Source organism: Mesorhizobium sp. M7A.F.Ca.US.005.03.1.1 (genome assembly GCF_003997975.1).
GTDB lineage: Bacteria > Pseudomonadota > Alphaproteobacteria > Rhizobiales > Rhizobiaceae > Mesorhizobium > Mesorhizobium ciceri.
In genome coordinates, this window is sequence record NZ_RZRO01000021.1 from 9,314 (window position 1) to 66,726 (window position 57,413).

The 57,413-nt window shown below is 64.3% G+C and carries 49 protein-coding genes (1 of these 49 cut by a window edge); 22 read left to right on the forward strand and 27 right to left on the reverse strand.

Annotation, left to right across the window (positions count from 1 at the left end):
* A partial coding sequence (locus EN990_RS11925) for a YifB family Mg chelatase-like AAA ATPase (protein WP_164766109.1) occupies positions 1-1,358 on the reverse strand: 1,358 nt, incomplete at its 3' end.
* Between the two features lie 174 nt (positions 1,359-1,532).
* Entirely contained in the window at positions 1,533-2,474 is a 942-nt protein-coding gene (gene gshB / locus EN990_RS11930; RefSeq protein WP_127369626.1) for a glutathione synthase, read from the reverse strand.
* Positions 2,475-2,774: 300 nt separating this feature from the next.
* On the opposite strand from gshB, the gene EN990_RS11935 reads away from it, so the two are divergent.
* The 6 genes from EN990_RS11935 to EN990_RS11960 all read left to right on the forward strand — a co-directional run bounded on the left by EN990_RS11935 (position 2,775) and on the right by EN990_RS11960 (position 8,826).
* Positions 2,775-4,124 carry an EAL domain-containing protein gene (locus EN990_RS11935; RefSeq protein WP_013528600.1) on the forward strand — a complete coding sequence of 450 codons (1,350 nt, stop codon included), beginning with the start codon at positions 2,775-2,777 and terminating at the stop codon, positions 4,122-4,124.
* A 267-nt stretch (positions 4,125-4,391) separates the two neighbouring features.
* Positions 4,392-5,159, forward strand: coding sequence for an SDR family oxidoreductase (locus EN990_RS11940; RefSeq protein WP_063169668.1), 768 nt, complete (start codon positions 4,392-4,394; stop codon positions 5,157-5,159).
* The gene (locus tag EN990_RS11945) at positions 5,156-6,109 is read left to right on the forward strand and encodes a 2-dehydro-3-deoxygalactonokinase (RefSeq protein ID WP_127368652.1); all 954 of its coding nucleotides are present in this window, start codon (positions 5,156-5,158) and stop codon (positions 6,107-6,109) included. Before EN990_RS11940 ends, EN990_RS11945 begins: the two co-directional genes overlap by 4 nt.
* Positions 6,106-6,747, forward strand: coding sequence for a 2-dehydro-3-deoxy-6-phosphogalactonate aldolase (locus EN990_RS11950; RefSeq protein WP_013528597.1), 642 nt, complete (start codon positions 6,106-6,108; stop codon positions 6,745-6,747). Before EN990_RS11945 ends, EN990_RS11950 begins: the two co-directional genes overlap by 4 nt.
* The gene (locus EN990_RS11955) at positions 6,744-7,625 is read left to right on the forward strand and encodes an SMP-30/gluconolactonase/LRE family protein (RefSeq protein ID WP_024502161.1); all 882 of its coding nucleotides are present in this window, start codon (positions 6,744-6,746) and stop codon (positions 7,623-7,625) included. The genes EN990_RS11950 and EN990_RS11955 overlap by 4 nt, the downstream gene beginning before the upstream one ends.
* A 127-nt stretch (positions 7,626-7,752) precedes the next feature.
* Complete coding sequence (locus tag EN990_RS11960; protein WP_127368653.1) at positions 7,753-8,826, forward strand: D-alanine:D-lactate ligase-like protein; 1,074 nt, start codon at positions 7,753-7,755, stop codon at positions 8,824-8,826.
* Between the two features lie 43 nt (positions 8,827-8,869).
* On the opposite strand, the gene EN990_RS11965 is transcribed toward EN990_RS11960, so the two are convergent.
* The 9 genes from EN990_RS11965 to dnaK all read right to left on the reverse strand — a co-directional run bounded on the left by EN990_RS11965 (position 8,870) and on the right by dnaK (position 16,154).
* Complete coding sequence (locus EN990_RS11965) at positions 8,870-9,280, reverse strand: GFA family protein (protein WP_013528594.1); 411 nt, start codon at positions 9,278-9,280, stop codon at positions 8,870-8,872.
* 41 nt (positions 9,281-9,321) lie between these two features.
* Positions 9,322-9,786, reverse strand: a complete 465-nt coding sequence (locus EN990_RS11970; protein ID WP_013528593.1) for an SRPBCC family protein — start codon at positions 9,784-9,786, stop codon at positions 9,322-9,324.
* Positions 9,783-10,103, reverse strand: a complete 321-nt coding sequence (locus EN990_RS11975; RefSeq protein ID WP_024502159.1) for a helix-turn-helix domain-containing protein — start codon at positions 10,101-10,103, stop codon at positions 9,783-9,785. Before EN990_RS11975 ends, EN990_RS11970 begins: the two co-directional genes overlap by 4 nt.
* A gap of 245 nt (positions 10,104-10,348) precedes the next feature.
* Complete coding sequence (locus EN990_RS11980) at positions 10,349-10,636, reverse strand: DUF1330 domain-containing protein (protein ID WP_024502158.1); 288 nt, start codon at positions 10,634-10,636, stop codon at positions 10,349-10,351.
* Positions 10,637-10,668: 32 nt separating this feature from the next.
* Positions 10,669-11,367, reverse strand: a complete 699-nt coding sequence (gene pyrF, locus EN990_RS11985) for an orotidine-5'-phosphate decarboxylase (RefSeq protein ID WP_013528590.1) — start codon at positions 11,365-11,367, stop codon at positions 10,669-10,671.
* Positions 11,364-11,960, reverse strand: coding sequence for an NADPH-dependent FMN reductase (locus EN990_RS11990; RefSeq protein WP_127368655.1), 597 nt, complete (start codon positions 11,958-11,960; stop codon positions 11,364-11,366). Before EN990_RS11990 ends, pyrF begins: the two co-directional genes overlap by 4 nt.
* Positions 11,961-12,121: 161 nt before the next feature.
* A complete protein-coding gene (gene pmtA / locus EN990_RS11995) occupies positions 12,122-12,727 on the reverse strand; it encodes a phospholipid N-methyltransferase PmtA (RefSeq protein WP_027161171.1) in 606 nt (201 codons plus the stop codon).
* Between the two features lie 167 nt (positions 12,728-12,894).
* Complete coding sequence (dnaJ, locus tag EN990_RS12000) at positions 12,895-14,025, reverse strand: molecular chaperone DnaJ (RefSeq protein ID WP_013528587.1); 1,131 nt, start codon at positions 14,023-14,025, stop codon at positions 12,895-12,897.
* A gap of 212 nt (positions 14,026-14,237) precedes the next feature.
* Positions 14,238-16,154 carry a molecular chaperone DnaK gene (gene dnaK, locus EN990_RS12005; RefSeq protein ID WP_024502156.1) on the reverse strand — a complete coding sequence of 639 codons (1,917 nt, stop codon included), beginning with the start codon at positions 16,152-16,154 and terminating at the stop codon, positions 14,238-14,240.
* Positions 16,155-16,367: 213 nt separating this feature from the next.
* Here dnaK and EN990_RS12010 point away from each other — a divergent pair, with 213 nt between their 5' ends.
* The 5 genes from EN990_RS12010 to EN990_RS12030 all read left to right on the forward strand — a co-directional run bounded on the left by EN990_RS12010 (position 16,368) and on the right by EN990_RS12030 (position 26,209).
* A complete protein-coding gene (locus EN990_RS12010) occupies positions 16,368-18,611 on the forward strand; it encodes a hypothetical protein (protein ID WP_032808071.1) in 2,244 nt (747 codons plus the stop codon).
* Positions 18,612-18,621: 10 nt separating this feature from the next.
* The gene (locus EN990_RS12015) at positions 18,622-22,467 is read left to right on the forward strand and encodes a DUF11 domain-containing protein (RefSeq protein ID WP_127369417.1); all 3,846 of its coding nucleotides are present in this window, start codon (positions 18,622-18,624) and stop codon (positions 22,465-22,467) included.
* A gap of 222 nt (positions 22,468-22,689) precedes the next feature.
* Entirely contained in the window at positions 22,690-23,367 is a 678-nt protein-coding gene (rpe, locus tag EN990_RS12020) for a ribulose-phosphate 3-epimerase (protein WP_127384711.1), read from the forward strand.
* A 409-nt stretch (positions 23,368-23,776) separates the two neighbouring features.
* On the forward strand, positions 23,777-24,517 hold the full coding sequence (locus EN990_RS12025; protein ID WP_013528582.1) for a GntR family transcriptional regulator: 741 nt from the start codon (positions 23,777-23,779) through the stop codon (positions 24,515-24,517).
* Positions 24,518-24,694: 177 nt separating this feature from the next.
* Positions 24,695-26,209: a malonyl-CoA synthase gene (locus tag EN990_RS12030; protein WP_127384712.1), complete on the forward strand. Its 1,515-nt coding sequence runs from the start codon at positions 24,695-24,697 to the stop codon at positions 26,207-26,209.
* A gap of 27 nt (positions 26,210-26,236) precedes the next feature.
* On the opposite strand, the gene EN990_RS12035 is transcribed toward EN990_RS12030, so the two are convergent.
* The 5 genes from EN990_RS12035 to EN990_RS12055 are packed head-to-tail and all read right to left on the reverse strand — an operon-like array spanning position 26,237 to position 32,215.
* Positions 26,237-28,276, reverse strand: a complete 2,040-nt coding sequence (locus tag EN990_RS12035) for an ABC transporter ATP-binding protein/permease (RefSeq protein ID WP_127384713.1) — start codon at positions 28,274-28,276, stop codon at positions 26,237-26,239.
* Positions 28,277-28,327: 51 nt separating this feature from the next.
* Positions 28,328-29,506 carry an N-acetylglucosamine-6-phosphate deacetylase gene (nagA, locus tag EN990_RS12040; RefSeq protein ID WP_013528579.1) on the reverse strand — a complete coding sequence of 393 codons (1,179 nt, stop codon included), beginning with the start codon at positions 29,504-29,506 and terminating at the stop codon, positions 28,328-28,330.
* A complete protein-coding gene (locus EN990_RS12045) occupies positions 29,503-30,537 on the reverse strand; it encodes an SIS domain-containing protein (protein WP_024502148.1) in 1,035 nt (344 codons plus the stop codon). Before EN990_RS12045 ends, nagA begins: the two co-directional genes overlap by 4 nt.
* Positions 30,538-30,554: 17 nt before the next feature.
* The gene (locus tag EN990_RS12050; RefSeq protein ID WP_063169682.1) at positions 30,555-31,337 is read right to left on the reverse strand and encodes a GntR family transcriptional regulator; all 783 of its coding nucleotides are present in this window, start codon (positions 31,335-31,337) and stop codon (positions 30,555-30,557) included.
* Entirely contained in the window at positions 31,334-32,215 is an 882-nt protein-coding gene (locus EN990_RS12055) for an N-acetylglucosamine kinase (protein WP_127369172.1), read from the reverse strand. Before EN990_RS12055 ends, EN990_RS12050 begins: the two co-directional genes overlap by 4 nt.
* Before the next feature lie 199 nt (positions 32,216-32,414).
* Between EN990_RS12055 and EN990_RS12060 the strand changes: the two genes are divergently transcribed.
* From EN990_RS12060 to EN990_RS12085, 6 genes are all read left to right on the forward strand, one after another.
* A complete protein-coding gene (locus tag EN990_RS12060; RefSeq protein WP_127369173.1) occupies positions 32,415-33,374 on the forward strand; it encodes an N-acetylmuramic acid 6-phosphate etherase in 960 nt (319 codons plus the stop codon).
* Positions 33,375-33,376: 2 nt separating this feature from the next.
* Positions 33,377-34,636: an ABC transporter substrate-binding protein gene (locus EN990_RS12065; protein ID WP_013528574.1), complete on the forward strand. Its 1,260-nt coding sequence runs from the start codon at positions 33,377-33,379 to the stop codon at positions 34,634-34,636.
* 241 nt (positions 34,637-34,877) lie between these two features.
* On the forward strand, positions 34,878-35,807 hold the full coding sequence (locus EN990_RS12070) for a sugar ABC transporter permease (RefSeq protein ID WP_027161161.1): 930 nt from the start codon (positions 34,878-34,880) through the stop codon (positions 35,805-35,807).
* A gap of 11 nt (positions 35,808-35,818) precedes the next feature.
* Positions 35,819-36,658: a carbohydrate ABC transporter permease gene (locus tag EN990_RS12075; RefSeq protein ID WP_027161160.1), complete on the forward strand. Its 840-nt coding sequence runs from the start codon at positions 35,819-35,821 to the stop codon at positions 36,656-36,658.
* Positions 36,655-37,716: a Gfo/Idh/MocA family oxidoreductase gene (locus EN990_RS12080; RefSeq protein WP_127369148.1), complete on the forward strand. Its 1,062-nt coding sequence runs from the start codon at positions 36,655-36,657 to the stop codon at positions 37,714-37,716. The genes EN990_RS12075 and EN990_RS12080 overlap by 4 nt, the downstream gene beginning before the upstream one ends.
* A gap of 15 nt (positions 37,717-37,731) precedes the next feature.
* On the forward strand, positions 37,732-38,730 hold the full coding sequence (locus tag EN990_RS12085; RefSeq protein ID WP_127369149.1) for an ABC transporter ATP-binding protein: 999 nt from the start codon (positions 37,732-37,734) through the stop codon (positions 38,728-38,730).
* 165 nt (positions 38,731-38,895) lie between these two features.
* Here the strand turns inward: EN990_RS12085 and EN990_RS12090 are convergent, their stop codons facing one another.
* The 5 genes from EN990_RS12090 to EN990_RS12110 form a co-directional block, all read right to left on the reverse strand.
* Complete coding sequence (locus EN990_RS12090; RefSeq protein ID WP_013528568.1) at positions 38,896-39,741, reverse strand: fumarylacetoacetate hydrolase family protein; 846 nt, start codon at positions 39,739-39,741, stop codon at positions 38,896-38,898.
* 219 nt (positions 39,742-39,960) lie between these two features.
* Positions 39,961-40,692, reverse strand: coding sequence for an SDR family oxidoreductase (locus tag EN990_RS12095; RefSeq protein ID WP_013528567.1), 732 nt, complete (start codon positions 40,690-40,692; stop codon positions 39,961-39,963).
* Positions 40,693-40,878: 186 nt separating this feature from the next.
* A complete protein-coding gene (locus EN990_RS12100; protein ID WP_127369150.1) occupies positions 40,879-43,251 on the reverse strand; it encodes an aldehyde dehydrogenase family protein in 2,373 nt (790 codons plus the stop codon).
* Positions 43,252-43,321: 70 nt separating this feature from the next.
* Positions 43,322-44,371, reverse strand: coding sequence for a deoxyribose-phosphate aldolase (gene deoC, locus EN990_RS12105; protein WP_127384715.1), 1,050 nt, complete (start codon positions 44,369-44,371; stop codon positions 43,322-43,324).
* A gap of 153 nt (positions 44,372-44,524) precedes the next feature.
* A complete protein-coding gene (locus EN990_RS12110; RefSeq protein ID WP_027040179.1) occupies positions 44,525-45,352 on the reverse strand; it encodes a ferredoxin--NADP reductase in 828 nt (275 codons plus the stop codon).
* Between the two features lie 221 nt (positions 45,353-45,573).
* Between EN990_RS12110 and EN990_RS12115 the strand changes: the two genes are divergently transcribed.
* The 4 genes from EN990_RS12115 (at position 45,574) to EN990_RS12130 (ending at position 51,487) form a co-directional block, all read left to right on the forward strand.
* Entirely contained in the window at positions 45,574-47,658 is a 2,085-nt protein-coding gene (locus tag EN990_RS12115) for a hydantoinase/oxoprolinase family protein (protein WP_127384716.1), read from the forward strand.
* A 1-nt stretch (position 47,659) separates the two neighbouring features.
* Complete coding sequence (locus EN990_RS12120) at positions 47,660-49,402, forward strand: hydantoinase B/oxoprolinase family protein (RefSeq protein ID WP_127384717.1); 1,743 nt, start codon at positions 47,660-47,662, stop codon at positions 49,400-49,402.
* A gap of 123 nt (positions 49,403-49,525) precedes the next feature.
* Positions 49,526-50,302 carry an ABC transporter substrate-binding protein gene (locus EN990_RS12125; protein ID WP_127369582.1) on the forward strand — a complete coding sequence of 259 codons (777 nt, stop codon included), beginning with the start codon at positions 49,526-49,528 and terminating at the stop codon, positions 50,300-50,302.
* 54 nt (positions 50,303-50,356) lie between these two features.
* A complete protein-coding gene (locus tag EN990_RS12130) occupies positions 50,357-51,487 on the forward strand; it encodes an aminomethyltransferase family protein (RefSeq protein WP_127369581.1) in 1,131 nt (376 codons plus the stop codon).
* Between the two features lie 191 nt (positions 51,488-51,678).
* On the opposite strand, the gene EN990_RS36800 is transcribed toward EN990_RS12130, so the two are convergent.
* On the reverse strand, positions 51,679-51,942 hold the full coding sequence (locus EN990_RS36800) for a hypothetical protein (RefSeq protein ID WP_335919021.1): 264 nt from the start codon (positions 51,940-51,942) through the stop codon (positions 51,679-51,681).
* A 10-nt stretch (positions 51,943-51,952) separates the two neighbouring features.
* Here EN990_RS36800 and EN990_RS12140 point away from each other — a divergent pair, with 10 nt between their 5' ends.
* A complete protein-coding gene (locus tag EN990_RS12140; protein WP_348629883.1) occupies positions 51,953-52,330 on the forward strand; it encodes a Fic family protein in 378 nt (125 codons plus the stop codon).
* Positions 52,331-52,346: 16 nt separating this feature from the next.
* Here EN990_RS12140 and EN990_RS12145 read toward each other — a convergent pair whose 3' ends face one another.
* The 5 genes from EN990_RS12145 to EN990_RS12165 all read right to left on the reverse strand — a co-directional run.
* Positions 52,347-53,003 (reverse strand): methionine ABC transporter permease, encoded by a 657-nt coding sequence (locus tag EN990_RS12145; protein ID WP_127369580.1) that lies wholly within the window; start codon positions 53,001-53,003, stop codon positions 52,347-52,349.
* On the reverse strand, positions 52,984-54,081 hold the full coding sequence (locus tag EN990_RS12150; protein ID WP_127384718.1) for a methionine ABC transporter ATP-binding protein: 1,098 nt from the start codon (positions 54,079-54,081) through the stop codon (positions 52,984-52,986). Before EN990_RS12150 ends, EN990_RS12145 begins: the two co-directional genes overlap by 20 nt.
* Before the next feature lie 91 nt (positions 54,082-54,172).
* Positions 54,173-55,027 carry a MetQ/NlpA family lipoprotein gene (locus EN990_RS12155; protein ID WP_127369105.1) on the reverse strand — a complete coding sequence of 285 codons (855 nt, stop codon included), beginning with the start codon at positions 55,025-55,027 and terminating at the stop codon, positions 54,173-54,175.
* Between the two features lie 244 nt (positions 55,028-55,271).
* A complete protein-coding gene (locus EN990_RS12160; RefSeq protein WP_127384719.1) occupies positions 55,272-56,759 on the reverse strand; it encodes an aldehyde dehydrogenase in 1,488 nt (495 codons plus the stop codon).
* Positions 56,756-57,413: the 3' portion of a cytochrome P450 gene (locus tag EN990_RS12165; protein WP_127384720.1), read on the reverse strand. It continues 536 nt past the right edge of the window; the window shows 658 of its 1,194 coding nt (coding positions 537-1,194); its start codon lies beyond the right edge, outside the window — the gene reads right to left on this strand; its stop codon occupies positions 56,756-56,758. The genes EN990_RS12160 and EN990_RS12165 overlap by 4 nt, the downstream gene beginning before the upstream one ends.

Sequence of the window (57,413 nt, forward strand, 5' to 3'; positions counted from 1 at the left end):
GACAGGCCGGCGGCGTCCGGCATGGCGATCTCCTCGATGACCGAGGGCGCGCAATGCGCGTTGGTGGTGGCGCGGGTGGCGCCGAGCCGCTCGAAGCGCTCGCGCTGGATGGTGCGGGCGCGTGCCACGCGCATCGCCACATCGGCACTTTTCTCCGCCCGGTCGGGCCGGATCAGGTCGCTGGCCGAGACCGCCGGCACCTCGATCCTGAGATCGATGCGGTCGAGCAGCGGGCCCGAAATGCGCGCCTGATAGTCGGTGCGGCAGCGCTCGCCGCGCAGGCAGCGATAACCAGGCTCGCCGGCCATGCCGCAACGGCACGGGTTCATCGCCGCCACCAGCTGGATACGCGCTGGATAGGTGACGCGATGGTTGGCCCGCGCGATCATGCAGTCGCCGGTCTCCAACGGCTGGCGCAGCGCATCGAGCGTCTGCGGCGTGAACTCGGGAAACTCGTCGAGGAACAGCACGCCGTGATGGGCCAGCGACACCTCGCCCGGCCGCGCGCGGATGCCGCCGCCAACCATTGCCGCCATCGAGGCAGAGTGGTGCGGCGCGCGGAACGGCCGCCGGTCGGTCAATTTGCCTTCGCCGAGCTCTCCCGCCACCGACGCGATCATCGAGACTTCGAGCAATTCCTTCGGCGCCAGCGGCGGCAGGATCGACGGCAGCCGCTGCGCCAGCATCGATTTGCCCGAGCCCGGCGGGCCGATCATGAGAAGATTATGCCCGCCGGCGGCCGCCACTTCCAGCGCCCGCTTGGCGGTCTCCTGGCCCTTGATGTCGGCGAGGTCGGGCAAATCCGGCGCGGCGGCGTGGATGCCGGCCTCGGGGCGCGACAGCACCTGCGTGCCGCGAAAATGATTGGCGATGGCAATCAGGCTGCGCGGTGCCAGAATGTCGAAATCCTTTCCAGCCCAGGCCGCCTCAGGTCCGCAGGCGAACGGGCAGATCAGGCCTTTGCCCTCGGCATTGGCGGCGATCGCCGCCGGCAAGGCGCCGGCGACCGCGGCAATCGTGCCGTCGAGCGACAATTCTCCAAGTACGACATAGCCGGCCAGCATGTCGCCCGGAATGGCGCCAAGGGCAGCCATCAGGCCAAGCGCGATCGGCAGGTCGTAGTGACTGCCTTCCTTCGGCAGGTCGGCCGGCGCCAGATTGACCGTGACCTTCTTCGACGGCATCGACAGGCCTGAAGCATGCAGTGCGGCCTGCACCCGCTCGCGGCTTTCGGCCACCGCCTTGTCGCCCAGGCCGACGATGTGCATGTTGACCTTGCCGGGCGCGATCATCACCTGCACGTCGACCGGCACGGCCTCGATGCCTTGGAAAGCGACCGTGCGAACCCGCGCCACCATTTCTTTGCCCCCAGGCCACAACCCACGCGATGGCCAAGAAATGGCCCCACGGGCAGACAATCACAAATCCTCGGTCAAATCAAGAACATTACGGGAACATGTGAGCGCGTGGGTTGCAGCCGAATTGAGCGCGGTTGCAAAAACGGAACATGGTTAAGACAAAATGAAAACGGCTTACCCGCGCTTGTCCTCGACCGCGTCCCAGAACAGGCTGGCGATGTCGGCGCCGCCGAAGCGTTTGACCTCGCGCACGCCGGTCGGCGAGGTGACATTGATCTCGGTCATGTAGTCACCGATGACGTCGATGCCGACCAGGATGAAGCCACGCTCCTTCAGCGACGGCCCGATGCGGGCGCAGATCTCGCGTTCGCGCGCCGTCAGCTCGGTCTTTTCGGCGCGGCCGCCGACATGCATATTGGAGCGGGAATCATGTTCGGCGGGCACCCGGTTGATGGCGCCGACCGGCTCGCCGTCGATCAGGATGATGCGCTTGTCGCCCTTGCGCACGTCCTTGAGATAGCGCTGCACGATATAGGGTTCGCGAAACATCTGGCCGAACATTTCCAGCAGCGAGGCCAGGTTGCGGTCGCCCTCCAGCAGATGGAAGATGCCGGCGCCGCCATTGCCGTAGAGCGGCTTGACGATGATGTCGCCGAACTCCTTGCGGAAGGCGGCAACTTCGAGTGGATCCTTGGTGATCAGCGTGTCCGGCATCAGGTCGGCAAATTCGGTGACGAAGATCTTTTCCGGGCTGTTGCGCACCCAGGCCGGGTCGTTGACCACGAGCGTCTTCGGGTGGATGCGCTCCAGGATGTGCGTGGTGGTGATGTAGTTCATGTCGAAGGGCGGATCCTGGCGCAGCAGGACGACGTCCATCTCCGACAGATCGGTGCGCACCTTCTCGCCCAGCGAATAGTGGCTGCCTTTCTCGTCGCGCACCTGCATCTCCTCAATGCGGGCAAACACCTTGCCGTCGCGCAACGACAGCCGACCCGGCGTGTAGTGGAACAGCTCATGGCCACGCCGCTGCGCTTCCAGCGACAGCGCGAACGAGGTGTCGCCGGCGATCGACACGGTGGAGATGTGGTCCATCTGGACGGCGATTTTCAGCTTCATGGCGGGTCTCCGGCGGCTCGGATGGACGACTGTCCTGCCTGTACAGGCTCACTGCCCGTCTGCCAATCGCGACCTTTTGAAGATTGGCATCAGCAAGTCGCAAGCTCGGCCCTGCCGGTCATTCCGTGACAGGAGCCAGGCTGCGCGTCCTCGTTGTTCCTTGAGCCCGAATGCACACCTCACATCGATCCTTCGAAACAGGTCGCGGTTGCCCATGGAAAATCGATTTCGCGATACGTTTCCTAAAGGGTTTGCTGCCAGTCTGAAAATAAATTCCGAAGTCACAAAACAGGGACACCGATGCAAACTTCGTTTGGCACCGGTCAGGCAAACAGGGAGAGCACGGATCTGGCATTCACCGATCCGTTGACCGGGCTTGGCAACCATCGCCGCTTCTTCGACAAGGTCGATCGGCTGATCGCCGACCGAGCCGACGATCCCGCGCCCTTTACCGTCGGGATTCTCGACCTCGACGGCTTCAAGCCGATCAACGATCTGTTCGGCCACAAGGCCGGCGACGACATCCTGATCCAGGTCGCGATGCGGCTGCGCGCCTCTATGGACGGCTATTCCACGGTCTGCCGCATCGGCGCCGACGAATTCGCTTTTCTCTATCCGATGGTATTCAGCGAGGACGCTGCGGCCGAAAAGTCGCGCATGCTGATCGAGATCCTGTCGGCGCCCTACGATGTCGGCGAACGCACCGCCAGGCTTTCGGCCTCGGTCGGCTGCTCGTTGTTCTATTCGGGCGACGAGACCACGGAAATCCTCATCAACAAGGCAGAGACGGCACTCTACCACGCCAAGCGTTCCGGCCGTGGCCGCGTCGTCGTCTACACCCGTGAGATGGAAGAAGCGGCCAAGCGCGTCACCCGCATCGAACAGGCGCTGCGCCGGGCTGTCTCGGCCGGCGAGGTGGAGCCGCATTTCCAACCCATCGTCGATCTCGCCACGCGCCGCACCATCGGCTTCGAGACGCTGGCGCGCTGGACCGACCGCGACCTGGGTTCCGTGCCGCCGACCGTCTTCATTCCCATCGCCGAGGAGCGCGGCATCATCGGCCCGTTGTCGCAGCTGGTGCTGCGCAAGGCGACGGAGGCCGCCAGAAGCTGGCCAAAGGACCTGTTCCTGTCGTTCAACCTGTCACCCTCGCAGCTCGTCGACCAGAACACCGGCCTGCACATACTGGCGATCCTCGACCGCACCGGCTTCGATCCGCGCCGGCTGGAGATCGAGATCACCGAGACCGGCCTGATGAACGACCCGGCCTCGGCCGCTCAGATCGTCGAGGATCTGCGCCGCGTCGGCATCCGCGTCTCGCTCGACGATTTCGGCACCGGCCAATCCTCGCTCGGCCGCTTGCGCGAATTCCATTTCGACAAGCTCAAGATCGACCGCGCCTTCGTCTCCTCCATTCTCGACGACAGGCCGTCGGAACACATCATCCGCGCCATTCTGGCCATGTGCGAAGGGCTCGGCATGGACGTCGTCGCCGAAGGAATCGAGCAGGAAGCGCAGGCCGATCGCCTGGTCCAGTTTGGCTGCGCCGGCGGACAGGGCTATCTGTTCGGCAAGCCGGTCGATGCCGACGCCACGCTCGGCTATCTCCGCGATTCCTTCCGCGGCGCCCTGCGCGCCAAGGCGATCTGACCGGCGGTCCTCCGCAATCCCCAACCCCGACGGTGCTGCCGTGCGCATCCGGTGCGGCGCATTGTCGTTTTGTCTGACATAAGCCCTGAAATTCGGCGGTTCGCCCTTGCCCGCGCGCCTTGCGTGGCTAGGATGCGCGCCGATCACGCTACGGCGCCGCGCGTCTTTCAAGACGCGCAAAGGACGCTGTAGCATTTAACATTTGCGCATGATCCCTTTCCGAAAATCGATCCGATTTTCGGGGTCATGCGCTGGGAGACAACAACGATGATGCCATCGGCGCATTTTGCCGACCTCGAAGGAGCCTCGGTGCTGATCACCGGCGGCGGCTCCGGAATTGGCGCGGCACTGACCGAGGGTTTTGTGCGCCAGGGCGCCAATGTCGCCTTCATCGACATCGCCGACGGCCCAAGCACAGCTCTTGCCGACCGCATCGAGAAAGAATTCGGCCGCCGGCCGCTCTATCTCAAGACCGATTTGCGCGATGTCGAGGCCCTGCGGGCGTCCGCCGCGAAGGCTGCCGAGGCGCATGGCGATGTCACCGTGCTGGTCAACAATGCGGCCTGGGACGAACGCCACGCCGTCGAAGACGTGACGGTCGAGTTCTGGGACAACAACCAAGCCATTAATCTGAGGCCGCATTTCTTCACCGCGCAAGCGGTGGCGCCGGGCATGAAGCGGGCCGGCGGCGGCTCGATCATCAACTTCACCTCGACGTCCTATCTGATCAACCACCCCGACATGCCGTCCTACACGGCCGCCAAGGCCGGTATCCTCGGTCTGACCAAGGGGCTGGCCGGCAAGCTCGGTGTGGACGGCATCCGCGTCAACGCCATCGCGCCCGGCTGGGTGATCACCGAGCGGCAGAAGGAGCTCTGGGTGACCGAACAGGGGCTTGCCGCCCATGTCGCCAAGCAGTGCATAAAACAGGTGATGCAGCCCGACGACATCGTCGGCACGGTGCTGTTCCTGGCCTCGGACGCTTCGCGCATGCTGACGGCGCAGATGCTGATCGTCGATGGAGGTTTCCTGTGAGCCAAGCCGGCAACGCACCGGCGGTCGCCGCCGTCGACTGGGGCACGACCCGCATGCGGGTCTGGCTGATCGACGGGCAAGGCAAGATGCTTGCCGAACGCCGCGGCGATGACGGCCTGATCACCGCGCAGCAAAAGGGCTTTTCGACCATCCTCGAAGGGCATCTGGCGGCGATGGGAGCACCAGCGGCGCTGCCCGTCATCATCTGCGGCATGGCCGGGTCCCGCCAGGGCTGGCTGGAAGCGCCCTATGTCACCGTGCCGGCGCCGCTTACCGCCATCCTTGCGGGTGCCGCCAGCGTGCCCGGCCAAAGCCGCGACATCCGCATCGTTCCGGGCCTTGCCCAGCGGCTGACTGACGCGCCCGACGTCATGCGCGGCGAGGAAACCCAGCTTGCCGGCGCCGGCCTGCCGGCCAGGGGGCGCCAGCTGGTCTGCATGCCCGGCACCCATTCGAAATGGGTGCTGGTCGAGGACGGCGCCGTCACCGGCTTCGGCACCTGGCCGACCGGCGAGCTGTTTTCCGTGCTTGCCGCGCACTCGATCCTGCGCCACTCGCTCGGCGAGCACCCCAAGCCGGTCACATCGGACAATCCGTTCTTCCGCCGCTGGTGCGACACCGCATTGGGCGAAGGCGGCGATGTCACCTCGCGGCTGTTTTCGATCCGCGCCGCCGGCCTGCTGCAGGATCTGAAAGCCGACGATGCCGCCGCCTGCCTGTCCGGCCTTTTGATCGGCGGCGAGATCGCCTCCGCCAGCCGCCGGCATGGCGCCGGTGCCGAACCCGTGGTGCTGATTGCCTCCGGCGCGCTGGCCGCACTCTACCAGGCCGCACTTGGTCTTGCTGGGCTTGAGGTCCGGGCCGTCGACGCCGACGAGGCAGTGCGTGCCGGTCTCGTCGAGGCGGCGCGCGAGAACGGCATGATCGCCAGAATTGGAGTTGCCCGATGAGCCAGACCGCACCGTTTCCAAAACTCAAGCGCGGCCTGGTTGCCATCCTTCGCGGGCTCAAGCCCACCGAGGCGATGGCCATGGGCCAGGCGCTGTTCGACGCTGGCATCGAGGCGATCGAAGTGCCGCTCAACTCGCCGCAACCGTTCTCGTCGATCGCCCGCATCGTCCAAGTGCTGCCGAAAACGGCGCTGGTCGGCGCCGGCACGGTGCTGACGCCGGCCGATGTCGATGGCTTGCACCAGGCCGGAGGGCGGCTTCTGGTCAGTCCCAACATCGATGCCGAGGTGATGGCGCGCGCCATGCATTACGGCATGGTGACGATGCCCGGCGTGTTCACGCCGACCGAGGCTTTCCTGGCGATCAAGCTCGGCGCCTCGGCCCTGAAATTCTTCCCGGCGAGCGTGCTGGGTGCCGGCGGCATTTCAGCGATGCGCGCGGTGTTGCCGGCGCAGACATTGGTCGGTGCCGTCGGCGGTGTCTCCGAAAAAGATTTTGCCGGCTACAAGGCTGCCGGCGTGACCGCCTTTGGTCTGGGCTCCAGCCTGTTCAAGCCGGGCATGAGCGTCGACGAGGTGGCCGCGCGTGCGCAAGCTGCCGTCGCGGCCTGGGATGCGGTGTTCGGAGAAGCAGGATGAGCGAAGCGATCGTTTCGGTTTTTTCCGATCACGTCTGCCAGCTCGGCGAGGGGCCGAGCTACGATCCCGCCACCGATACGCTCTACTGGTTTGACATCGTCAACAGCCAGCTTCTGGAAAAGCGGCTGTCCGGCGGCGCGACCACCGTCCATGAGCTTGGCCAAATGGCGAGCGCCATCGCCGTCATCGACGACAAGCGCCAGCTGATCGCCGCCGAGACCGGCCTTTATGTCCGCGATGTCGCGACCGGCAAGCTGACGCTGCACACGCCTGTCGAGGCCGACAATCCGGTCACGCGCTCCAACGATTCCCGCGTCCATCCCTGCGGCGCCCTGTGGATGGGCACCATGGGCAAGGGCGAGGAAAAAGGCGCGGGTTCGATCTACTGGTTTTTCAAGGGCGAACTGCGCCAGCTGTTTTCGGACATCACCGTCTCCAATTCGATCTGTTTTACCGAGGATGGCGCGATCGCTTACTACACCGACACCTCGACCGGGCTGCTGATGCGCGTCGCCTGCGACCCGGCGACCGGTCTGCCTGCCGGTGAGCCCAAGCTGTTCGTCGACCACCGCTCGGCCAAGGGCTATGTCGACGGGTCGGTGCTCGACCGCGACGGCATCCTGTGGAACGCCGTCTGGGGCGGCAGCGTCATCGAAGCCTACGGACCCGACGGCAAGCTCGTCCGCACGGTCGCCATGCCGGTGACGCAGCCATCCTGCCCAGCCTTCGTCGGCGCCAAGGCCGACCGGCTGGCGGTCACCTCCGCCTGGTCGGGCAAGGATGAGAAGCAGCGTCTGCTGGATCTGCAGGGCGGCATGACCTTTCTGCTCGATATTCCCGTCAACGGCCGCTTCGAGCCGCGCGTGCTGATCGCCTGATCGAACTGGATTCTACGGTCGGACGGTGCGTTGTCACGCCACCGCCCGCACCGTGTCGGTTTCGCGAGAGCCTGACGTCTCGACCATGCGATGGTAGGTGATCGTACCGCCGGGGATCGTTCATCTCATGCCAAGCCGTAAGCCGAAACTGATACTCGTCCATGAGCCGGAAAAGGCTTGTTTCGACCGTCTGGTCGCCGACGGCCATGCGCCGCAGCGCGCAACCGAAATCGCGTCCTATCTGGCGCAGTCGACCGATCTCGCTCCTGAATTCGACGTGCTTGGCCGTGCCTGCCAGGCACGCGGCCTGTCGTTCACGCCGGTGGCGCTCGACGACGCTGCCAGCGTGCTCGCCGGCGAGCATCCCAGCACAACGCTGGTCTGGACGCTGACCGACGGCATCGCCTATTTCCGCGGCGGCGCGGCGCCCGCTTTGGCGCGACTGGGCGGTTTCAAGACAATCGGCGCCGACGATGCGCTGTTCGCGCTCTGCCAGGACAAGTTCCGCTCCGGCGCCGTGCTCGGCGCGCTCGGCCTGCCGGTGCCACAGGCTGGGCTCGCGCGTGACGGCCAATGGCTGGTCGAGCCGCCGGCCTCGCCCGCCGGCTGGTTCGTCAAGCCCAACCGGCTCGGCGCCAAGATCGGCATCTGGCCGGAGTCGCGCTGCGGCGATCTCGCCCACGCTTTGGAGCTCAGCCGGCGCGTCTTTTCGGCCTATCGCGACGATGTCGTCGTCCAGCCCTACGTCGCCGGCCGCAACGTGCGCGCCAGTTTCCTTAGCCTGATGCCGGGCGCGGGAGTCGAAGTGCTTGGCGTGGCCTTTGTCGATTCAGGCGCCGATTTCCAGACCATGGCCGACAGCCTGGCGCTCTACGGCGACACTGGCGAGGCAGCGAAAGCGGCGGGACATTACGCCGAGCCGGAGCTCGTCGCGGTCGCCGACAGCCAGCCGGCCGCCGACGCCAGGATTCGTGCGATCGCCGGGCGGCTGATGAGCGGGCTCGGCCTGCGCGACGTGTTTTCCATCGATCTCAGGGTCGAGGCCGACGACACCGTCCACCTCATCGAGTTCGAGGTCTGCCCCGGCCTGCCCTGCTTCGATTTCCGCGCCTATTGCCGCCAGCAATGGGGCCTCGAGCTTGCCGATGCCATAGCCGAGACAGCGGCGAGCCGGCTGATCGGCCAAGAGCATCGCGCCTGAAGGCGCTACGGCAGATCGCGGGCCGACCGGCGGACGCGTTTCACTACGGCATTCGCTCGACCGCCTGCAAGGCGGGATCCATCTTGTCCCAGGCATGGCCGTGGCTCGTGTAAGTCACCATCTGTGGGCTGAACTGTTCCGGATCGTCGAGGCTGGCCGCATGGACCGCTATGAATTCCGGCATGGCGACGGATATCAGAAAGACCGGCGTTCCGCAGGTTGGACAGAAGGTGTGGATTTTTTCATTGCCGCTGGCGCCCGCCACGCGCCAGGTGCTCACCTCCCCGGTAATGGCCATATCGGCACGCTGGCCGAAGGTCAGGTAGGATCCGTGGCCGGTGCCTGAGCGCTTCTGGCAATCGCTGCATTGGCAGTGGTTCTGGAAGATCGGCTCGTCATTGGTCTCGTAACGGATCGCGCCGCATGCGCAGCCGCCGGTATAGCGCTTGGTCATTGTCATTCTCCACGGGTCTGATTCTGCTCGAGGCCGCAACATCAGGCCGATTTCGGCTTGGCGAAAATATCGATGCCGCTGCCGGTTTCGAGGAAGGATTTCAGGCTGGACAGCACCGCCGGCCAACCCTGGCTGACGCCCTTCGCCATGCCGCTGCCGGCCTCGAGCTCGTCATGGCTGACGGTCAGCCGCACCATGGTGTCGTATTCCTCGATGGCGAACGTCACGCGGCTGGTTTTTGACGGATCGTCCGCCTGCGAAGCGTTCGCCCAGGTGATGACGAGGCGGGTCGGCGGCGAAATCTCGACGACCTTGCCGACGAGTTCGACAGTCCGTTCGTCATTGGCGCGGATGTGCTCCCATTTCGAGCCCGGCGTCCATTCGGAGACGTTCTCGTGGCCCCAGTAGCGCTTTGCGATCTCGGGCTTGATTATCGCCTCGAACACCTTCTGCGGCGTCGAGCGGATATAGGTCACGTAGACAAAGCTGGTCGTTTCCCTGGTCATTGGTCTTCTCCTTCGAGTTCCTGCTTCAGGTCGTGCAGCAGGCTGAGCCGCTGCCGTTCGAATTTCCGTACCCAGCGCTCGTAGACTTCGTGCAGCGGCACGGGATTGATGAAATGTAGTTTTTCGCGGCCGCGCTTGACCGTGCTCACCAGGTTGGCCGCCTCCAGCAGGTCGAGGTGCTGGGTGGCGGATTGCCTGGCCATGTCCAGATGATCGCAAAGCTGACTGAGCGTCTGCCCGTTCTGCTCGCACAGAAGGTCAAGCAGCCTTCTGCGTGTCGGGTCGCCCAGCGCTTTGAAAACCTTGTCGGCGTCCATCTGCCTCACTCTGTTGTAAGGCATAATATGCAGGTAAATACCTGCATGTCAACCGGCAATCCGACCGGCGTTGAATGAGCGCTCGTCGGCACGGCTCCGCACCTGGCAACTGCGCCAGGCAGATCACCGTGAAATCGCGGAGCAAAGATATGTAAAATGAGCCTGCGGGGCTTCAAACGCCGCCAGGCTCTATCCGATTTTGAGCACGTCTCCGGCTAAAACCGGAACTATGCTTGCAGGGGACCTCAGGCGCCCTCGACCAGGACGATCTCGCCGTCGGCGACCTTCTGGCGGATGGCGGCGGCGCGCTGGTATTCCGGCGAATGGTAGCAATCATGCGCGGCGGCCAGCGATTCGAACTCGATGATGACATTGCGTGCGCGGCCGGGGCCTTCGGCCTTTTCATGCTCGCCGCCGCGCGCCAGGAACTTCGCGCCGAAGCGCTCGAAGGCAGGTTTGGCGGCGGAGACATAGTCCTTGTAGCCTTCCGCGTCGCGCACATCGACACGAGCGATCCAATATCCTTTGGGCATTTTCTTGGTCTCCGAACTTGTTCCTGGAAATCTCAGGCCGAGCGCATCTCGTCGAGGATGGCTTCGGCCGCTTCCCGTTTGTTGGCCGCAGCAATGATCGGACGGCCGACGACGAGGTGGCTGGCGCCGTTGCGAATCGCCTGGCCTGGCGTCACCACGCGCTTCTGGTCGCCATGGTCGCTGCCCGCCGGCCGGATGCCGGGCGTCACCACCGCCATGTCGGGTCCCACGATCCGGCGCACCGCCTCGGCCTCCGCGGCCGAGCAGACGATGCCGCCCATGCCGGCATGCAGCGCCTGTTCCGAGCGCCTAAGCACCAGCGTATGCGGATCGTACTCATAGCCGACGTCGATCATGTCCTGCTCGTCCATCGAGGTCAGAACGCTAACGGCAAGCAGGCAAAGGTCGCTGCCTCTGGCCGCCTCTACGGCGGCCTGCATGGCCTTGGGATAGGCGTGGATGGTCAGCATGGTCACGCCCATCTTGACGATGTTCTCGACACCCTTGGCCACCGTGTGGTCGATGTCGAGCAGCTTCATGTCTAGGAAGACGTTGGTGCCGCCGCTGGCCAGCTCCCTGGCGAAGTCGAGCCCGCCGGCGAAGGCAAGCTGGTAGCCGATCTTGTAGAAGGAGACGATGCCGTCGAGTTCGCGCACTGCCTGCTCGGCTTGCTTCACTGTCGGCACGTCGAGGCCGACGATGAGCCGGTCGCGCATGCTATTGGCGATCATGCCTCGATCCGGGTGGACAGCAGGCGCGAGGTCTCGATCAGCGTGCGGCATAAGTGCTCCATCGATTTGTGCAGTCTTTCGTCACGGAAATTTCCATCCTCGTCGAAGGCGTCACCGCCGTCGGGCACCGAGCATTCCGGCGTCACCACCTCCATCTGGCAACGCACCAGCACCGCGCGCAGATGGTTGATGCAGCGGATACCGGCAAAGTGCCCGTTGGAGGACGAGCAGAGGCCAACGACCTTGCCGGCCAGCGGCCTGACTGGCCGGCCACCATCCCTGCGCACCCGGCTCACCCAGTCGATCGTGTTCTTGAGCAGCGGCGGAATGGAGCCGTTATATTCGGGTGTGGCGATCAGCAGCCCGTCATGGGCGATGATCAGACGGCCGAGTTTCTGGGCGTTTTCGGGAACGCCTTTTTCCTTTTCCAGATCCTCGTCCATGATCGGCAGGGGGTAGTCGGCGAGCGAGATGCGGGTCACCTCGGCACCTTGCATGGCGAGTTCCTTTTGCGCCACGTCGGCGGCCCTGCCGCTATAGGCGCCGCTGCGCACCGAGCCGGCGAAGACGAGGATTTTCGGGATCACTGCCATTGGCCACCCTTGTTCCCGGACAGGTACAGCCAAGGACGGCTCAAATCAACGGCTGGATAGGGGAATAGGGCAGTAGGGGAATATGGGAGTAGAAAATAGCCTGGAAATGGAACCCTTCATCCCTACTCCCTTACTCCCCTATTGCCCTATTCCCTTCTCACTTAGTGCGCCTCGCGGCGATAGATCCACAGCTGCGTCGGCGGAATGTTGCGGAGGATGAAATCGAAATGCTTGACCGTGTAGTCACCGCGGCCGGCCGGGATCGGCGACATCGGTCCGTAGGTCAGCTGCACGATCGGCCGTCCGGCCGGGATGCGGTCGAGCAGGCTCTCGATATAGGCGATGCGCTGGGCGACCGGAAAGTTGAGCAGCGGCACGCCCGAAACGACGGAATCGAAGATCATCCCGCTCTTGTCGCCAAGCGTGGCGTTGAGGTTGAAGGCGTCGCCCTCGATGACGTTGACGCCGGGATAGAGCCGCCGCAGGTGACGAACGAAATCCGTGGAATATTCGACAGCGTAGAGGTTTTCGGGGCGTACGCCCTGGGCGAGGATGGCGCGGGTGATGACGCCGGTACCGGGACCGACCTCGAGCACTGGCAGGCCGGATTTAGGATTGACGATCGAGGCCATCTTGCGCGCGGTGATCGAACTGGTCGGCACGATCGAGCCAACCGTCTTCGGCTTGTCGATCCAGCCCTTGAAGAATTTGAGTTCGTCGTCGAACTTTTCGACAAGCGCCTTCCGCAGTCCAGGGCCACGTGTCATGCAAGCTCTCCTCAGCGCTCCCCGCAAAGTTACTTAGCACCTGAGCGGTGCTAGGCAAGGCGCGGCCGGACGCATGTCGTGGATAAGATAATTTTCGTCGCGTCTCAAGGGGCGACGCGATTCAAGGATTTACGCGTGGCAAATCGGCTTACGCGGGCCAAAGTGCATCAACGCTCGCCGAAAGACTCGAAGAAATCCTTCATACGGGCGAAAAAGCCGCTCGATTGAGGCGAATTGTCCTGCGAGGAGAGCTGTTCGAACTCCTCCAGAAGTTCGCGCTGGCGCCGGGTCAGGTTCTGCGGCGTCTCGACCGCGGTCTGGATGTAGAGGTCGCCGACATTGGGCTGGCGCAGCACAGGCATGCCCTTGCCCTTGAGGCGGAACTGGCGCCCGTTCTGTGTGCCTTCGGTCACCTTGACCTTGGTCTGCGTGCCGTCCAGCGTCGTCACCTCGAAGGAGCCGCCAAGGGCTGCCGTCGTCATCGAGATCGGCACCTTGCAATAGAGATCGGCGCCGTCGCGTTGGAAGAACTCGTGCGGTTTGACCGCCAGGAAAATATAGAGGTCGCCCGAGGGCCCGCCGCGCAGGCCGGCTTCGCCCTCATTGGCAAGGCGGATGCGGGTGCCGTCCTCGATGCCGGCCGGGATGTTGACCGACAGCGAACGCTCCTCGGTGACGCGGCCCTGGCCGGCGCATTTCGGGCACGGATCCTTGATCGTCTGGCCGCGCCCCTGGCATTGCGGGCAGGTCCGCTCGATCGAGAAGAAGCCTTGCGTGGCGCGCACCTTGCCGTGGCCGTTGCACATCGAGCAGGTGACGGGCTGGGTGCCGGGCTTAGCGCCGCTGCCCGAACATTCAGAGCACGAGATCGACGCCGGCACCCGGATCTGTGCGGTCTTGCCGGCAAAAGCCTCTTCCAGGGTGATTTCCATGTTGTAGCGCAGGTCGGCGCCGCGCTCGCGGCCGCCCGACGAGCGGCGCTGGCGCCCGCCCATCATGTCGCCGAAAATGTCCTCGAAAATGTCGGCGAAGCCGCCGGCGCCAAAGCCTTGGGCCCCGCCATTCATGCCGCCCTGTTCGAAGGCGGCATGACCGAAGCGGTCATAGGCCGCGCGCTTCTGCGGGTCTTTCAGCGTCTCGTAGGCTTCGTTGATTTCCTTGAACTTGTGCTCGCAGGAATGGTCGCCGGGGTTGCGATCGGGATGGAATTGCATGGCGAGCTTGCGGAAAGCGCTCTTGAGCTCCTTCTCATCGGCGCCTTTTTGCACGCCCAGCGTCTCGTAGAAATCAGCTTTCATTTTTTCCCGCTGTCCGGATGCTCAACGTCTTGAAGCATTGTTGCGTCTCTTGCCGGCACTGACGCTTCGATTTAGGTGCGATGGAAGGGGGATGCCAGTGTCGACGCGGCTTTGCCTGCATTTTTTCAGCAAGGCCCGCTGTTTTTCTGCAAGGGGTTGCAAAAAAGCCCGGCCTTCGCCGGGCTTTTCGCTTTATCTTGCCGTCAAACGGTTCAGGCCGACTTCTTCTTGTCGTCGTCTTCGTCGATTTCCTCGAAATCGGCGTCGACAACGTCACTGTCCTTGGCGGCGTCCGCCTTGGCGTCGGCTTCCGCCGCTTCCTTCTGCGAAGCCTCGTACATGGCTTGGCCAAGCTTCATAGAAGCCTCGGCCAGCGCCTGGCTCTTGGCTTCGATGTCGGCCGCGTCGTCGCCTTCGGTCGCGGTCTTCAGCGCCGCGATCGCGTCGGAGATCGCCGTGCGCTCGCCTTCCGAAACCTTGTCGCCATATTCCTTCAGCGACTTCTCCGAGGAATGCAGCAGCGCTTCGGCCTGGTTGCGGGCCTCGACCAGCGCACGCCGCTTCTTGTCGGTCTCGGCATTGGCCTCGGCGTCCTTGACCATCTTCTCGATGTCGGCGTCCGAAAGACCACCCGATGCCTGGATGCGGATCTGGTGCTCCTTGCCGGTGCCCTTGTCCTTGGCCGAAACGTTGACGATGCCGTTGGCGTCGATGTCGAAGGTGACCTCGATCTGCGGTACGCCGCGCGGCGCCGGCGGAATGCCGACCAGGTCGAACTGGCCGAGCGCCTTGTTGTCGGCGGCCATTTCGCGCTCACCCTGGAAGACCCGGATGGTCACTGCCGACTGTGAGTCCTCGGCCGTCGAGAACACCTGGCTCTTCTTGGTCGGGATCGTCGTGTTGCGTTCGATCAGGCGGGTGAACACGCCACCCAGCGTCTCGATGCCGAGCGACAGCGGCGTCACGTCGAGCAACAGCACGTCCTTGACGTCGCCCTGCAGCACGCCGGCCTGGATGGCGGCGCCGAGAGCGACGACCTCATCCGGATTGACGCCCTTGTGCGGCTCCTTGCCGAAGAACTGCTTCACGATTTCCTGGATCTTGGGCATGCGGGTCATGCCGCCGACCAGGACGACTTCGTCGATCTCGCCCGCCTTCAGGCCGGCATCCTTCAATGCCGCCTTGCAAGGGGCAATCGTGCGCTGGACGAGGTCGTCGACCAGCTGCTCGAACTTGGCGCGCGTCAGCTTCAGCGTCAGGTGCTTCGGCCCGGTCGCGTCGGCGGTGATGAAGGGCAGGTTGATTTCGGTCTGGGTGGTCGACGACAGCTCGATCTTGGCCTTTTCAGCCGCCTCCTTGAGGCGCTGCAGGGCAAGCTTGTCGTTCTTCAGGTCGATGCCCTGTTCCTTCTTGAACTCGGCCGCCAGGTATTCGACCAGGCGCATGTCGAAATCCTCGCCGCCGAGGAAGGTGTCGCCATTGGTCGACTTGACCTCGAACACGCCATCGCCGATTTCGAGCACCGAAATGTCGAACGTGCCGCCGCCAAGGTCATAGACGGCAATGGTCTTGCCTTCCTTCTTGTCGAGGCCATAGGCAAGCGCTGCCGCGGTCGGCTCGTTGATGATGCGCAGCACTTCAAGGCCGGCGATCTTGCCGGCATCCTTGGTCGCCTGGCGCTGGGCGTCGTTGAAATAGGCCGGAACGGTGATGACCGCCTTCTCGACCTTTTCGCCGAGATAGGCTTCCGCCGTCTCCTTCATCTTCTGCAGGATCATGGCCGAAATCTGCGAGGGCGACTGCTTCCTGCCGCCAGCTTCGACCCAGGCATCGCCATTGTCGCCCTTGACGATCTTGTAGGGGACAAGCTTCTTGTCCTTCTCCGTCACCGGATCGTCATAGCGGCGGCCGATCAGGCGCTTGACCGCGAAGATGGTGTTTTCAGGATTGGTGACCGCCTGGCGCTTGGCCGGCTGGCCGACCAGACGTTCGTCGTCGCCCGAGATGGCGACGATGGAAGGCGTCGTGCGCGCGCCTTCCGCATTCTCGATTACCTTGGGCTCCTTGCCATCCATGATGGCGATGCAGGAGTTGGTGGTGCCGAGATCGATACCGATTACTTTTGCCATTTCTCTAGTCTCTCCGCTAAGCAGGCTCTCAGGACCCGTACAGGCGTTCCGACGAAAGCCCCTGTTCACAAGAAATCCCGTTCCGGCAACCGGCACTCCGGCGCCGAACGGCTTGGCGCGTATATAAGAAGAGGCGGCATCGCGCGCAAGCATTCTGCGCAGGCCTTCCATGAACCTTTCCATCTCCGCCCGCGACTGATCTCCAGGTGCCGCATGGTGCGGCCCGGAAAGGAAGCCCCCATGACCAATAACCCAGAGGCTCTGCGGTCTCCGGGAACAACAGGAGCTCGGCGCGACCACCGCCTTCGGGACGGGGTCGATGCGCTGGGCTTTCCGCTGATTCCGTTGACCCTGCGTAAGACCAGGCGTATCGTCGTCTTGAGGAAAGCAGACAATTCGATCAGGGAAGAACGAGCCGGACCGCCGCGCCTTGCCCTGATTTGCGCGGCCAGCCCCGACGTTCTCCCGTCGACTACGGGGGGTAGTGTCATGTCTCGCATCCGCGGCTCGTTCGTGTCGTCTCTTGATGGCGGCTTGCGCCGTGCTGTGCATCCAGGCGGGTTGCTGGCGCTGGCACTCGGCCTGTGGCTGGGCGCCGCGCAGGCGCAGGAAACCCGGATCATCTATCCCGGCTCGATGGCGGTGACCGGATTCTCCGGCACCATCATTCCCAATTTCGACCCCCCTGATTCCGAAAAAGAGGGCCTGCCGCCCGGCGTCGATCCGGTCGACGAAACCTTCATCGACCCCACGCGCGCCACCTTGCGCGTGTTCGACGTTTCGCATCTGGGCGGCCCAGCCTCCGGCCAGCTGGTCAACACGCCGCCGCCCTTCGAGGTGACGGCGGAGCAGATCGGCCAAGTGTTCGGCGTCACCTATGATGACGGCGTGCGCGACGGCGTTCCATCGGGCATTCCCAATCTCTATGCCGGCGCCACCTCGCTGCACGGCATCCGTATCGTCACCCCGGATGCCGACGATGACGGCCGCCCCGAGAGGCAGCGCCGCGGCGCTGCCGGTGCCACCTTCATGGATGGCCAGTTCGGCACCGAAAACGGTGGTGGGCCGGGCACCGTCTGGAAGATCGACGGCATCACCGGCCAGGTCTCCAAATTCGCCGACATCGACACCAACAGCGGTCCCGGCATCGGCAATCTCACTTTCGACGCCACTCACCGCGAGTTCTTTGCGTCCGATCTCGACACCGGCCTGATCCATCGCATCGACGCCGAAGGCAGACTGATCGACAGCTTCGATCACGGCGTTGCCGGCCGGCCCACGCATGGGCTCGCTCCCGTCGCCGACGATGGTTCGGTGATGGACATACAAGGTGCCGCCTTCGATAGCGAAGACCCCGACAGCTGGGGCTACACGCAGGACGAGCGCCGCGTCTGGGGTGTCTCCTACCATGGCGGCCGGCTCTACTATTCGGTCGGCGAAAAGTCGGAAATCTGGTCGGTGGGCATCGCTCGCGACGGCAGTTTTGCCGGTGACCCGCGCTGGGAACTGACGGTCAGGGCCGACAAGGACTACGCCGTCACCGACATCGCCTTCGACAATAGCGGCTTCATGTACCTCGCCCAGCGCGGTCCGGTCGAGAACCGTTACGATTACAGCCAGTTCGCCGATTCCGGTAAAGGCGAGGTCATCCGCTATTTCCGGGAGAACCCGGACGATCCGGAAACGGAATCGGTCTGGGTCGAAGTGCCGCAGGAATATGCGGTCGGCTTCCCCCAAGGCAACCGGCAGTCGGCCGGCGGTCTTGATCTGCAATATGGCTATGATGCCGACGGCAATCTCGACAGCTCCGTCTGCACGCAGACGCTGGTCAACACGGGCGACAAGCTGCGCGACAATCCTTCACTCGCCGAACAGCTCGCAGCCGGCGGGCCGCTGGCCGTACACGGTGTGCAGATCACGCCGAAAGAGCTGGTCAAGCCGGCCAATGTGCCGCCCTTCGGCTCATGGTTCGTCGACTTCGACGGTTATTTCGAAGACCCGGAGGTCGAGGGCCATGTCGGCGATGTTGCCGTCTGGCACCCTTGCGAGGGCCGCGCCGGCTATTACGAGGAAATCCCGGGCGGCTACCTGCCCCCCTTCTACCCGCCGGATTTCCCACCACCCGGCAACCTGCCTCCATGTCTCGACGTCGACGACGTCCAGTATTACTGCACGCCTTCCGGCCTCGAGGCCGATCTCTATCTCCATGACCATGCCGGCTTCGGCGGCGATTCGATCAAGGTCCAGTCCAGGACGCCAGGCGTCGGGGTGACATCATCCCAGTCGCATGCGCCCGGCAAGCCTTACACGATCGACATCACCGGCCACTATCCGGGCGACACAGTCGATGTCGGGCTCTGCTTCTACAGGAAGTCCGACAAGGACAAGGGTGGCTATTACCCTTGCTGCAAGATGACTTTGCCGCTCAGAACCCCAGCCGCCAGCTGCGAACGTTGAGGAGGGGAAGATGAAAAATCTCGCACTCTCCCCGCTCGCAACGAACGTCCAAACAACCGTCATGGAGACGATCATGAAACCCCTGTCATACGCCAGGCGCGGCGCGCGCTGGCTGATGGCGGCCGGTATCGCGGTCGCCATGTTCACCCCGGTGCAAGGCTTTGCAGAAGACGCTGCCTCGATCACCCCGGAGCTGAAGCTCGATCTCGACAGTTCGCGCGTCGTCACTCCGAGGCCTGACCAGGTGGTGCCTTTCTTCACCAAGACAGGCGTTCAAAGAGGCTGCGATTACGTCGTCTACTCGCTGAGCTTCGGCTTGCGCGGCGATCCGCAGGGCCTTGCCGACCCGAGCCTCGAGGCCAGGCTGAAGAAGGTCAGGATCGACTTCAAGGACCAGCTTCCGCACGGCCTTGCGATCATCAACGTCAACGTGTCCGGCGACGGCACGGATTCGTCCGGCGGACCACTGCCGGGTGCAACGATCAGCACTTCGGCAAATCCGAACGATACTGCCACGGTTTCCGATTTCCGCATCTCCACGTCCGATGTCGACGGCGTCGGCGCTGCCAACGAGCGTGTGATCAACTTCGCGATCACGGCCAAGATCGATCGTGCGGCATTTCCCGCGCCGACGATCGTCGACAACCAGGGCATGATCAAGGTGACGGCCGGACCGGGCACCGGGACCATCATCCCATCGCAGGATCCGAGCAAGCCCGACGACGGTGACTTCAAGACCGGCGTGAAGACCTCGATCAAGATCGACGTCACCAAGTGCAATCCGCCACCGCCACCTCCCGGCAAGGAATGCTTCAAGGTGGAACGCGGTACGGTCGACTGCGTGCCCGGCGGCGGCGCCTTCATCTATCACATGCCGGTCGGCCCGGAGATGGGCGGCAAGTGGGTGCAGGTGTCGACGAGCACGCCCGGCATCAACATCATCCCCGATACCCAATTGGTGCCGGCGGGCGGCGGTGTGCTCAACTGGAAGATCGTCGGTGCCTCGCCCGGCGACGTCATCCACCTCATCGTCACCGGCATCGAAACCTATGCCGGTCCGAAGGAAGGCTGGGGCCTGTGCTGCACGCAGACGATCGACATCGTCATCCCGCGTGACCAGAGGTGCCCGCCCAGGGACAAGGAGCCGGACCTCAAGGTCGAGAAACGCGCCGACGTGACGCGTTGCACGATGGGCGGCGGCTGCGACTTCACCATCAGGGTCACCAATGTCGGCACCGGAGCCTACCACGGCAAGATCGTGCTCGACGAGGTGACGCTGCCGGCCGGCTCGACGCTCGATTCAGGGCCAAATCCACCTTGGGTCTGCGTACCCGGAACCACCCCGATGACCTGCACCTATCCGGTGACCACGCTCAATCCGGGGGCCTCCGTCGACCTCAAGCTCGGCTTCAAGCCGGCCGGAGGCTGGCAAGGCGGTGCTTTACGCAACTGCGCCACCTACAATTATGGCGCCAGCGGCAAGCCGCTGTTCGGCAGCCAGTCGAACGATCGCGGCTGTGCCTCGATCCCGATCTGCCGGCGCGGCGACCGTGACCGCGACTGCCGGCCGCCGGTGGAGAAGAAGGTCGACCTGATCCTGAAGAAGCGTGCCCGCGTCCCGGTCTGCTCGGCCGACGGCATCTGCACCTTCGTGATCGACATCATCAACAACGGCACATCGACCTATAACGGACCGCTGACGGTGATCGACAGCTATCCGGGCGGCGCGCCGTCCTCCTCGACCTTCGGGCCGAGCCCGCCCTGGACATGCGGACCGAACGGCCCCGGCCAGTTCCGTTGCGACAATGCCGGCATCTCGCTGCCTGCGGGCGCCTCGACGCCGATCGTCGTGAAGGCGGTCATGCCGGCCGGCTACCAGTCGGACACTGTCGAGAATTGCGCTGAGGTGAAGCCCATCCCCGGTGAAAACGACCTCACCAACAACAAGGCCTGCGCCAAGGAACGCTTCCGTCATCCCAATGGCGGCAAGCCGACCCTGCGCATCACCAAGGTGTGCAACGGCTCGCTCGCCGGTGCCGCGGTCGTCTCTTGCCGCATCACTGTCATCAGCCTTGGCACCGCTGCCCCCAACGGTCCGGTGCGGGTCAACGATGCCGCCACGCTGGTGGCCGGCGGCGCGCCCGTCCAGATCCAGACCGTCACCCCCGACGGCGCGGAATGGGCGTGCGGACCGGTTCCGGCCAATGCGCTGTCGTGCCAGATTCCCGGTGCCGTCATGACACCTGGAACCAGCCGCCACTTCGACGTGACGGTCTCGGCGAATGGCGCGTTCGAAAACTGCGCGCGCGGCTCCTATGGGCCTGCGCCGGGCGACGACGTCGTCTATCCCTTTGGCCAGGCCTGCGCCAAGGGCGGCGGTTCTTCGACCATCCGTGTCGAAAAGACCGGCGACCGCGAATGCAGGCTCGGCCAACCCTGCTCGTTCGAGATCACCATCACCAATGAAGGAGCGACCGCCTTCTCCGGGCCGGTCCGCATCGGCGATGCGATCGGCGTGGAGGGTCTCGGCAGGCTGGAAGGCGTTGAGATCACCTCGATCGATCCGCCCTTCGGCTGCTCGCCGGAACCGGCAACCTTGCCTGCGTCCTGCATTGCCAACCTGACGCTCGGCGCCGGCGAAAGCCGGGTGCACCATGTCACCGTGGTCATTCCCGACGACGGCCGCCTGGCCAATCTGCAGGGCAATGTCAGCGGCCAGAACTGCGTCGGCGTGCTGTCTCCCGACACACGGGTGCAGGGCGGTGGCGACGTGCTTGGCGGCGATCAGACCAATGTGCAGGGCGATCACAGCAAGGCCTATGCCTGCCATCCCTTCACCATTAGCCAGGAGACGAGGAAGGAATGCTCGCAAGGCTTCGTCATGAACGATGCCGGCCGCTGCGTTTGCCCCGAAGGCACCACCTACCGCAACGGCCAGTGCTCGCCGGGCGGTGGTATCGTGCCGAAGCCGGAACAGCCGAAACGCTGTGTGCTGCTCGAGGGCCAGATCCGCACCGAGGACGGACGCTGCGTCTGCCCACGCGGAACCGGGCTCGAGAACGGCAGGTGCGTCAGGACCGACAAGCCCGAGCAGTGCACTATCCGTGGCCAGGTCCACAATGCGGATGGCGATTGTGTTTGCCCCAGGGGAACCGAGATCAGGGGCAATGCCTGCCGCCCGATCCAGCCAAAGCCGGAGCAGTGCACGATCCGTGGCCAGGTCCACGATGCCGATGGAGACTGTGTCTGCCCGCGAGGGACCGAGGTGCGCAATGGCGCCTGCCGTCCGATCCGGCCGAAGCCTGAGCAGTGCATCATCCGTGGCCAGGTCCACGACGCGGACGGAGACTGCGTCTGCCCGCAAGGCAACGAGGTCAGAAACGGCGCCTGCCGCCCGATCCGGCCAAGGCCTGACCAGTGCACCATCCGTGGCCAGGTCCACGACGCCGACGGCAATTGTGTCTGCCCGAGGGGTACCGAGGTGCGGGGCAATGCCTGCCGGCGCAAGCAGCCGACGCAGGAGCAGTGCGACATACGCGGCCAGGTCCACAACAAGCGCGGCGAATGTGTCTGCCCGCGCGGCACCGAGGTGATCAACGGCGCATGCCGCAGGCAGGAGGTGGAATGCGCACCGGGCTCGCAGATGATCGATGGCCAGTGCCAGCCGATCATCAGGAGGCGCTGCCCGGAAGGCACGATCGGGCGCTACCCGAACTGCCGGGCGGTCCGCGGACAACCGTCGCTGGAGCTGAACCCCGGCCTGCTGCTGCAGCAGGTGCTGCCACGGCGCAGGCCGCAAGTCGAACAGCGGCAGGACCAGGTTCCAGACAGAATCCTGAAGCTCCAGCAGCAATAACCACCTGCTCGACACGAGACCAGAAACCCCGCCGGAGCAATCCGGCGGGGTTTTCTTCGCAGCTGTGGGGACAAGCGGGAATTGGCCGCAGCATGATCGCGGATAACGGCACGCGTCCCAGCCTGCGCGTCGACCGCGCCTGCACCCTCGACAAGTCGGCTGCGGCGCATTAGGCAGTCGATAGGGTGGCCAACGAGAAGGACACTCGGAAAGGCCGCATCCATGAGCAGAAAGACCCTGATTGCACCATCGGTGCTGGCATCGGATTTTTCCAAACTCGGCGATGAGGTCGAAGCGGTAGCGGCAGCCGGCGCCGACTGGATACATCTCGATGTTATGGACGGGCATTTCGTGCCCAACATCACCTTTGGCCCGCCAGTGATCAAGGCGATCCGCAACCGCACCAAGGCCTTCTTCGACTGCCATCTGATGATTGCCCCGGCCGACCCCTATCTGGCCGCTTTCGCCGAGGCCGGCTGCGACGGTTTGACCGTCCATGCCGAGGCCGGCCCGCATCTTGACCGCTCGCTGCAGACCATCAGGAACCTTGGCAAAAAGGCCGGTGTGTCGCTCAATCCGGCGACGCCGGAAAGCGTGGTCGAATACGTGCTCGACCGGCTCGACCTGATCCTGATCATGACCGTCAATCCGGGCTTCGGCGGCCAGGCCTTCATCCCAGCGATCGTCGACAAGGTGAAGCGGGTCAAGGCCCTCGTCGGAGGCCGGCCGATCCGAATCGAGATCGACGGCGGTGTTTCAGCCGAAACCGCGCCGCTGGTCACCGCTGCCGGCGCCGATGTGCTGGTGGCGGGCGCCGCCATCTTCAAAGGCGGCAGCGTCGAGGCTTATCGGCAGAACATCCAGGCAATCAGGACGGCAGCCGATAAGGCAGCCGGTTGACCAGCAGTGTTCCCGCGTCAGCCCTGCATGCCGGCTAAAGGTTCTGGTGCCGGGCGGGTTTGTGAAGCTTTTGGGGCAACGGCATCGGATGTGAGCGATTGCCTGATTCGGTTTTCAGCTCCGTCGTCTATGCCCAAAGCAGACAGTTGATCTCGCGCGAATACAAAAGAACAAAAAGAACAGATTCTCCTGCGTGCATACAAAACATGTTAAGTGCCCGCAGGTTGTGAAAAAGCGCGGAATTACAGCACTGAACTCCGAAATGCCGCATATTCCTTTGTGCTAAAGTACAATAACGTGATCTTCTGCTTGAGCAGGCGAATCTTCGCGCTGTATGGTACAAGTACGAGAAGGCGAATGCTTTCGGACTCGAATCGCCCGGGACAAGTCCTGGGGACAAGGAGTCGCTTTGACATACGGAGCTGCCAATCTGAACGACGACGCTGCCGGACCGAAGAGCACGCTTGCCACTACGGTCTATCAGCAATTGCGGGACGATCTTCTCGGCGGTGTCCTTGAAGCCGAGAGCAAGCTGCGGGTCGAGTGGGTGGTCTCCAAATATGGAGCCGGCGCCTCGCCTGTCCGCGAAGCCCTCAATCGCCTCGCCTCGGAAGGGCTTCTCGGCCGGCACGACCAGCGCGGCTTCTTCATCATGCCGGTCAGCGCCTCGGAACTCGAGGAGCTGACGCGCACCCGCTGCTGGCTCGAGGAGCGAGCGCTTCGCGAATCCATCACCCACCGCACCGCCGAATGGGAAGAACAGCTCGTGCTGGCGCTGCATCGCCTGGGACGCGCGTCACGCCTGGCACCGCAGAATCTCTTCTCGCTCAATCCCGATTGGGAGAGGCTGCATCGCATCTTCCACAGGGTGCTGATTTCGGCCTGCCGGTCGCAATGGCTGGTGGGGTTTTGCGACCAGCTCTCCGATCACGCCTATCGCTACCGGCAAATGGCCAATGATGGCGAAGGCGTCCAGCGCGACGATTTCGGCGAGCATCGTCTGATCGCCGAATATGCCCTGGACGGCAATGCCGACGGTGCCGTCGAGGCCCTGCTCAACCACTACCGGTTGACTGCGGCCATGTGCATGAAGCGCTTCGAGCAGGACGAGGAAACGAAAGAAATCGCCGGCAAACGCGCTCGGCGATAGCAGTCGTTTCCTGGCGGGTCTCTTGTGCTCGTTTCTTGCACGCAACCTGCGTCGGCGCGGCCGGCGTGAACCGCTGTCGGCGGGCTTGACGGCGCGGCCAAGAACCGCGAACTCTCGCCGCCGAGGCATGCCGCGACAGGCGCATGCTCAGCGCCGCAGCACCCCAGGGAAGCCTTCATGAGCAATCATCTGTTCGATGCGTTCCGGTTCCGGATGCCGGCGCCAGCGCGCTTGCTGATGGAAACCGATGATGGCCGCTCGATCACCTATGGCGATATGCTGGCCCGCTCGGCGCAGCTTGCGCATGCGCTCCTGCAACTGGATGTCGAGCCCGGTGACCGCGTTGCCGTGCAGGTCGAGAAGAGCCCGGAAGCGGTCATGCTCTATCTCGCCTGCCTGCGCGCCGGCGCCGTCTTCCTGCCGCTCAACACCGCCTACACGCTGGCTGAGCTGGAGTATTTCTTCGGCGACGCGGAACCACGCCTAGTCGTCTGCGATCCGGCAAGAGCGGCCGACATCGGCGCGCTGGCGGAAAAGACGGGCGCCGTCACCGTCACGCTCGGCCGCGATGGCCGGGGATCGCTGACCGAGCAGGCCTCGCGGCTGCCGACGGATTTTCATGACGTGGCGCGCGGGTCGGATGACCTCGCGGCAATCCTCTACACGTCGGGAACCACCGGCCGTTCGAAAGGCGCCATGCTCAGCCACGAGAACCTTGCTTCGAACGCGCGCGTGCTGGTCGAGCACTGGCGTTTCACCGGAGACGACGTGCTGATCCACGCATTGCCGATCTTCCACACGCACGGCCTGTTCGTCGCCACCAACGTCGTCCTGATGGCCGGCGCCTCGATGCTGTTCGAGCAGAAGTTCGATCCGGCCCGCATCGTCTCGCTGCTGCCGCGTGCCACGGCCTTGATGGGGGTGCCGACCTTCTACGTGCGCCTGCTGCAGCATGAGGGGCTGGACCATGAGGCGGCGAAAAACATCCGTGTGTTCATTTCCGGGTCGGCGCCGCTGCTGGCCGAGACGCACAAGGCCTGGCGCGAGCGCACCGGCCACGCGATCCTCGAACGCTACGGCATGACCGAGACCAACATGAACACCTCGAACCCCTATGAGGGCGAGCGGCGCGCCGGCACCGTCGGTTTCCCCTTGCCCGGCGTCACGCTTCGCATCGCCGATCCAGACAGTGGCGCAGCGCTTGCGCAGGGCGAGGTCGGCATGATCGAGGTGAAGGGCCCAAATGTTTTCGGCGGCTATTGGCGCATGCCGGAGAAGACCAAGGCGGAATTCCGCGCCGACGGTTTTTTCATCACCGGCGATCTCGGCATGACCGACGCCGACGGCTACGTCCACATCGTCGGTCGCGGCAAGGACCTGATCATATCGGGCGGTTACAACATCTACCCGAAGGAGCTCGAAAGCGAGATCGATGCGCTCGACGGGGTTAGCGAAAGCGCCGTCATCGGCGTTGCCCATCCGGATTTCGGCGAAGGCGTCACCGCCGTCGTCGTGCGGGCGCCGTCATCGCGGATCACCGGTGCCGAAATTCTCGGCGCGATCGCCGGACGGGTGGCGAAATACAAGCATCCGAAGCGCGTGATCTTCGTCGATGAACTGCCGCGCAACACCATGGGCAAGGTACAGAAGAACCTGCTGCGCGACACCTACAAGGACATATACGCATCATAGTTGCGCGGAGCCCGGGGCAGCGGCGCCTTACTCCTTGCGCGCCCTTTCGACCCGACTGCCGGAGCCCCACAAGGCGCGCTTCAGCAGGTTGCGCTTGCGCGGCACGAGGTTGATGTCGCTGACAAGCTTGGCGCCGCCCTCGCGCCGTTCGAGGGTGATCTTGCGGCTGTGGAAGGCTTCCAGCTCGGCACGGTGCGCCACGCTGATGATGGTGACATCGGGCAATTCGCGGATCACCGTCGCCATCATGGCGTCCTGGCTCTTCTCGTCGAGCGCCGAGGTTGCTTCATCCAGCACGACGATATCGGGGCGGTGCAGCAGCAGGCGCGCGAAAGCGAGACGCTGCTTTTCGCCGCCCGACAGCGTCTGGTCCCATGGCGCTTCTTCCTTGATCCTTTCGGCAAGATAGGCCAAGCCGACCTTGTCCAGGGCGGCCTTGATCTGTTTGATCGTCCACTTGTCCGCGGCCGCGGGATAGGCGACCGCGCGGCGAAGCGTGCCCGAGGGAATGTAGGGGCGTTGCGGCAGCATGAACAGTCGCCTGTCGGCATGAAAATTGACGCTGCCGCCGCCCCACGGCCACAGGCCGGCAACGGCCCGCACCAGCGTCGACTTGCCGGAACCGGATTCGCCAGCCACCAGCACACGCTCGCCCGGTTCGATCGCAACCTCGGTTTCCTTGACCACGGAGGTGCCGTCGTCGAGCGTGACGGAGAGATCGTCGAGGCTGAGCATCGCACCGTCTTCGGTTTCGCCGTGCTGGATGCGTCCGAGCGCGTCGCTCTGCTCCGCACGCTCGAGCCCGTCGAGCGACATCATCAGCGAGGCGATGCGCCGCGCCGAGGCGTTCCAGTCGGCAAGACGCGGGTAGTTGTCGACCAGCCATCCGAACGCGCCCTGCACGATGGCGAAGGCGGAGGCAGCCTGCATCACCTGTCCGAGCGACATCGAGCCTTCGAGGAATTTCGGCGCGCAGAGCAGGACCGGCACGACCGGCGCAAACAGGCTCGACCCCTGCGACACCAGCGCCGTGCGCATGTGCTGGCCCGTCAGCAGCGCCCATTGCCTGAGCACATGACCGAAATTCCTGTCGATGCCGCTGCGCTCCTCCTCCTCGCCGCCAAGCAATGCGATGCTCTCGCCGTTTTCGCGCACCCGCGTCAGCGTGTAGCGGAATTCGGCTTCCGCCTGGTTCTTCTGCTCGGAGAGGCGGACGAAATGCCGGCCGATGACCACCATCGACGTGGAGGTGATGGCGGCATAGATGACCGCGGTGATGACGAGGAAGCCGGGAATGGTCAGGTTTTCGCCACCGATCGGCAAAGTGAGCGCGCCGCCGATCGTCCACAGCACCACGATGAAGGTCGAGGCCGACAGGAACGCATTGAGGACGCCCGAGATGAAATCGACGGGTGACTCGGTGGCGATCCGCAGATCCTCCGTGAGGCGGGCTTCGGGGTTCGAGTGGTCGCCGGCGACGAGATTCAACTGGTAGTAGCGGCCATTGGCAAGCCAGCGTGCGATGACGGCGGTGGTCAGCCAGGAACGCCAGCGGCGCTGGATCGTCATGCGCAGATAGACCTGCGCGACCACAAGGCCCGCGCTTCCAGCGACGAGCGGCAGGAATATGGCGCTAAGCACATAGACGGTGTGGGCGTTGCGTTGCTCGATGGCGTCGAAGAAGGAGCGGTTCCAGACGTTGATCCCGTATTGAAAGCCGACATTGACGCAGATCAGGATCAACAGCCCGATCGTGAGCGGCCAGGCAAGCCCATCGCCCCGCCTGGCCCAGTAGCCGCGCCCGCTGATCCAGAAACGCCGCAGCAGGTATTTCCGGCGCGCCTGCTCGGCTTCTTCGGGCGTCAGTTGCGGATCCGGCTCGACAGCCTCCGGTGGCGGTCCCGGCTGGCCGTCGACCTCGGGGGCAGCTTCGGCAGTCGGCGGTTTTTTTTCGCGCAGATCCTCGTGGCGCGGCCTCTGGTCACGCGGCGCTTGCTGTCGCGGCTTCAAGGCACCGCGCGGTTTGATGCCGTCGGCCTGTTTCAATTTGGGTTTCGCCTCGGACATACGCTCCGACAACGACCTCAAAATCAAAAGGTTTCACGACGACAGCCGATATCAATGCGCAGTGCCGTAGCCGGCTCCAAAAACCTTTTCGCCGCCGATCCAGACGCCCTTCGGGTCGAGATCGTCCGACAGCGCGACAATATCCGCAGCCGTGCCGTTGGCGAATCGGCCAAGCCGGTGCGACTGGCCGATTGCTTGCGCCGGATAGAGCGAAGCCATGCGCAAGGCCTCGGAAAGCTCGACCCCGATGACGCGGTGGGTGAAACGAATGGCCGAGATCATGTCGAGATCGGCGCCCGCCAGCGTTCCGTCGCCGAGCCGCAGGCTGCCATGCCTGCGATAGATGGTACGGCCGTTGAGCGTGAACGACGTCATGTCGGTGCCGATTGTCGCCATGGCGTCGGTGACCAGAACGATCCTGGCCGGCCCCTGCTTGGCGCGCAGTGCGATCTTGATGGTGGCCGGATCGACATGGATGCCGTCGGCGATGAGACCGGCCGACAAGGTGCCGATGTCGATGGCGGCGCCAGCCAGGCCAGGCTCGCGATTGCCGATCTGGCTCATCGCATTGAACAGGTGGGTAACCATCGAGGCGCCCGCCGCGGCAAAGGCGCTGGCGGTGGCGTAGCCGGTGTCGGAATGGCCAAGGCTGACGATGACGCCGGCCTTAGTCAGCGCCGCGACGCGAGCCGGCTCGACGGATTCGGGCGCGATGGTGGTCAGCAGCACCGGCAGCTTTTGCCGAGCCGCGATCAGCATCGCCTGGTCGGCATCCGTCATCGGCCGGATCAGCGCCGGATCATGCGCGCCCTTGCGGGCGACCGACAAATGCGGGCCTTCGAGATGCAGCCCGAGAAACCCAGGCACCTTCTGGCGCGCCGCCGCCTCGCCGGCGGCGACAGCGGCGGCCGTGATTGCAGGCGTGTCGGTGATCAGCGTCGGCAGCAGCGCCGTCGTGCCGAAGGGCGCGTGCGCTCGGCAGATGGTCTCGATGGAAGCGACATCGGGATGGTCGTTGAGCATGACGCCGCCGCCGCCATTGACCTGCAGGTCCACGAAACCCGGCACCAGCAGGCCGTCACCGGCGTCGACGAGGGCGATGTCCGAGGGGACGGCGCCCGTGGGCAAAATGGCCTCGACGAGACCGTCGCGCACGACCAGCGCGTGGCCTTCATGCCAATCGTCGCCGTCGAAAATCCGGGCGCCAGTCAGGGCAAAGCGATTGCTCATACGGTCTCCGTCACCTTGCGAAGATTGCGCGGCGTGTCCGGGTCGAGACCGCGATGGCGGGCAAACGCCTCGACGAACATGTAGAAGGAGACGATCAGCGTCAGCGGATCGGTCAGTGGATGGCCTGTGGCGACATGCGGCAGGCGCACGGCGCGTTGGGCAAGTGCCGAGGTGACGAACACCGGCGCGCCCTTGGCCGCCAGGCTGTCGGCGGCCTCGGCAATCGACGGTTCGGACGCGTCGCGCGCGGCCAGCGCCAGCACCGGAAAATCGGGGCCGACCAGCGCCAGCGGGCCGTGCATGACCTCGGCGGCGCTGTAGGCTTCCGCATGCATGCCGCAGGTCTCCTTGAATTTCAGCGCAGCCTCATTGGCCATCGCCGCCGACGGTCCGCGGCCGAGGATGAACAACGACTTCTGCTTCTCGATCGTCTCAGAGAGCACGCTCATCCAGTCGCAGGCGATCGCCTTGCCGAAATGCTCCGGCAGGCGGGCAAGCGCCGCCAGCAGCGCATCGTCGCCGGTGGCATGCGCCATCAGAGCGAGGCCGGCGACGGCCGAATTGATGAAGGTCTTGGTGGCCGCGACGCTGCGCTCGGGGCCGGCCAGGATGTCGATCGCATAGTCCGAGGCACGCGCCAGCGGCGAATCGGCGGTGTTGGTGATGGCGACGGTCAGCGCGCCTCCCGCCCGCGCGGTTTCGGCCATGGCGACGATGTCGGGGCTCTTGCCCGATTGCGAGATCGCCAGGCAGGCCGAGCCGGCGAGCCTGAGCTTGCGGCCATAGATCGAGGCGATCGACGGCCCGACCGATGCGACGGCCAGGCCCGCCGTCAGCTCGACGGCGTATTTCATGAAGGTGGCGGCATGGTCGGACGAGCCGCGCGCCACGGTGACGACGAACTGCGGGTCGCGTTCCCGGATGCCGCGCCCGGCTTCGGTCAGCACGGCGCCGGAGCCGTCGAGCAGGCGGGCGACGGCCTGCGGGACCTCCTCGATCTCGCGCCGCATATGGGTCATCTCTGTCGACATGGTCGGCTCTGTCGTGCTCATGGTCGGCCCTCTTCGCTCGGCCCTGTCAGCCGCAGTTCGGCGACGAAATCATAGGCGTCGCCCCGGTAGATAGAGCGGGTGAATTCGATCACCTTGCCGCTCGCCAGATAGGAAATACGTTCGATGTGCAGGCCGGCAATGCCTGGCGGCACCTCGAGCAGGCGCGCGTCGCTGTCGCCGAGATTGGCGGCGGAAATGCGCTGCACCGCCCGCACCGGCCGATTGCCGGTCAATTCCAGCGCGGCATAGAGCGAGGAGCCTATGTCGGCCGGGTCGGGCAACACGCTGGCCGACAGCGAGGCCCGCTCGATCGCCAGCGGCGTGTCGTTGGCAATGCGCAGGCGCGCCACGCGCGCCACCAGTTCGTTCGACGACAGGCCGAGCACCATCATTTCGTCGGGCGAAGGTGCGTAAAGGCCGCGGTCGAGCCATGCCGAACGCACCACCATGCCGCGCCGCGCCATGTCCTCGGTAAACGAGGTCAGCCGCGACAGCGACTGTTCGACACGCTCCATGCGCGGCGCCACGAAGGTGCCGGAGCCGTGGCGCTGCACCAGGATGCCGCCCTTGACCAGGTCCTGCACCGCCTTGCGCACGGTGACCCGCGAAATATCGGCCTTGGTGGCGATGTCGCGCTCGGAGGGCAGCGCGTCGCCCGGCCCGATCAGGCCGCGATTGACCGCGTCCTCGATGCTCTTGCGCAACTGCAGATAAAGCGGCGCGCCGCTTTGCGCCTGATGTTTCAGCGTGGCGAAGATCTGGTCGGCGGCCTCGCTCATCGAGTTGCCTCCGCGTGTCCGGCAAGGAGGCGAACCGCCATCTGCACCGCGCCGCCCAGCGCGTCGTCGAGCGGCGGCTTCAGCAGCGCCCGGTAGCGGGCAGACAGGCGCGGCGCGTAGAGCGGCGCCAGCCCGCCGAGGAGGCACAGCGGCGCGTCGTCGGCGAGATCGAGCGCGCCGAGCGAGGCTTCGACATCGGCAACTACCTTGTCGAGGATCCAGTTGGCGACGCTGTCGCCCTTCTCGGCGTGTTCGAACACCTTGGGTGCGAAGCCGCCGAAATCGCCGGGCTTGGCATTGGTGGTGAATTCGACGACATCCTCCGGGTTGTTGCGGAAGACGGCCAGCATGCTCTGCGTCAGCGGCGAGCCCGCGCGGACGCCGTCATAGGCAAGCAGTGTCTGTTCGAGCAGGTCGCGGCCGATACGGGCGCCGCTGCCCTGGTCGCCAACCTGGAAGCCCCAGCCGCCGATGGCGCGCGATTTGCCTTGTCTGCGCGCCATATAGGCGGTGCCGGTGCCGAGGATCGCCATGGCGCCGTCACCGGCGCCGACAGCGCCTTCCAGCGCGATTTCGGCGTCGGTCTCGACTTGGCTGATGCTGAATGGCAGGATCGCCTCGAGCTGCTGCCGGTAGGTGCCGACATTGGCGCCGGCAAGGCCGAGAATTGCGGGCGTTCGCGGGATCAGTTCCGGATCCTGCCCGGCGACGAGGAACGCCTGCCTGGCGGCCTCGACGATGTTCGAGCGAGCGCCGGTCAGGTCGGTGCGGATGTTGGCGGCGCCGCTTTTGGCGCGGCCGATCACCGTGCCGTCCGCCGTTGCCAGGGCGGCCCTGCAGCTGGTGCCGCCGCCATCGATTCCGAGCACGAAATTCACGTTGATTTCTCCTCCGGGCGGATAATACCAATAAAATACCAATAGCCAAGGGTTAATTTCCGTTTCAAAAAGTTTAAGCCGTATTTTATTGAAAAATCTGCGTATTTCGGCCGCTCAGCGATTTCCAGTCCGCGAATTCGTTAATGCGTGTGGACAAGTGGTATTTTTTTGGTATTGTTCTGGTATTGGAGGAACCGGGATGGCCGAAACGCGCACCGAAGCGCTTCACAAAAATGCCGAGGGGCTGGATATCCAGCCTCCGGACGCCATCCTTTCCTATTTGGCCGATGCGCAGATCGAAGCCGCCAAGGTGGTGCGCCATGCCATTCCATCCATCGCCAGGGCCGCCGAGATCATCGCCGGCAGGCTGAAGGGCGGCGGCAAGCTTGCCTACGCCGCGGCCGGCAGCTCAGGCCTGATGGCACTGGCCGATGCGCTGGAGCTGCCGGGCACCTTCGGCATTCACCGCGACCGCATCGCCATCCTGATCGCCGGCGGCGACGACGCTTTCCGCACGCTGGCCGGCGGGCCGGAAGACGACACCGAGGAAGCCGCGGCAGCGGTCGCCGAGGCCGGCCTCGGCAAGGGCGACTGCCTGATCGCCATTTCCGCCAGCGGCACGACGCCCTATGCCGTGCGGGCCATCGAGGAGGCTGCCCGCCGCGGCGCTGCCACCATCGGCATCGCCAACAACAGGGACTCTGCGCTGCTGCGCCAGGCACAAACCGCCATCCTGCTCGAAACGCCGCCGGAACTGATCGCCGGCTCCACGCGCATGGGCGCCGGCACTGCCCAGAAGATCGCGCTCAACATGCTGTCGACGCTGACCGCCATCCATCTCGGCCATGTGCATGACGGCTACATGGTCAATCTCATGGCCGACAACATCAAGCTGCGCGACCGCGCGGCGCGTATCGTCGCCGCCGTCAGCGGCCGCGGCACGGACGAAGCGGCCCGCCTGCTCGAAAAGAGCGGCGGCGCGGTCAAGACCGCCATTCTGCTCGCCGCCGGCGCCGACAGCACTGACGCGGCGCAGAAGATACTGGAAGAGGCCGGCCAGAAGTTGCGGCCGGCCCTTTCCGCTATAGAGGGGAGCAAGGGCTCAAAAGCCTCTGTTCTCATCAAAACCGAACCTGAAAAAGGTCAACAGGGAGACTGAGCATGACAACGAAACTACTGACGGCACTGCTTTTGGGCACCAGCATTCTCGGCTCGGCCGGGTTGGCTCACGCCGACGACGTAACGCTCAACATCGAAAGCTGGCGCGGCGACGACCTTGCCATCTGGAAGGACAAGCTGATCCCGGCTTTCGAAGCCAAGAACCCGGGCATCAAGGTCGTGTTCGCACCCTCGGCTCCGACCGAATATGACGCCGCGCTCGGCGCCAAGCTCGCCGCCGGCTCGGCGGGCGACCTGATCACCTGCCGCCCGTTCGACAAGTCGCTTGAGCTGTTCAAGAAGGGCAACCTTGCCGATCTCTCGGCGCTGCCTGGCATGGAGAACTTTTCGCCGGTGGCCAAGTCCGCCTGGCAGACCGACGACGGCAAGGCGAGCTTCTGCGTGCCGATGGCCTCGGTCATCCACGGCTTCATCTACAACAAGGACGCCTTCGACAAGCTCGGCATCAAGGTGCCGGAGACCCGCGACGAGTTCTTCGCCGCGCTCGACAAGATTAAGGCCGACGGCACCTACATCCCGATGGCGATGGGCACCAAGGATCTCTGGGAAGCCGCGACCATGGGCTACCAGAACATCGGCCCCAACTACTGGAAGGGCGAGGACGGCCGCGCGGCGCTGATCAAGGGCGATCAGAAGCTGACCGACAAGGACTGGGTCGCGCCGTATGAGGAACTGGCCAAGTGGAAGCCTTATCTCGGCGATGGCTTCGAGGCGCAGACCTATCCGGACAGCCAGAACCTGTTCACGCTCGGCCGCGCCGCCATCTACCCGGCCGGCTCGTGGGAGATCGGCCTGTTCAACACCCAGGCGCAGTTCAAGATGGGCGCCTTCCCGCCGCCGGTCGAGAAGGCCGGCGACACCTGCTACATCTCCGACCATACCGATATCGGCATGGGCCTGAATGCGGCTTCGAAGAACGCCGATGCGGCCAAGACCTTCCTGTCCTGGGTCGCCTCGCCGGATTTCGCAACCATCTACGCCAACGCACTGCCGGGCTTCTTCAGCCTGAACTCCTCGCCGGTGAAGATGGAAGACCCGCTGGCGCAGGAATTCGTCTCCTGGCGCGGCAAGTGCAAGTCGACGATCCGCTCGACCTACCAGATCTTGTCGCGCGGCACGCCGAACCTCGAGAACGAGACCTGGGTTGAATCGGCCAACGTCATCAACGGCACCGATACGCCGGAAGCGGCGGCCAAGAAGCTGCAGACCGGCCTCGATAGCTGGTACCATCCGGCCAAGTAAGAGCTCAGGCAACGGAACCGGCCTGGCGCACGCCTGGCCGGTTCCGGACTACCTCATTCAAAGCCTATTCGGATTGCGATTGTCGGCACCGCCTCCCGGCCTTACCCTCTCTTCGGGGAAGGCTAGCTGATCAGTCGCAGGCCTTTGTTCCTGCCGCATCGGCAGGAATGGTCGGGCCGTGCATCGAGGCATCATCTAGATCGATACCCTTTGGAACCGAGAGACGGCGGGGACCGAACTCATGGCCGCAGATATCAGAGCGAAAAGACCGTTCCGCTGGCATATAGGCGTCTTCCTGGCGCCGGCGGTGCTTGTCTACACGGCAATCATGATCCTGCCGCTCGCCGGCACGCTGCAGCTCTCGCTGTTCCGCAACATCGAGCAGCACCAGGTCTTCGTCGGGCTGGAAAACTTCCGCATGCTGTTCGGCGATCCCAACTGGTCGGTGGGTTTCTGGAACGCGCTGAGGAACAACACCTGGTTCTTTATCATCCACATGCTGGTGCAGAACCCGATCGGCGTCATGCTGGCCGCGCTTCTGTCCAGCCCGAGACTGAGGTTCGCGGCCTTCTACCGCACGGCGATCTTCGTGCCGACCATCCTGTCCTTCGTCATCGTCGGTTTCGCCTGGAAGCTGATCCTGTCCCCGTTGTGGGGCGTGGCGCCGCATCTGATGGATCTCGTCGGCCTGAAAAGCCTGTTCACGCCATGGCTCGGCAAGGAACAATATGCGCTCACCGCACTCAGCCTGATTTCGGTGTGGCAGTTCGTCGGCATCCCGATGATGCTGATCTACGCCGCCCTGCTGTCGATCCCCGAAGAGGTGATCGAGGCCGCCGAATGCGATGGCATTACCGGCCTGGCGCAGTTCTGGAAGATCAAGCTGCCGCTGATCCTGCCGTCGATCGGCATCATCTCGATCCTCACCTTCGTCGGCAATTTCAACGCCTTCGACCTGATCTACACCGCGCAAGGCGCGCTCGCCGGGCCGAACTATTCGACCGATATTCTCGGCACTTTCCTCTACCGCGCCTTCTTCGGCTTCCAGCTGCAGGTCGGCGACCCCAATATGGGCGCGGCGATCGCCACGATGATGTTCCTGATCATCCTCGGCGGCGTCTGCGTCTACCTCTTCCTCGTCCAGACGCGCCTGCGTCGCTACCAGTTCTGAGGGGCCGAGAGATGAGCACCGCCACCCGTTCCGTGCCCCGCACCATCGGCGCCCATGCGATCCTGCTGACCTACACGGTGATCGCGCTGTTTCCGGTGATCCTGGTGATCATGAACTCGTTCAAGTCCCGCGCCGGCATCTTCGGCGCGCCGCTGACGCCGCCGACGCCAAAGACCTTCGACCTGATCGGCTACACCACCGTCATCGGCCAGGGCGACTTCTTCCACTATTTCCAGAACAGCCTCGTCGTCACCGTCGCCTCGCTGTTCTTCGTGCTCCTGTTCGGCGCCATGGCAGCGTTTGCGCTGTCGGAATACCGCTTCCGCGGCAATTCGCTGATGGGGCTCTATCTGGCGCTCGGCATCATGATCCCGATCCGGCTGGGCACCGTCGCCATCCTGCAATTGATGGTGGCGAGCGGGCTGGTCAACACGCTGACGGCGCTGATCCTGGTCTACACCGCGCAAGGCCTGCCGCTTGCCGTGTTCATCCTGTCGGAGTTCATGAAGCAGGTGTCCGACGATCTGAAGAATGCCGGCCGCATCGACGGCCTGTCGGAATACACCATCTTCTTCCGCCTGGTGCTGCCACTGGTCAGGCCGTCGATGGCAACCGTCGCCGTCTTCACCATGATCCCGATCTGGAATGACCTGTGGTTCCCGCTGATCCTGGCGCCGTCGGAAGAAACCAAGACGGTGACGCTCGGCGCCCAGCTGTTCCTCGGCCAGTTCGTCACCAACTGGAACGCTATCCTGGCGGCGCTGTCGCTGGCGATCATGCCGGTGCTGATCCTCTACGTCATCTTCTCGCGGCAGTTGATCCGCGGCATTACTTCCGGAGCGGTGAAGTGAGTTCTGAAACCCCTCTGCGCGTCGTCGTCGCCGGGCTTGGCAATATGGGTCGCAGCCATGCGCTGGCCTACCATACCAATCCAGGTTTCCAGATCGCGGCGCTGATCAATCGCTCCGACGTGCCGCTGCCGGACGGGCTGTCGGGTTACGGCATCAAGCGCTCCTTCGACGAGGCATTGCGCGATGAAAAGCCCGATGTCGCCTGCATCGCCACCTATTCCGACAGCCATGCCGACTATGCGGTGAAGGCGTTCGAGGCCGGTTGCCACGTCTTCGTCGAAAAGCCGCTGGCAACGACGGTGGCCGATGCCAGGCGCGTCGTCGCGGCGGCCAAGGCCAACGGCAGGAAGCTGGTGATCGGCTACATCCTGCGCCATCACCCGTCCTGGATCAGGCTCATCGCCGAAGCGCGCAAGCTCGGCGGCCCCTACGTCTTCCGCATGAACCTCAACCAGCAATCCTCGGGCCATACCTGGGAGACGCACAAGCAGTTGATGCAGACGACCTCGCCGATCGTCGATTGCGGCGTGCACTATCTCGACGTCATGCTGCAGATCACCGATGCGAAGCCCGTGGAAGTGCGCGGCATGGGCGTGCGGCTGACCGACGAGGTCGCGCCCTCGATGTACAATTACGGCCACTTGCAGGTGCTGTTCGACGACGGTTCGGTCGGCTGGTATGAGGCCGGCTGGGGGCCGATGATTTCGGAAACCGCCTTCTTCGTGAAGGACGTCATCTCGCCCAATGGCTGCGTGTCGATCGTCATGAAGGAAGGTGTGAAGTCCGATGACATCGACACCCACACCAAGACCTCGACCATCCGCCTGCACAATGCGGCGGCCGACGCGGACGGCAAGTTTCTCAAGGCCGACGAAATGCTGTCGATGGCAGGCGAACCCGGCCATCAGGACCTCTGCGACCTCGAACAGGCCTTCGTGCTGAAGGCAATCCGCGAGGATCTGGACCTCGCCAAACACATGGACGACGCGGTCAAATCGCTCGCCGTCTGCCTTGCCGCCGACGAGAGCGTGCGCAGCGGCGCCGCCCTCAAACTCTAGAACAGGGACGAAGCCGTGGGCTCGCTGAACATCGAGAACGTGAAGAAGGCCTTTGGGCCGGTCGAGGTGCTGAAGGGCATCAACCTCGAAGTGAACGACGGCGAGTTCGTCGTTTTCGTCGGGCCGTCCGGCTGCGGCAAGTCGACCCTGCTCAGGGTCATTGCCGGGCTGGAGGATTCGACCTCGGGCCGCGTCGTCATCGACGGCGCGGACGTTTCGGCCACGCCGCCGGCCAAGCGCGGCATCGCCATGGTGTTCCAGACCTATGCGCTCTATCCGCATCTGACGGTGAAGAACAATATGGGCCTCGGCCTCAAGCAGGCCGGCACGCCGGCGGCCGAGATCGAGCGCCGCATCGGCATAGCCTCGTCGATGCTGTCGCTGGAGCCCTATCTCGAAAGGCGGCCGGCCGAACTCTCCGGCGGCCAGCGCCAGCGTGTCGCCATCGGCCGCGCCGTGGTGCGCGAGCCGAAGCTTTTTCTCTTCGATGAGCCATTGTCCAACCTCGATGCCGCACTGCGCGTCAACACAAGGCTGGAGATCGCGCAGCTGCATCGCCGGCTGAAGGCAACGATGATCTACGTCACCCACGACCAGGTCGAGGCGATGACCCTGGCCGACAAGATCGTAGTGCTCAACGCAGGGAAAATCGAGCAGATCGGTGGCCCGATGGAGCTCTACAATTCGCCGGCAAATGAGTTCGTCGCCGGCTTCATCGGCTCGCCGAAGATGAATTTCGTCGACGGCGCCCGTCTCGGCGAAACCGCCAAGACAATCGGCGTGCGGCCGGAACATCTGACCGTCGATCCGAAATCCGGCTCCTGGAAGGGAACGGTGGTGCACGCCGAGCATCTCGGCGCCGACACCAACCTCTATCTCGACTGCGAGAAGGCCGGGCTGATCACCGTGCGGATTTTTGGTGTTTACGATGCCGAGCCGGGTGCCACGCTGTATGCGACGCCGGATCCGGCGAAGACGTATCGGTTTGGTACGGATGGGAAGGTGCTGAAGTAGATACGCCGGCGCTGGCCCTCACCCAGCCTCCGTTTCGCTCGGCTGACCTCTCCCCGAGGGGAGAGGAGATTGCCAGCGCCGACGCCAGTCTCTTCTCCCCAGCGGGGAGAAGGTGGCCGCGAAGCGGCCGGATGAAGGGGCAGCGCTGACCCCGAAATGTACTGCCTAAACGTCCGCCTTGAACGTCTGCTTCTGCTGCCCCAGGCCTTCAATGCCCAGTTCAACCACATCGCCGGCCTTCAAGAACACCGGCGGCTTCATGCCCAGCCCGACGCCGGGCGGCGTGCCGGTGGAGATGATGTCGCCGGGGTGCAGCGACATGAACTGGCTGAGATAGGACACCAGATACTTGACGCCATAGACCATGGTCTTGGTCGAGCCGTTCTGCATCGTCTTGCCGTTGACGGTCAGCCACATTTTGAGGTTCTGCGGATCGGCTACCTCGTCCTTGGTCACCAGCCATGGGCCGGTAGGGCCGAATGTGTCGCAGCTCTTGCCCTTGGTCCACTGGCCCTGGCGCTCGGCCTGGAAGGCGCGCTCTGAGACGTCGTGGGCGACGCTATAGCCGGCGACATAGTCGAGCGCGTCGGCTTCGCTGACATATTTGGCGGTTTTGCCGATGATCACGGCCAGCTCGACTTCCCAGTCGGTCTTCTCCGAGCCGCGGGGGATCAGCACGTCGTCATCCGGCCCGACAATGGCCGAGCTTGCCTTCATGAAGATGATCGGCTCCGGCGGCACGGTAGCGCCGGTCTCGGCGGCGTGGTCGGAATAGTTCAGGCCGATGCAGATGAACTTGCCCGTGCCGGCAACGCAGGCGCCGAGGCGCGGGCTGCCGGAAACCGCCGGCAGCGACTTCGGATCTAGCTTGGCGAGTGCTGCCAGCGATGCCGGATCGAGTGCCTTGCCGCCGATATCGGTGACGTGAGCGGAGAGATCACGGATCGTTCCATCCGCATCGAGCAGGCCGGGACGTTCGCTTCCCACCTCGCCATAGCGCAGCAGTTTCATCTAAATCCTTCTCCTGATTGCGGCCTCGCGGCCTTTTGCAAACTTTCCGCCAAGGCGATTGCTCCTTCAAGGAACCGGCGGACCGTACTCACCGACCTGACTACGGACAAGCGCGATCGCCATACAAGATAGCCGGCGCGCGGGATTTTCAGACTGTTCGATCCCCTGTTGAACGCCGGCAACGGGCCAGATCGTCCGGCCCACGCAAGATTTCCGCAGTCAGATCGACCAGCCGCCGTCGATATTGTAGGCCTGCCCGGACGTGTACGTGGCGCCGGCCAGGTAGACGGCCAGATCGGCGATTTCCTCCGGCGTGCCGAGCCGGCCCATCGGCTGGCGGGCGATGAAGGCGGCGCGGGCGGCATCATAGTCGCCTTGCGCGTGCATGCGGTCCTGCAGCGACGGGCTCTCGACCGTGCCGGGGCAGATGGCGTTGCAGCGTATGCCCTTGCCGACATAGTCGGCGGCTATCGCCTTGGTCAGGCCGATGACCGCGGCCTTGGTCAGGCCATAGACGAAGCGGTTGGGCACGCCCTTGGTGGAACTGGCCAGCGAGGCCATGTTGATGATCGATCCGTCGCCGCGTTCCAGCATGCCGGGCAGCACGGCCCGGCTGGTGCGGATCATGGCGCGGACATTGAGGTTCAGCGCGAAATCGAGGTCGCCGTCCTTCATCTCCAGGATCGAGCCCGAATGGACGAAACCGGCGCAATTGAACAGCACGTCGACGACACCGATCTCGGCAAAGGCGGCGTTGACGGCTTCGTCGTTGAGCACGTCCAGCTTGCGGGTCTTGATCCCTGGCGTCTTGGCGAGTTCCGCCAGCAGCGTCTCGTTGATGTCGGTGGCGTAGACGATGGCGCCGGCTTTTGCGAAGGCCAGTGCGCTCGCCTTGCCGATCCCTTGCGCCGCTGCCGTGACGACAACGACCTTGCCTGCCAGATCCGCCATGCTGTTCTCCTCGTCCGCTGGGATAGTCCGGGTCTACCTGCGGCTGGCCAAGGCGTCATGTGCCAGTCACGCGTGATCGTGCAGCCTGCGCCGTTGACCGTTCACTGATAAAGATGTTTTTTCTCGTTAAAGAACATCTGTCCGGGCGTCAAGCCCGAACACGATCTGAACAGTACCGGCAGGCCATCAATCGCCGTAAGGCACCCAGACATTCTTGACCTCGACGGCGCGGCGTAGGAAGGCGTCGCCGGCGGCTTGGTCGGATGCCCAGTCGATGCCGCGGCCATTGCCGCTCCAGACGCGCTTGAGGTTGCCGATGGACTCGGCTTCCGCCTTGGCGCAGGTCTCGGCATCGGCGAACACCCAAAGCCCGTCGACATCGTCATGCTTGGCCAGCACGCCGGCGAGTTCGGCGCTGCGACCGGTGACGATGTTGATGGCGCCTGAGGGAATGTCGGAATATTCGATGACCTGGTAAAGATCGGTCGCCAGCAGCGGGTAGCGCTCCGACGGCACTGCGACCACGGTGTTGCCCATCGCGAGTGCGGGTGCAATCAGCGAGATCAGGCCGAGCAGCGGCGAGGCATCCGGCGCGACGATGCCGACGACGCCGACCGGCTCGTGCAGCGCCAATGTCACGGCACGCGCGGGCGGTTGGTGCACGCGGCCCTCGAATTTGTCGGCCAGACCGGCATAGAGGAACAGCCGCTCGATGGATTGTTCTACCTCTTCCCGCGCAGCCTTGGGCGTGGCGCCGGTCAATTCGGTGAGACGGGCGGCGAACTCGCCGGCGCGGCCGGAAAGGTTCTCGGCCAGATAATAGAGCACCTGGGACCTGTTATAGGCGGTCGCCTCCGGCCAGGCCTTGGCACCGCGGGCGGCGGAGACGGCATCGCGGATATCCTTGCGGCTACCAAGCCCAACTTCGCCGGCAAGCTTGCCCTTGGCGGTGGCGACAGCCAGCGAATAATTGCCGTCCGGCCGTACCTGCTTGCCGCCGATGAACAGCTTTGCCGTACGGTCGATTGCCGCGCCATCGGCCTGCTCGACCGGTTGCGCCGACATCGTCGCCGGCTTGATGACCGGGCCGAGCGGCAATTTTGCCGTGAGATATTCGAACATGCCCTCGCGCCCGCCCTCACGACCGAAACCACTCTCGCGGTAGCCGCCGAAGCCACAGGCGGCGTCGAACATGTTGGTGCCGTTGACCCAGACCACGCCGGCCTTCAATTGCGGCGCGACGTGCAGGGCAAGGTTGACGTTCTCGCTCCACACCGAGGCGGCGAGGCCATAGCGCGTGTTGTTGGCGAGCTCGATCGCTTCCTCGGTGTTGCGGAAGGTCATGGTCGCCAGAACAGGGCCGAACACCTCTTCTTGCGCCAATATGTTAGCCGGCGAAACACCTGTGGCGAGCGTCGGCAGAAGGTAGTAGCCGGAGGACGGCAGTGCGGCATCCGGCTGCCAGCAGACAGCGCCCTGTCTGGCGCCTTCGGCAACCAGGCCCTTGACGCGCTCGAGCTGGGTCAGATCGACGAGCGGACCGATATCGGTGTTCTTGTCCAGCGGGCTGCCGACGCGCAGCCGGCTCATCCGCGTCTTGACCTTGGCGATCAGGGCGTCGGCTATGCCTTCCTGCGCCAGGAGCCGCGAACCGGCGCAGCAGACCTGGCCCTGGTTGAACCAGATGCCGTCGACCAGGCCTTCGACGGCGCTGTCGAGATCGGCATCCTCGAAGACGATGAAAGCCGATTTGCCGCCGAGCTCCAGCGACAGTTTCTTGCCCGAGCCGGCGGTGGCCTTGCGGATGATCTTGCCGACCTCGGAAGAGCCGGTAAAGGCGATCTTCTGGACGCCGGGATGGTTGACGATGGCGACGCCGGCCTCAGGGCCGCCCTGGACGATGTTGACGACGCCCTTCGGCACGCCGGCACGCTCGCAAATCTCGGCGAACAGGATGGCGGTCAGCGGCGTGAACTCGGCCGGCTTCAGCACCACGGTGCAGCCGGCGGCGAGCGCCGGCGCGATCTTCCAGGCCAGCATCAGCAACGGAAAGTTCCACGGGATGATCTGGCCGACGACGCCGACACCCCTATGGCCGGGGAAATCCCTGTCCAGCGCCTGCGCCCAGCCGGCATGGTGGATGAAATGGCGGATCGCCAGCGGCACGTCGATATCGCGGCTTTCGCGGATCGGCTTGCCGTTGTCGATGGTCTCAAGCACCGCGAACAGGCGCTGATGCCGCTGCATGGCGCGGCCGATGGCATAGAGTACTTTGGCACGCTGATAGCCTGAGGCTGCCGACCACTTCGGCAGCGCCTTGGCGGCGGCCGCAACCGCCGCGTCGATATCGGCGGCATTGGCGTCCGAGACCTCGGCCAGCAGCTTGCCGGAAGACGGCTCGCTGGTCTCGAAGGTCTTGCCGCCGGCAGCGGCTTTCCAGTCGCCGCCGATGAACAGCGCCTTGCCGAAATCGCGCGCGGCAAGCCAGGCGTCGGCCTCGTTGCGGGCCTCCGGTGCCGGGCCGTATTCCATGGCGTGATAGCGATCGAGAATGTTCATCAGGTGCCTCCTTCACCCTCCCGCCTGGGAGGGTCGATCGGCAAAAGCCGATCGGGGTGGGGGTAAAGGCTCACGCCATCGCGTGGCGATGATTGGCCGAATAATGTCCGGTCAAATGGTGCTCGAGCTGGCGCTCGATGTCGGTCAAGAGGCTCGACGCGCCGAAGCGGAACAGGTCCGGCTCCAGCCATGGCCGGCCGAGCTCTTCCTTCATCAGCACCAGCCAGTCGAGCGAGGCCTTGGCCGTGGAAATGCCGCCGGCCGGCTTGAAGCCGATGAGATAGCCGGTTTCCTCGAAATAGGCCCTGATGGCACGCACCATGGCGAGGCCGACGGGCAGCGTCGCGTTGACGCTTTCCTTGCCGGTCGAGGTCTTGATGAAATCGGCGCCCGCCATCATCGCCACCATCGAGGCCAGCATGACATTGCGCAGCGTGGCGAGGTCGCCGGTGCCGAGGATGACCTTCAGATGCGCATCACCGCAGGCGGCGCGCATCGAGACGATCTCATTGTAAAGCTCCCGCCACTTGGCGCCGAACACCAGGCCGCGCGGGATGACGACGTCGATCTCGTCGGCGCCGTCACGGACCGAGGCCTCGATCTCCTGCAAACGGGTCGACAGCGGCGCCAGGCCATGCGGAAAGGCGGTGGAGACGGCGGCGACATGGATGCCAGTGCCGCGCACCGCATCGACGGCGGTGGCAACGAAGGGGTGGTAGACGCAGACGGCGGCCGGGCGGATGGTTTCACCTGATATGCCGAGGCCCTCGACAATGTCGCGGCGGAACGGATTGATCGCCTTGGCGCAAAGCCGGCGCACGCGCTCCTCGGTGTCGTTGGAATTCAGCGTCGTCAAATCCATGCAGGCGACGGCGCGCAGCAGCCAGGCGGCCTGGTTGTCGGCCTTGATAGAGCGCCGCTTGGTCAGGCTGGCGACGCGCCGTTCCAGCGCCGAGCGATTGACGCTGCGCACCGATTCCATGAAGCCAAGGTCGAGCTTCATGCCGGGGTTGCGCGCAATGCGATGATCGTGCGGGACGGCTGTATTGGCGGCGGCACGCGCCGGCAGCGGCGTCACCTTGGACGAGCCGACATCGGCTTCGCGGATTGTGCTGCTCATCTCCTGCCCTTTCATTCAGCGACGTGTGCCGAAGATAGCCCGTGAAGCCCTACTTCACGAGTCCTGCGGGCGGTCATAACCGAAAAAGGCGGCGAAAGCAGCAATTTTTGACCGTGCGGTCAAAAACGTAGACTTCCGAGATGTTGGTGCGGCTCAGCCGACGAAGGCGCGCTCGACGACAAAAGTCGCCGGATGGCTCAGCGAGCCTTCCTCGAAGCCGAGGCTTTCGGCTAGTTCCTTGACGTCCTTCAGCATATGCATCGAGCCGCAGATCATGATCCGATCGGTTTCCGGGTTGAGCTTGTCGATGCCGAGATCGCTGTAGAACTTGCCGGAGCCGATCAGCGCGGTGATGCGGCCCATGCGTGCCGATTCCTCGCGGGTCGTCGAATTGTAGAGCGTGACGCGCCCAGTGGTCAGTTCACCGATCAGCGGGTCGCTTTCAAGTGCTGCGACCAGCTCCTGGCCGTAGGTGAGTTCCGCATTGTCGCGGCAGGTATGGGTCAGGATCAGCTGATCGAATTTTTCGTAGGTGTCGGGGTCGCGCAGCAGGCTGGCGAAGGGCGCGATGCCGGTGCCGGTCGAGATCATGAACAGCCGCTTGGCCGGCGTCAGTGCGTCGACCACCAGCGTGCCGGTCGACTTCTGGCGCATGATGACGGTGTCGCCGACCTGGATCTTCTGCAGCTCCGAAGTCAGCGGGCCGTCCGGCACCTTGATCGAGAAGAATTCCAGCTCTTCGTCCCAGGCTGGGCTCGCCACCGAATAGGCGCGGTACACCGGCTTCTCTGCATTGGGCAGGCCGATCATGACGAACTCGCCGGAGCGGAAGCGCAGCGACTGCGGACGGGTGATGCGGAACGAGAACAGCCGGTCGGTGTAGTGCTTCACCGAGACCACGGTTTCGGCATAGACATTGGCCGGAATCGGGAACTGCAGCGGTCGGGCGCCGACGGTATTGAGAGCGGATGTGGTGTTCATCAAATCCAACCTTCTGGCCCAGCTCACGGACGCGGGCGCCAAACCTTCACTTGCGCGCCCGGACCATTCAGGTCCCGGCGTGCTGTTCGCACACTCCAAAGCGGCAAGCTCTTGTGTCCGGAATTTATTAGTATACAAACGATATTTGCGTCAAGATGCTCCCTTAAAACAGCTTTCCAAACTGACGCATATCCGTAGTCCGCGCATTTCGGGTTTCGACGATGGAAGAGAATATTTCGGCGCAAGCGCGCGATCCCCAGGGAAATGTCGTTGCCGGTATCGATGTCGGCGGCACCTTCACCGACCTGCTCCTGATCGACGGAAGCGATGGCGGCAGGGTGTATCTGGCCAAGACGCCGACCACGGTCGACAACCAGGCCTTCGGTGTCGTTTCGGCGCTCGGCGCCACCGGATTTCCGATCGACGGCATCGACCTCATCGTGCATGGCACGACCACCACCACCAATGCGGTGCTCGAACGCCGGCTGGCGAAAACCGGCATGATCACCACGCGCGGTTTTCGCGACGTGATCGAGCTTGGCCGGCGCACGCGGCCGCAGGCCTATGGCATGACCGGCAGCTTCGTGCCGATCATCCCGCGCAATCTCAGGCTCGAAGTGTCGGAGCGCGTCGAAGCGTCGGGTGCGATACGCACACCGCTCGACGAGGCCGAAATGCGCGAGGCGGTGCAGACGCTGATCGCGGCCGGTTGCGAATCCCTCGTCATCCATTTCCTGCATTCCTACGCCAATCCGGCGCACGAGCGGCGCGCCACCGAAATTGCCGCCGAGCTCTGGCCGAACGGCTACATCACGGCAGGCCATGCGCTGCTGTCGGAGGCGCGCGAGTTCGAGCGCGGCGTCACCGCTTCGGTCAACGCCTCGGTGCAGCCGATCCTCGAGCGCTATGTCGAGCGGCTGCGCAAGGAACTGGCTGCAAAAGGCTATGCCCGCGACTTCCTGATCATGAACGGCAATGGCGGCATGATCTCGGCCCGCTTCGTCACACGTGAATCGGCCAAGACTGTCATGTCCGGTCCGGCCTCGGGTGTCATCGCCGCCGCCTACACCGGAAAACGTGCCGGCTTCGAAAACCTCGTCACCTACGACATGGGCGGCACTTCGACCGACGTGGCGCTGATCCGCAATGCCGAGCCGGCCGTCTCGAACGAGATCGAGATCGAATATGCCATGCCGATCCATGTGCCGATGGTGGCGGTGCACACGGTCGGCGCCGGCGGCGGCTCGATCGCCCGCGTCGACGCGGCCGGCCTGATCCAGATCGGCCCGGAAAGTGCGGGCGCCAATCCCGGCCCGATCTGCTACGGGCGCGGCGGCCTCGAGCCGACCATCACCGACGCCAATCTGGTGCTCGGCCGGCTGGCGCCGAAGAAGCTGCTGGCAGTCGAAAACCCGGTCACATCAGAGCGCGTCACCGGCATCTTCGAGGAGAAAATCGGCAAGCCGACCGGCCTTTCCGGCGTCGAGGCGGCGGGCGCGGTGCTGCGGCTCGGCAACATGAAGATGGCCGGCGCCATCCGCATGGTCTCGGTGTCACGCGGTCATGACCCCCGCGATTTCGCGCTGTTCGCCTTCGGCGGCGCCGGGCCGCTGCATGCGACTGCCCTGGCGCGCGAACTCGGCCTGCCCAAGGTGTTGGTGCCGGCGCGTCCAGGCATCACCAACGCGCTCGGCTGCGTCGTTGCCGACCTGCGCCACGACTTCGTCAACACCATCAACCAGCCGGTGTCGGTGCTCGACGAAACGCATCTTCACGCGGTATTGGAACGGCACCGAAACGAAGGCGAGGAACTGATCGGCAAGGAAGCGGTAAAGCCGGAGACGATCCGCGTCACCCACTCCGCCGACATGCAGTTCGTCGGCCAGACCCACATCATCAACGTGGCGCTGCCGTCCTCCTCGGTGACCCGGGCAACGCTGCAGCAGCTTTTCGAAAAGGCCTATTTCGCCCGCTTCAAGGTCGAGCTGCCGGAAATCCGAGCCAATCTCGTCAATCTCAATACATCGGTCACCGGCGTGCGTCTGGCGATCGATCTGTCGCGCCTGATCGATCCGGCGGGGCGCGCAGCAACGCTGGACGAGGCGCGGCGCGAAATCCGGCCGGTCTGGTATGCCGGCCGTTGGCACGACACGCCCGTATATGCGCGTGAAAAGCTGCCGCTCGATGCTATCATCGAAGGCCCGGCGATCCTCGAACAGATGGATGCCACCACCGTGCTCGAACCCGGCGACCGCGCACGCAGCGACGCTGACGGCAACATCATCATCGACATTGGCGAGGCCTGATATGGCAAAGCTCGACGCCATCACCCTTTCGGTCCTCCAGGCGGCCCTGCAGCAGGTCTGCGACGAGATGGACCTTACGTTCTCTCGCGCCGCTTTCTCGCCGGTCATCGCCGAGGCCAATGACCGTTCCGACGGAATCTATTCGGCTGTCGACGGTTCGCTGATCGCGCAAGGCAGCCAGGGCCTGCCGGTGTTCGTCGGTGTCATGCAGTATTCGACCAGGACGGTGATCGAGATGATCGCCGACGGCCGTTGCCTGCCGCCGGAACCAGGCGACATCTACGTCGTCAACGACCCCTATCTCGGCGGCACCCATCTGATGGATGTGCGCTTCGCCATGCCGGTCTACCGGGACGGCAAGATTTTCTGCTGGCTATCCAACACCGGCCATTGGCCCGACATTGGCGGCTCGGTGCCGGGCGGATTTTCAGCCTCGGCGACTGCCGTGGAGCAGGAAGGCCTGCGACTGCCGCCCGTAAAACTGTTCAAGAAGGGCGTGCTCGATCCGGAAATCTACGCCATCATCTGCTCCAACATCCGCGTCGCCGACCAGCGCATCGGCGATATCAGGGCCCAGGCCGCCGCACTGCTGATCGGCCAGGATCGGCTGAATGGAATCCTGGATCGTTACGGTGACGAAACTGTTGTCGCGGCGATCGCCGAACTGCGCCGCCGTGCCGCCGAACAGATGCGCGCCAACATCTCAGCCATTCCCGACGGCACCTACCATTCCAAGGCGTTTGTCGATTCCGATGGGGTGGTCAACGAGCCGCTGATCATCGCGCTCGGCGTCGAAAAACAGGGCGACACGCTGACCTTCGATTTCACCGGCTCGTCAAAGCCCTGCGCCGGGCCGATGAACAGCGTGCTGGCGACGACCCTATCCTCGGTCTATCTCGCCATGCGCCACATTTTCCCGGATGTGCCGATCAGCGCCGGCGCGTTTGAACCCCTGATCGTCAAGCGGCCGGAAGGCACGTTCCTCGACGCCAAATATCCGCGGCCCGTCTCGGGCTGCGCCGCCGAGGTGTCGCAGCGCATCGCCGAGGCGGTGTTCGCGGCGATGGTGCAGGCGCTGCCGGACAAGGTGACCGCCGCACCCGCCGGTTCCAGCGGCAATTTCGCACTCGGCGGCAACGACCCGGCACGCGGCCGCGACTACGTCATGTACCAGATCTCCGGCGGCGGTTATGGCGGCAATTCAGGCCATGACGGCCTGACCAATGGCTGCTCGACCATCGGCATCTCCAAGTCGCCGCCGGTCGAGATCATGGAACAGGCATTCCCGGTGCTCTACCGCCACTACGCCTTGCGTGAAGGCTCCGGCGGCGCCGGCAAGCATCGCGGCGGTTTCGGCCTCGCCTATGAGGTGGAAATCCTGCGCGGCGACGCCCGCGCTTCCTTCGTCATGGACCATGGCCGGTTCGGCCCGCAGGGCGCGCTTGGCGGCAAGGACGGCGCCGTCAACACGGTGACCGTCTTCCGCAACGGCGAGGAACACGTGCCGCCGCATTTGTCCAAAGAACAGGACATTGCGCTCAAGGCCGGCGACCGCGTGCGCGTCGGCACGCCGGGCGGCGGCGGCTATGGCGATCCGCTGCAGCGCGATGCCGATCTTGTGCTGCGCGACGTGGCGCTGGGGTACTACACATCAGAGGAAGCCACCGAAAAGTTTGGCGTTGTCCTCTCGGCCGGGGAGTTGGCCATCGACCAGATGGCCACCGACAAGCAGCGCGTCGGCTAACACATCACCGATCGCTCGCCTGGTCTGCTCGCCGCGCCGTGATCGCCGCAGCGCATGTCGTTTCCGTCTCCGCCGCGCGCCTGGAAGACCGTAGACTTCCCGCTTTCAACGGGGATCTCGAACATGCGTCTTTTCGGTCGTTTCGTGCTTGCCGCTTCCGTCGCCCTCACCCTTGCCACGGGTGCCGCCTCCGCCCAGGACAAAAAACTCAGGATCGGCACCGAAGGCGCTTATCCGCCCTTCAACTACGCCAGCGCCGACGGCACGCTGGGCGGCTTCGACATCGACTTGGGGAAGGCGCTGTGCGCCGAGATGAAGTCCGAATGTGAGTTCAGCGTGCAGGATTTCGATGGTTCCATACCGGCGCTGCAGGCCGGCAAGTTCGACGCCATCATCAACATCACTATCACGCCGGAGCGAGCCGAGAAGGTCGAGTTCACCCACAAATACTACCAGACGCCGCCGGCCATCGCCGTGCCCAAGGATTCGACCATATCAGGCACCTCGCCGGACGACCTGAAAGGCAAGGCGCTCGGGGTGCAGACCGCGACCATCCACCAGAAATTCGCCGACCAGAAATATGAAGGCTCGACGGTCAAGGCCTATCCGACGGGCGACGATGCCCGCACCGACATGGCCAATGGCCGCCTCGACGCGATGATGGACGGCTCGATCATCTTGACCGAGTGGCTGAAGAAGCCAGACGGCGCCTGCTGCAAGCTGCTCGGCACGCTGACCGCCGATCCGGCCATACACGGCCCCGGCGTCGGCATCGCCCTGCAAAAGGGCAACAAGGAACTGGCCGACAAGCTCAATGCGGCCATCGACGCGCTGCGCGCCAATGGCAAGTACAAGGAAATCAACGACAAGTACTTTTCCTTCGACGTCTACGGCAGCTGAGAACGACAACAGATGCCTTCCGGCAGCGCCGGCTGGCGCTGCCGTTTTTCTTGAATGATGGAGACTTCCTTGGCTGAGCGGCGTTCCCCTTTCTACAGCAGCATCGTCGGGCTGGGCGCGACCATGGGTCGTGTCGGGGGCGATTTCATCTCGGCCAAAACTTATTCCGGCATTGCCGACGAGCACCTGAACACCCGCAAAAATGTCGGCGTGCAGGATCTCAGCACCATGGGCAAGATGGACATCAAGGGGCCGGACGCCGAGGCGCTGGTCAACCACGTCATCGTCAATGATGCCGCGGCCATGAAACCGGGCCAGGTCCGCTATTCCACCGTCTGCCGCGAGGATGGCGGCATCATGGACGACCTCACCGTGTTTCGGTTGGGTCCGGAGCACTTCATGCTGGTAACCGGCTCGGTCAACCGCCTGAAGATGCTGCCCTGGCTGTTGCATCACGCGCAGGGTCGCAAAGCCTATGTCACCGACATAACCGCAGCCATCGCCTTCCCGACCATCCAGGGCCCGCGCTCGCGCGAACTGCTGAAAGCGTTGATTGCGGATGCCGATCTAGATGGACTGAAGCGCTGGTCGTTCACGTCAGGCCACATCAACGGCACGCGGGTGCTGATCTCGCGCACCGGGGTCACCGGCGAGCTCGGCTTCGAATTGTTCGTGCCGGCCGACGAGGCCGCTTCGGTCTGGGATGCGCTGATGCGGACCGGCCGGGACTTTGGCCTGAAACCCTATGGCGTGCTGGCAATGTTCACGCTGGGCCTGGAAAAGGCCTATCCGGCGCACGGCATCGACATGGATGAGAGCCGCACCCCGTTCCATGTCGGGCTCGACCGCTGGATCAAGTTCGACAAGGGCGATTTCGTCGGCCGGCAAGCGTTGCTCAAGGTTCGCGACAAGGGCCTCGACGAGCAATGGGTCGGCCTGATCCTCGACGGCGACACGCCGGCCGCCACCGATGCCAGGGTCCTGGCCGATGGCGAGGACGCTGGCATCGTCACCTACAGCGATCACGGCTATTCCCTGGGCAAGGTGCTGGCCACGGCGCACCTGCGGCTGCCTTTCACCGCGATTGGCACCGAACTCAGCATCGACATCGACGGCAGGCCGACCCGCGCGGTCGTGGCGCCGATACCGTTCTTCGATCCCGAGGGGGGGAGGTTGCGCGGCTAACTGGGCTTACCCTGGAAATCATTTTGGTCTCTCCTCAATGGTTATGATATTGTCTCGAAATGAAGTCTCCTAGCTCAAGAGCCAGTCGTTCAGCCAAGACCGGCCAGTTCGTGCTGACCAGCGAGCGCGGCGAGAAAATCAGCGCCGTGGAAGGCATGACCTTATCGCCTCGCATGGCGAAATTACTCGCCCTAGGCGTACGACACGGACTGTCCGGTGATGAGCGGCGTTCGCTCATCAAGGAAGAAATCCGCAAGAAGAAATAGACGTTGGTCTACGCCGCTGAGTTCGATCCGCTGTGCTACCCCGGCACGACGGTGCTCATTAACCTGTTGGACATCCGCGACCAGGCTGAGCTTGATGAAGTCGAGCTCGCGCTGTTCCTGACTCGCGCTGACGAGCCATTGCCGGCAGGCGAACTCGACTACCGTCACTATCTCGGCCTGCACCGGCACCTGTTCCAGGATGTGTGGCTGGGCCGGTCAGCCGCGCACCATCCGCATCGGCAAGGCCGGCAATTGGTTCCGCTATCCCGAACACATCGCCACCGAGATGGCGCGGGTCTTTCGCGAACTCGGCAATCCCGACCGCTTAGCTCATCTCGACGGCACCAGCTTTGCGAAGCATCTGGCGCACATCGTCGCGGAGATCAACGCCGTGCATCCGTTTCGCGAAGGCAACGGCCGAACCCAGCTCACCTTCCTTGCGATGCTCGCCGAGCACGCGGGCCTGATATTCAATGACGACATCCTTGAACGGGATCGCGTCATTCAAGCCATGATCGACAGTTTCAGCGGTTCAGAAGCGTCATTGCAAGCACTGATAGAAGACATCATCGCCTAGTTCGTCGGCCTAACAATCACCCCCGTCTATCCAGCCTCGCCGCCAACCGATCCCCCACCCATTGGATGCCGCAGACCAGGATGATCAGCACGATGACCACTGCGATCATCACCGACGTCTCAAAACGCTGGTAGCCGTAGCGGATGGCGAGGTCGCCGAGGCCGCCGGCGCCGATGGCGCCGGCCATGGCCGAAGCGCCGATCAAAGTCACCAGCGTCACCGTGAAGCCGGCGACGATGCCGGGCAGGGCTTCCGGCACCAGCACCTCGCGGATGATCGTCCAGCGGTTGCCGCCCATGGCGCGCGCTGCCTCGATCAAGCCGTGGTCGACCTCGCGCAGCGACACTTCGGCGATGCGCGAATAATAGGGCGTGGCGGCGATCGACAGCGGCACGATGGCCGCCCAGGTGCCGATCGAGGTGCCGACGATCAGCCGCGTCACTGGGATCAGCGCCACCAGAAGGATGATGAAGGGCACCGAGCGGAAGCCGTTGATGACCGCGCCGAGCGCGCGGTTGACCCACAGGCTTTCGGCAATGCCGCCGCGTTCGGTGGCGATCAGCGCCAAGCCGAGCGGCAGGCCGAAGACCAGCGAGATGAGGCCGGAAGCGGCCGTCATCAGCACTGTCTCCCAGATCGAACGCAGCAGAAGCTCAAACAGGATTGGCGACATGGCCAAGCACCTCCACCCGCGCCTGGCGGGCCTTCAGGAATGTGATGATGTCAGCGAGATGATCTGCATCGCTGCCGGGAACCGACAGGAACAGCGTGCCGACCGGCTGCTGCTGGACATGATCGATGCCGCCATGGACGAGGCGAAAGGCACCCGGAACAGCAGTGGCAAGGTCGGACAGCAGCGGACTGCTTGCCGCCTCGCCGGCCACGTCGACGCGCAGGATGGTTTCCGCACCGGCCGCCGGCAGCAGCCGCGCTGCCAGCTCGGCCGGCAGCTGCGGCCTGATGGCGCCGAGCAGGCTGCGTGTGATCTCGGAGCGTGGGTCGGCAAACACCGACCAGACCGGCCCTTGCTCGACGATGCGTCCGGCGTCGATCACCGCCACGCGGTCGGCGATGGAACGGATCACCTCCATCTCATGGGTGATCAAAAGGATGGTCAGGCCAAGCTGCCGGTTGATGTCCTTGAGCAGTGCGAGGATGGAGCGCGTCGTCTCCGGATCGAGCGCCGAGGTGGCTTCGTCCGACAGGAGCAGCGCCGGGCGCGCGGCAAGCGCCCTGGCGATGCCGACCCGTTGCTTCTGGCCGCCCGACAGCGACGCCGGATAGGCCTTGGCTTTCTCCGACAGGCCGACAAGATCGAGCAGTTCGGCGGCGCGCTTCAGCCTCTCGGCTTTCGGCCGGCCCTCGATCTTCAGCGGCAGCGCCACATTGTCCTCGACGGTCTTGGCCGACAGCAGGTTGAAATGCTGGAAGATCATGCCGATGCGCCGCCGCAGCGGCTGCAGGTCGCGCTCGCCGAGCCGGCTGATCTCGCGGCCCTCGATGAACACCTCGCCGGAGTCAGGCCGTTCCAGCCCGTTCAGGCAGCGGATCAGCGTCGATTTGCCGGCGCCGCTGCGGCCGATGATACCGAGGATCTCGCCCTTGCGCACGGTCAGCGAAATGCCGTCGAGCGCCGCCGTCACACCGAAATGGCGCTTCAGGTCGACAAGGCGCACGACATCCTGAGATGCGTCGGGCCGGGTCTGGGTCGGATCGGCGGTCTCCCCGGATGCCGTGATATGCTGGTTCATGAATATTCCTGTTCCCGAAAACGCAATCGCGGCCCGCGCCTGAGCGCGGACCGCTGTTGCTCTCGAACCGGGCTTCCGGCCGAGGACCGGATCAATAGGCGCTGAGGCCGGTGCCCTTGTAGACCTTGTCGAACTCGGCCTTCACCGCCTCGTTCTGATAGGAAGCCACCAGCGTCTTCACCCAGGCCTCGTTCTCGTTACCGGTCTTCACCGCGATGAAGTTGCGGTAGGGATTGTCGGCGATAGGCTCCTGCGCGATGCGGTTTTCCGGCGACAGGCCGCTTTTCAGCGCCCAGTCGGTATTGACTACGGCCGCATCGAGATCCTCGACCGAGCGGCCGACGATACCGGCGTCAAGTTCCTTGATCACCACCTTCTTCGCGTTCTCGGCGATGTCGGCGGTGGTGGCCAGAATGCCGGTGCCATCCCTGAGCTTGATCACGCCCTCGTTCTGCAGCACGCGCAGCGCCCGGCCTTCGTTGGAAGGGTCGTTCGGCACGCCGATGACCGCGCCCTCGGGCAGGTCGGCAACCTTCGTGTATTTCTTAGAGTAGAGGCCGATCGGCCAGACGCCGGTATAGCCGACACGGACGATGTGGTAGCCTTGAGTCTTGATCTGGTTGTCGAGATAGGGCTGGTGCTGGAAGGCGTTGGCGTCGATCTCGCCGCGCTCCAGCGCTTCGTTGGGCTGGGTGTAGTCGTTGAATACCACCGTCTCGATGGCAAGGCCCTTTTCGGCGGCTTGCGCGACGACGACGCGCCAGACGTCCTCGTCCTCGCCGCTGATGATGCCGACCTTGATCGCCTTCTTGTCCTCGGCAAACGACGCATGCGGTGCAATCAGGCTGCCGATCGCGACGACCGAGGCGAACAGCAGAGCAAGGCCACTGCGCCGGTTGACGGTTGACCCGGGGGAAGATGGCAAAGTGTTCTTGAAGTCAGTCATGATTGATCTCTGCGGTTGTGAAGTCATGGCAGCGAGGCGGATTGCCTAGCCTTGGTCGCATCCTCAGAAATTCTATCAAGTTTATCAAAGAACGCGTTTCGCCATTCTCGCCAAAGCCGGGAATATTCTCTCAAAATTTTCAAGAGCGTGAGCAAAAGCCGCCGCTTGACCGGCCGCAGCGGATCGCGGCGCGATCTTGCGCGCGTCTGGAGGTCGTCAGATTCTCAGAGAGCTCAGCGTGCCGTCAAAGCGCGATCCAGGCCGTCTTCAGTTCCAAATATTTCTCCAGCGCGTGCAGCGACTTGTCGCGGCCGAAGCCGGACTGCTTGACGCCGCCGAGCGGCACGGTGATGTCGGCGCCGCCATAGGTGTTGACGTGGACGACGCCGGCATTGATGGCGCGCACCATGCGATGCGCGGTGGAGAGATTGGCGGTCCACACCGCGGAGGCAAGCCCGTAGACGGTCGAATTGGCAAGCCGAACCGCCTCCTCCTCGGTCTCGAAGCGCATGACGCCGAGCACCGGCCCGAACACCTCCTCACGCGCCAACTGCATGTCCTGCATGACATTCTCGAAGATCGTTGGCGCCATGTAGCTGCCACCGGTCTCGGTCAGCATCCGCTGGCCGCCGGTGACGAGACGGGCACCTTCTTCCGTGGCCCTGGCGACGAAACCGAGGTTCTTGTCCAGCTGTTCGGCGCTCGACACCGCACCGACATCGTTGGCGAGATCGAGCGGATCGCCGACTTTCAGCCGCATCGTTGCCTGGAGAAGCTCATCCATGAAGCGGTCATAGACCGACGCCTGGACGAGCAGGCGCGAGCCGGCGACGCAGACCTGGCCGGAATTGCGAAAAATGCCGTTGGCCGAGACGACCGCCGCCTGTTTCAGGTCGGGGGCATCGGCAAAGACGATGTTCGGCGACTTGCCGCCGAGTTCGAGGAAGACGCGCTTCAGATTGGAGCGAGCGGAATATTCGAGCAGCCGCCTGCCGACCGGGCCGGAACCGGTGAAGGCGATGGCGTCGACATCCATATGCAGACCGAGCGCCTCGCCGGTGACCGCGCCAAGCCCGGTGACGACGTTGAGCACACCGGCGGGCAAGCCGGCCTCGCTTGCCAGTTCGGCCAGCCGCAGCAGCGTCAGCGAGGCGATCTCCGGCGGCTTCACCACCACGCAATTGCCGGCGGCAAGTGCAGGCGCGATCTTCCAGGCACCGATCATCAGCGGGAAATTCCACGGCACGATGACGCCGACGACGCCGAGCGGCTCCTTGTGGATCAGTCCGAGCACATTCTCGGCCGTCGGCGCTATCTCGCCATAGACCTTGTCGATGGCCTCGGCATAGTAGCGGATGGTGCCTGCCGCCGACAGCGGTTCTGCCTTGTAGGCCATGCCGATCTCGGTGCCGTTGTCGCGCACACCGAGCACGGCGAGCTCATCGGCGTGTTTCTCGACCAGCTCGGCGAATTTCGTCAGCACCTTCTTGCGAAAGGCGGGTGTGGCGCGCGACCACGAGTCCTTCTCGAACGCCTTGCGCGCCGACTTCACGGCGCGGTCGATATCGGCGGCGTTGCCGTCGGCGATGCTGGCGAAAGGTCGGCCGTCGATCGGCGACGTCACCGGCAGGCTTGCGCCGCTTGTTGCCTCGACCTGCACGCCATCGATGAACAGGCCCTGCGCGCCGATCTCCGTCTTGCGCAGCGTTTCGATGGCATTCTGACTGATCATTGGTGACGGACTCCTAGGGAAACATGCAATGTGGTTGGCGCGCGGAATTCCCAGCCGCGAAACACCGGTTCCCTGCTCGGCACAAGGCTGAGATCGGGGAAGCGTTGGAGCAACAGCCGCACCGCAAGGCACATCTGCTCGCGTGCGAAGAACCGGCCCGAACAGAAATGATGGCCGAAGCCGAAGGCGGCATGGTTGCCTTCGTTGCGGTTGATGTCGAAGCGGTCGGGATCGGCAAAGCGGCTCTCGTCGCGGCTTGCCGAAGCGACGAGGGCGGCGACGGCAGCGCCGGCCGGGATCGTCACGCCGCCAAGCTCGACTGCCCGCGTCGTCTGCCGCGTCTGCGTGCCGATCGGCGCCACCCAGCGCAGGCCCTCGTCGACCGCCTTCGGCACGAAAGTCTCGGGATCGGCGAGCACCTGCCGCAATTGCTCGGGACGAGCCAGCAGGCCGGCGAGGATCGAGCCGGCGCCATGTCCGGGCTCCTGCATGCCGCCAAGCAGGATGACCTTGATGCTCGGCATCAGAAAGTCGATCGGCCGCGTCGTGCCCTCCGGCATGCCGTCATGCAGCATATGCGACAGCGCCGAGTCATCTGGCTGGCGCGCAAGTCTTTCCAGCGTCGGCAGGATGGCGTCGCCGACCTCGGCACTG

What these genes read in the sequence shown, in the direction of transcription:
- EN990_RS11975 (WP_024502159.1), bottom strand. Translation starts at nt 10,103, where the DNA reads ATGGACGCCGACAAGGTTTTCAAAGCGCTGGGCGACCCGACACGCAGA.
- EN990_RS12120 (WP_127384717.1), top strand. Translation starts at nt 47,660, where the DNA reads ATGGCAAAGCTCGACGCCATCACCCTTTCGGTCCTCCAGGCGGCCCTG.
- EN990_RS12045 (WP_024502148.1), bottom strand. Translation starts at nt 30,537, where the DNA reads ATGTCGACAGAGATGACCCATATGCGGCGCGAGATCGAGGAGGTCCCG.
- EN990_RS12060 (WP_127369173.1), top strand. Translation starts at nt 32,415, where the DNA reads ATGGCCGAAACGCGCACCGAAGCGCTTCACAAAAATGCCGAGGGGCTG.
- EN990_RS12130 (WP_127369581.1), top strand. Translation starts at nt 50,357, where the DNA reads ATGATGGAGACTTCCTTGGCTGAGCGGCGTTCCCCTTTCTACAGCAGC.
- pyrF (WP_013528590.1), bottom strand. Translation starts at nt 11,367, where the DNA reads ATGATCGCCAATAGCATGCGCGACCGGCTCATCGTCGGCCTCGACGTG.
- EN990_RS12070 (WP_027161161.1), top strand. Translation starts at nt 34,878, where the DNA reads ATGGCCGCAGATATCAGAGCGAAAAGACCGTTCCGCTGGCATATAGGC.
- EN990_RS12030 (WP_127384712.1), top strand. Translation starts at nt 24,695, where the DNA reads ATGAGCAATCATCTGTTCGATGCGTTCCGGTTCCGGATGCCGGCGCCA.
- EN990_RS12075 (WP_027161160.1), top strand. Translation starts at nt 35,819, where the DNA reads ATGAGCACCGCCACCCGTTCCGTGCCCCGCACCATCGGCGCCCATGCG.
- EN990_RS12145 (WP_127369580.1), bottom strand. Translation starts at nt 53,003, where the DNA reads ATGTCGCCAATCCTGTTTGAGCTTCTGCTGCGTTCGATCTGGGAGACA.
- EN990_RS12125 (WP_127369582.1), top strand. Translation starts at nt 49,526, where the DNA reads ATGCGTCTTTTCGGTCGTTTCGTGCTTGCCGCTTCCGTCGCCCTCACC.
- dnaK (WP_024502156.1), bottom strand. Translation starts at nt 16,154, where the DNA reads ATGGCAAAAGTAATCGGTATCGATCTCGGCACCACCAACTCCTGCATC.
- EN990_RS12160 (WP_127384719.1), bottom strand. Translation starts at nt 56,759, where the DNA reads ATGATCAGTCAGAATGCCATCGAAACGCTGCGCAAGACGGAGATCGGC.
- EN990_RS12065 (WP_013528574.1), top strand. Translation starts at nt 33,377, where the DNA reads ATGACAACGAAACTACTGACGGCACTGCTTTTGGGCACCAGCATTCTC.
- EN990_RS11950 (WP_013528597.1), top strand. Translation starts at nt 6,106, where the DNA reads ATGAGCCAGACCGCACCGTTTCCAAAACTCAAGCGCGGCCTGGTTGCC.
- EN990_RS12150 (WP_127384718.1), bottom strand. Translation starts at nt 54,081, where the DNA reads ATGAACCAGCATATCACGGCATCCGGGGAGACCGCCGATCCGACCCAG.
- EN990_RS12100 (WP_127369150.1), bottom strand. Translation starts at nt 43,251, where the DNA reads ATGAACATTCTCGATCGCTATCACGCCATGGAATACGGCCCGGCACCG.
- EN990_RS12050 (WP_063169682.1), bottom strand. Translation starts at nt 31,337, where the DNA reads ATGAGCGAGGCCGCCGACCAGATCTTCGCCACGCTGAAACATCAGGCG.
- pmtA (WP_027161171.1), bottom strand. Translation starts at nt 12,727, where the DNA reads ATGACACGTGGCCCTGGACTGCGGAAGGCGCTTGTCGAAAAGTTCGAC.
- EN990_RS11955 (WP_024502161.1), top strand. Translation starts at nt 6,744, where the DNA reads ATGAGCGAAGCGATCGTTTCGGTTTTTTCCGATCACGTCTGCCAGCTC.
- EN990_RS11965 (WP_013528594.1), bottom strand. Translation starts at nt 9,280, where the DNA reads ATGACCAAGCGCTATACCGGCGGCTGCGCATGCGGCGCGATCCGTTAC.
- nagA (WP_013528579.1), bottom strand. Translation starts at nt 29,506, where the DNA reads ATGAGCAATCGCTTTGCCCTGACTGGCGCCCGGATTTTCGACGGCGAC.
- EN990_RS12010 (WP_032808071.1), top strand. Translation starts at nt 16,368, where the DNA reads ATGGTGCGGCCCGGAAAGGAAGCCCCCATGACCAATAACCCAGAGGCT.
- EN990_RS12115 (WP_127384716.1), top strand. Translation starts at nt 45,574, where the DNA reads ATGGAAGAGAATATTTCGGCGCAAGCGCGCGATCCCCAGGGAAATGTC.
- EN990_RS11970 (WP_013528593.1), bottom strand. Translation starts at nt 9,786, where the DNA reads ATGACCAGGGAAACGACCAGCTTTGTCTACGTGACCTATATCCGCTCG.
- EN990_RS12110 (WP_027040179.1), bottom strand. Translation starts at nt 45,352, where the DNA reads ATGAACACCACATCCGCTCTCAATACCGTCGGCGCCCGACCGCTGCAG.
- gshB (WP_127369626.1), bottom strand. Translation starts at nt 2,474, where the DNA reads ATGAAGCTGAAAATCGCCGTCCAGATGGACCACATCTCCACCGTGTCG.
- rpe (WP_127384711.1), top strand. Translation starts at nt 22,690, where the DNA reads ATGAGCAGAAAGACCCTGATTGCACCATCGGTGCTGGCATCGGATTTT.
- EN990_RS12035 (WP_127384713.1), bottom strand. Translation starts at nt 28,276, where the DNA reads ATGTCCGAGGCGAAACCCAAATTGAAACAGGCCGACGGCATCAAACCG.
- EN990_RS11940 (WP_063169668.1), top strand. Translation starts at nt 4,392, where the DNA reads ATGATGCCATCGGCGCATTTTGCCGACCTCGAAGGAGCCTCGGTGCTG.
- EN990_RS12155 (WP_127369105.1), bottom strand. Translation starts at nt 55,027, where the DNA reads ATGACTGACTTCAAGAACACTTTGCCATCTTCCCCCGGGTCAACCGTC.
- EN990_RS11980 (WP_024502158.1), bottom strand. Translation starts at nt 10,636, where the DNA reads ATGCCCAAAGGATATTGGATCGCTCGTGTCGATGTGCGCGACGCGGAA.
- dnaJ (WP_013528587.1), bottom strand. Translation starts at nt 14,025, where the DNA reads ATGAAAGCTGATTTCTACGAGACGCTGGGCGTGCAAAAAGGCGCCGAT.
- EN990_RS12015 (WP_127369417.1), top strand. Translation starts at nt 18,622, where the DNA reads ATGAAAAATCTCGCACTCTCCCCGCTCGCAACGAACGTCCAAACAACC.
- deoC (WP_127384715.1), bottom strand. Translation starts at nt 44,371, where the DNA reads ATGAGCAGCACAATCCGCGAAGCCGATGTCGGCTCGTCCAAGGTGACG.
- EN990_RS11960 (WP_127368653.1), top strand. Translation starts at nt 7,753, where the DNA reads ATGCCAAGCCGTAAGCCGAAACTGATACTCGTCCATGAGCCGGAAAAG.
- EN990_RS12090 (WP_013528568.1), bottom strand. Translation starts at nt 39,741, where the DNA reads ATGAAACTGCTGCGCTATGGCGAGGTGGGAAGCGAACGTCCCGGCCTG.
- EN990_RS12140 (WP_348629883.1), top strand. Translation starts at nt 51,953, where the DNA reads ATGTGTGGCTGGGCCGGTCAGCCGCGCACCATCCGCATCGGCAAGGCC.
- EN990_RS11935 (WP_013528600.1), top strand. Translation starts at nt 2,775, where the DNA reads ATGCAAACTTCGTTTGGCACCGGTCAGGCAAACAGGGAGAGCACGGAT.
- EN990_RS11990 (WP_127368655.1), bottom strand. Translation starts at nt 11,960, where the DNA reads ATGGCAGTGATCCCGAAAATCCTCGTCTTCGCCGGCTCGGTGCGCAGC.
- EN990_RS12095 (WP_013528567.1), bottom strand. Translation starts at nt 40,692, where the DNA reads ATGGCGGATCTGGCAGGCAAGGTCGTTGTCGTCACGGCAGCGGCGCAA.